Source organism: Microbacterium sp. (assembly GCF_029263575.1).
Lineage (GTDB): Bacteria > Actinomycetota > Actinomycetes > Actinomycetales > Microbacteriaceae > Microbacterium.
The window spans coordinates 1-42685 of sequence record NZ_JAJUFV010000007.1 but is presented as its reverse complement, the minus strand read 5'-3'; the positions used below and the strand labels follow the sequence as shown (position 1 = coordinate 42685).

At 67.5% G+C, this 42685-nt stretch carries 51 protein-coding genes and 1 pseudogene; 12 read left to right on the top strand and 40 right to left on the bottom strand.

The window, feature by feature from the left end:
• Window positions 1-23 precede the first annotated feature (23 nt).
• The 6 genes from Q1J95_RS01595 to Q1J95_RS01570 all read right to left on the bottom strand — a co-directional run bounded on the left by Q1J95_RS01595 (window position 24) and on the right by Q1J95_RS01570 (window position 7780).
• On the bottom strand, window positions 24-581 hold the full coding sequence (locus tag Q1J95_RS01595) for a hypothetical protein (RefSeq protein ID WP_300265518.1): 558 nt from the start codon (window positions 579-581) through the stop codon (window positions 24-26).
• Complete coding sequence (locus tag Q1J95_RS01590) at window positions 578-922, bottom strand: helix-turn-helix domain-containing protein (protein ID WP_300265517.1); 345 nt, start codon at window positions 920-922, stop codon at window positions 578-580. The genes Q1J95_RS01595 and Q1J95_RS01590 overlap by 4 nt, the downstream gene beginning before the upstream one ends.
• 55 nt (window positions 923-977) lie before the next feature.
• Window positions 978-1172, bottom strand: coding sequence for a hypothetical protein (locus tag Q1J95_RS01585; protein ID WP_300265516.1), 195 nt, complete (start codon window positions 1170-1172; stop codon window positions 978-980).
• Between the two features lie 180 nt (window positions 1173-1352).
• Window positions 1353-6038 (bottom strand): helicase-related protein, encoded by a 4686-nt coding sequence (locus Q1J95_RS01580; protein WP_300265515.1) that lies wholly within the window; start codon window positions 6036-6038, stop codon window positions 1353-1355.
• A 68-nt stretch (window positions 6039-6106) separates the two neighbouring features.
• On the bottom strand, window positions 6107-7195 hold the full coding sequence (locus Q1J95_RS01575) for a hypothetical protein (RefSeq protein WP_300265514.1): 1089 nt from the start codon (window positions 7193-7195) through the stop codon (window positions 6107-6109).
• Window positions 7196-7429: 234 nt separating this feature from the next.
• The gene (locus Q1J95_RS01570) at window positions 7430-7780 is read right to left on the bottom strand and encodes a helix-turn-helix domain-containing protein (RefSeq protein WP_300265513.1); all 351 of its coding nucleotides are present in this window, start codon (window positions 7778-7780) and stop codon (window positions 7430-7432) included.
• 457 nt (window positions 7781-8237) lie between these two features.
• On the opposite strand from Q1J95_RS01570, the gene Q1J95_RS01565 reads away from it, so the two are divergent.
• From Q1J95_RS01565 to Q1J95_RS01535, 7 genes and pseudogenes are all read left to right on the top strand, one after another.
• A complete protein-coding gene (locus Q1J95_RS01565; protein ID WP_300265512.1) occupies window positions 8238-8531 on the top strand; it encodes a hypothetical protein in 294 nt (97 codons plus the stop codon).
• Window positions 8532-8598: 67 nt separating this feature from the next.
• Window positions 8599-8832: pseudogene (locus Q1J95_RS01560) on the top strand (WhiB family transcriptional regulator); the annotation flags it as partial.
• A 197-nt stretch (window positions 8833-9029) separates the two neighbouring features.
• Window positions 9030-10385, top strand: a complete 1356-nt coding sequence (dnaB, locus tag Q1J95_RS01555) for a replicative DNA helicase (RefSeq protein WP_300265519.1) — start codon at window positions 9030-9032, stop codon at window positions 10383-10385.
• Window positions 10386-10447: 62 nt separating this feature from the next.
• Window positions 10448-11167, top strand: a complete 720-nt coding sequence (locus Q1J95_RS01550; protein ID WP_300265511.1) for a DUF2786 domain-containing protein — start codon at window positions 10448-10450, stop codon at window positions 11165-11167.
• Between the two features lie 109 nt (window positions 11168-11276).
• Entirely contained in the window at window positions 11277-11546 is a 270-nt protein-coding gene (locus Q1J95_RS01545) for a hypothetical protein (RefSeq protein ID WP_300265510.1), read from the top strand.
• A 2-nt stretch (window positions 11547-11548) separates the two neighbouring features.
• Entirely contained in the window at window positions 11549-11995 is a 447-nt protein-coding gene (locus Q1J95_RS01540; RefSeq protein ID WP_300265509.1) for a hypothetical protein, read from the top strand.
• 29 nt (window positions 11996-12024) lie between these two features.
• A complete protein-coding gene (locus tag Q1J95_RS01535) occupies window positions 12025-12609 on the top strand; it encodes a hypothetical protein (protein ID WP_300265508.1) in 585 nt (194 codons plus the stop codon).
• Window positions 12610-12693: 84 nt separating this feature from the next.
• On the opposite strand, the gene Q1J95_RS01530 is transcribed toward Q1J95_RS01535, so the two are convergent.
• From Q1J95_RS01530 to Q1J95_RS01510, 5 genes are all read right to left on the bottom strand, one after another.
• Window positions 12694-13098 carry a hypothetical protein gene (locus Q1J95_RS01530; RefSeq protein ID WP_300265507.1) on the bottom strand — a complete coding sequence of 135 codons (405 nt, stop codon included), beginning with the start codon at window positions 13096-13098 and terminating at the stop codon, window positions 12694-12696.
• Window positions 13095-13976, bottom strand: a complete 882-nt coding sequence (locus tag Q1J95_RS01525) for a ParA family protein (RefSeq protein ID WP_300265506.1) — start codon at window positions 13974-13976, stop codon at window positions 13095-13097. The genes Q1J95_RS01530 and Q1J95_RS01525 overlap by 4 nt, the downstream gene beginning before the upstream one ends.
• Window positions 13977-14494: 518 nt before the next feature.
• Entirely contained in the window at window positions 14495-16522 is a 2028-nt protein-coding gene (locus Q1J95_RS01520; RefSeq protein WP_300265505.1) for a hypothetical protein, read from the bottom strand.
• 155 nt (window positions 16523-16677) lie between these two features.
• On the bottom strand, window positions 16678-16935 hold the full coding sequence (locus tag Q1J95_RS01515; protein ID WP_300265504.1) for a hypothetical protein: 258 nt from the start codon (window positions 16933-16935) through the stop codon (window positions 16678-16680).
• A 148-nt stretch (window positions 16936-17083) separates the two neighbouring features.
• Window positions 17084-17563 (bottom strand): hypothetical protein, encoded by a 480-nt coding sequence (locus Q1J95_RS01510; RefSeq protein ID WP_300265503.1) that lies wholly within the window; start codon window positions 17561-17563, stop codon window positions 17084-17086.
• A gap of 187 nt (window positions 17564-17750) precedes the next feature.
• On the opposite strand from Q1J95_RS01510, the gene Q1J95_RS01505 reads away from it, so the two are divergent.
• Window positions 17751-18917 (top strand): hypothetical protein, encoded by a 1167-nt coding sequence (locus tag Q1J95_RS01505; protein ID WP_300265502.1) that lies wholly within the window; start codon window positions 17751-17753, stop codon window positions 18915-18917.
• Between the two features lie 6 nt (window positions 18918-18923).
• Window positions 18924-19862 (top strand): hypothetical protein, encoded by a 939-nt coding sequence (locus tag Q1J95_RS01500; protein ID WP_300265501.1) that lies wholly within the window; start codon window positions 18924-18926, stop codon window positions 19860-19862.
• A 39-nt stretch (window positions 19863-19901) separates the two neighbouring features.
• On the opposite strand, the gene Q1J95_RS01495 is transcribed toward Q1J95_RS01500, so the two are convergent.
• From Q1J95_RS01495 to Q1J95_RS01470, 6 genes are read right to left on the bottom strand one after another with little or no spacing between them, the layout of a single operon-like run.
• On the bottom strand, window positions 19902-20303 hold the full coding sequence (locus tag Q1J95_RS01495) for a hypothetical protein (RefSeq protein ID WP_300265500.1): 402 nt from the start codon (window positions 20301-20303) through the stop codon (window positions 19902-19904).
• 59 nt (window positions 20304-20362) lie between these two features.
• Complete coding sequence (locus Q1J95_RS01490; RefSeq protein ID WP_300265499.1) at window positions 20363-20962, bottom strand: hypothetical protein; 600 nt, start codon at window positions 20960-20962, stop codon at window positions 20363-20365.
• Entirely contained in the window at window positions 20959-22071 is a 1113-nt protein-coding gene (locus tag Q1J95_RS01485) for a hypothetical protein (RefSeq protein WP_300265498.1), read from the bottom strand. The genes Q1J95_RS01490 and Q1J95_RS01485 overlap by 4 nt, the downstream gene beginning before the upstream one ends.
• Window positions 22068-22487 carry an ImmA/IrrE family metallo-endopeptidase gene (locus Q1J95_RS01480; RefSeq protein ID WP_300265497.1) on the bottom strand — a complete coding sequence of 140 codons (420 nt, stop codon included), beginning with the start codon at window positions 22485-22487 and terminating at the stop codon, window positions 22068-22070. The genes Q1J95_RS01485 and Q1J95_RS01480 overlap by 4 nt, the downstream gene beginning before the upstream one ends.
• 44 nt (window positions 22488-22531) lie before the next feature.
• Window positions 22532-22936 (bottom strand): hypothetical protein, encoded by a 405-nt coding sequence (locus Q1J95_RS01475; protein WP_300265496.1) that lies wholly within the window; start codon window positions 22934-22936, stop codon window positions 22532-22534.
• Between the two features lie 57 nt (window positions 22937-22993).
• Window positions 22994-23230 carry a helix-turn-helix domain-containing protein gene (locus tag Q1J95_RS01470; RefSeq protein ID WP_300265495.1) on the bottom strand — a complete coding sequence of 79 codons (237 nt, stop codon included), beginning with the start codon at window positions 23228-23230 and terminating at the stop codon, window positions 22994-22996.
• A 207-nt stretch (window positions 23231-23437) separates the two neighbouring features.
• Here Q1J95_RS01470 and Q1J95_RS01465 point away from each other — a divergent pair, with 207 nt between their 5' ends.
• A complete protein-coding gene (locus Q1J95_RS01465; protein WP_300265494.1) occupies window positions 23438-24220 on the top strand; it encodes a SprT-like domain-containing protein in 783 nt (260 codons plus the stop codon).
• Window positions 24221-24235: 15 nt separating this feature from the next.
• Here Q1J95_RS01465 and Q1J95_RS01460 read toward each other — a convergent pair whose 3' ends face one another.
• The 11 genes from Q1J95_RS01460 to Q1J95_RS01410 all read right to left on the bottom strand — a co-directional run bounded on the left by Q1J95_RS01460 (window position 24236) and on the right by Q1J95_RS01410 (window position 30683).
• Window positions 24236-24766, bottom strand: a complete 531-nt coding sequence (locus tag Q1J95_RS01460; protein ID WP_300265493.1) for a RusA family crossover junction endodeoxyribonuclease — start codon at window positions 24764-24766, stop codon at window positions 24236-24238.
• 14 nt (window positions 24767-24780) lie between these two features.
• Window positions 24781-26193 carry an ATPase gene (locus tag Q1J95_RS01455; protein ID WP_300265492.1) on the bottom strand — a complete coding sequence of 471 codons (1413 nt, stop codon included), beginning with the start codon at window positions 26191-26193 and terminating at the stop codon, window positions 24781-24783.
• Window positions 26194-26263: 70 nt separating this feature from the next.
• Window positions 26264-26680, bottom strand: coding sequence for a hypothetical protein (locus Q1J95_RS01450; RefSeq protein WP_300265491.1), 417 nt, complete (start codon window positions 26678-26680; stop codon window positions 26264-26266).
• Window positions 26677-26898 (bottom strand): hypothetical protein, encoded by a 222-nt coding sequence (locus tag Q1J95_RS01445; RefSeq protein ID WP_300265490.1) that lies wholly within the window; start codon window positions 26896-26898, stop codon window positions 26677-26679. The genes Q1J95_RS01450 and Q1J95_RS01445 overlap by 4 nt, the downstream gene beginning before the upstream one ends.
• 50 nt (window positions 26899-26948) lie before the next feature.
• A complete protein-coding gene (locus Q1J95_RS01440) occupies window positions 26949-27452 on the bottom strand; it encodes a hypothetical protein (protein ID WP_300265489.1) in 504 nt (167 codons plus the stop codon).
• Window positions 27453-27558: 106 nt separating this feature from the next.
• Window positions 27559-27885 (bottom strand): hypothetical protein, encoded by a 327-nt coding sequence (locus Q1J95_RS01435; RefSeq protein WP_300265488.1) that lies wholly within the window; start codon window positions 27883-27885, stop codon window positions 27559-27561.
• 38 nt (window positions 27886-27923) lie between these two features.
• Entirely contained in the window at window positions 27924-28304 is a 381-nt protein-coding gene (locus Q1J95_RS01430; RefSeq protein ID WP_300265487.1) for a hypothetical protein, read from the bottom strand.
• Window positions 28301-28600, bottom strand: coding sequence for a hypothetical protein (locus tag Q1J95_RS01425; protein ID WP_300265486.1), 300 nt, complete (start codon window positions 28598-28600; stop codon window positions 28301-28303). Before Q1J95_RS01425 ends, Q1J95_RS01430 begins: the two co-directional genes overlap by 4 nt.
• 80 nt (window positions 28601-28680) lie before the next feature.
• Complete coding sequence (locus Q1J95_RS01420) at window positions 28681-29037, bottom strand: hypothetical protein (RefSeq protein WP_300265485.1); 357 nt, start codon at window positions 29035-29037, stop codon at window positions 28681-28683.
• Window positions 29038-29145: 108 nt separating this feature from the next.
• The gene (locus Q1J95_RS01415; protein ID WP_300265483.1) at window positions 29146-29412 is read right to left on the bottom strand and encodes a hypothetical protein; all 267 of its coding nucleotides are present in this window, start codon (window positions 29410-29412) and stop codon (window positions 29146-29148) included.
• Window positions 29409-30683, bottom strand: a complete 1275-nt coding sequence (locus Q1J95_RS01410) for a hypothetical protein (RefSeq protein ID WP_300265481.1) — start codon at window positions 30681-30683, stop codon at window positions 29409-29411. Before Q1J95_RS01410 ends, Q1J95_RS01415 begins: the two co-directional genes overlap by 4 nt.
• A 97-nt stretch (window positions 30684-30780) precedes the next feature.
• Here Q1J95_RS01410 and Q1J95_RS01405 point away from each other — a divergent pair, with 97 nt between their 5' ends.
• On the top strand, window positions 30781-31338 hold the full coding sequence (locus Q1J95_RS01405; RefSeq protein WP_300265479.1) for a hypothetical protein: 558 nt from the start codon (window positions 30781-30783) through the stop codon (window positions 31336-31338).
• 304 nt (window positions 31339-31642) lie between these two features.
• Here Q1J95_RS01405 and Q1J95_RS01400 read toward each other — a convergent pair whose 3' ends face one another.
• Complete coding sequence (locus Q1J95_RS01400) at window positions 31643-32224, bottom strand: hypothetical protein (protein WP_300265478.1); 582 nt, start codon at window positions 32222-32224, stop codon at window positions 31643-31645.
• Entirely contained in the window at window positions 32193-33467 is a 1275-nt protein-coding gene (locus Q1J95_RS01395; RefSeq protein WP_300265476.1) for a hypothetical protein, read from the bottom strand. The genes Q1J95_RS01400 and Q1J95_RS01395 overlap by 32 nt, the downstream gene beginning before the upstream one ends.
• 127 nt (window positions 33468-33594) lie before the next feature.
• Here Q1J95_RS01395 and Q1J95_RS01390 point away from each other — a divergent pair, with 127 nt between their 5' ends.
• A complete protein-coding gene (locus tag Q1J95_RS01390; RefSeq protein WP_300265474.1) occupies window positions 33595-34470 on the top strand; it encodes a hypothetical protein in 876 nt (291 codons plus the stop codon).
• Between the two features lie 60 nt (window positions 34471-34530).
• Here Q1J95_RS01390 and Q1J95_RS01385 read toward each other — a convergent pair whose 3' ends face one another.
• From Q1J95_RS01385 to Q1J95_RS01340, 10 genes are all read right to left on the bottom strand, one after another.
• Window positions 34531-34776, bottom strand: a complete 246-nt coding sequence (locus Q1J95_RS01385) for a hypothetical protein (protein ID WP_300265472.1) — start codon at window positions 34774-34776, stop codon at window positions 34531-34533.
• Window positions 34773-35036 carry a hypothetical protein gene (locus Q1J95_RS01380; protein WP_300265470.1) on the bottom strand — a complete coding sequence of 88 codons (264 nt, stop codon included), beginning with the start codon at window positions 35034-35036 and terminating at the stop codon, window positions 34773-34775. Before Q1J95_RS01380 ends, Q1J95_RS01385 begins: the two co-directional genes overlap by 4 nt.
• Before the next feature lie 49 nt (window positions 35037-35085).
• Window positions 35086-35226: a hypothetical protein gene (locus Q1J95_RS01375; protein WP_300265468.1), complete on the bottom strand. Its 141-nt coding sequence runs from the start codon at window positions 35224-35226 to the stop codon at window positions 35086-35088.
• 73 nt (window positions 35227-35299) lie between these two features.
• Window positions 35300-35551 (bottom strand): hypothetical protein, encoded by a 252-nt coding sequence (locus tag Q1J95_RS01370; RefSeq protein ID WP_300265466.1) that lies wholly within the window; start codon window positions 35549-35551, stop codon window positions 35300-35302.
• A gap of 157 nt (window positions 35552-35708) precedes the next feature.
• Window positions 35709-36593: a hypothetical protein gene (locus Q1J95_RS01365; protein WP_300265464.1), complete on the bottom strand. Its 885-nt coding sequence runs from the start codon at window positions 36591-36593 to the stop codon at window positions 35709-35711.
• A gap of 93 nt (window positions 36594-36686) precedes the next feature.
• Window positions 36687-37145, bottom strand: coding sequence for a hypothetical protein (locus Q1J95_RS01360; protein ID WP_300265462.1), 459 nt, complete (start codon window positions 37143-37145; stop codon window positions 36687-36689).
• A gap of 50 nt (window positions 37146-37195) precedes the next feature.
• Complete coding sequence (locus Q1J95_RS01355; RefSeq protein ID WP_300265460.1) at window positions 37196-38140, bottom strand: hypothetical protein; 945 nt, start codon at window positions 38138-38140, stop codon at window positions 37196-37198.
• A 74-nt stretch (window positions 38141-38214) separates the two neighbouring features.
• On the bottom strand, window positions 38215-38814 hold the full coding sequence (locus tag Q1J95_RS01350; RefSeq protein ID WP_300265458.1) for a hypothetical protein: 600 nt from the start codon (window positions 38812-38814) through the stop codon (window positions 38215-38217).
• Entirely contained in the window at window positions 38811-41972 is a 3162-nt protein-coding gene (locus Q1J95_RS01345) for a hypothetical protein (protein WP_300265455.1), read from the bottom strand. Before Q1J95_RS01345 ends, Q1J95_RS01350 begins: the two co-directional genes overlap by 4 nt.
• A gap of 98 nt (window positions 41973-42070) precedes the next feature.
• Entirely contained in the window at window positions 42071-42586 is a 516-nt protein-coding gene (locus tag Q1J95_RS01340; protein WP_300265452.1) for a hypothetical protein, read from the bottom strand.
• Between the last annotated feature and the right edge of the window lie 99 nt (window positions 42587-42685).

Sequence of the window (42685 nt, the reverse complement as noted above, 5' to 3'; positions counted from 1 at the left end):
AGGGGAGCCCGCGCCGGCGGGCGTCAGGGGCGGGGCGGGTAGCGGCGGAGGCGCTGGGCGACGGTCGTCCCCATGATGCCGCCGCTCGCGCGGGCGATGGCCGCGATGGTGGCGCCCTCGGCGAGCAGCTCGCGTGCGGCGTCGGCCCACTGCTGCAGGTCGATACCGTCGCCGAGCCGGCGCGCCTGCTCGGGCGTGAGGTCGGGCGATCGTCTCGCGCGCCCCACGGCCTGTCGCTTCGCGCGCACCTCGGGCGCCCACGGAGCCGATTTCGTGTGCGACCTCGAGTTCGCGGCGGCGAGGCCCGGATCCCGGTGCTGCTCGAGCACGGCGAGGTGCAGGTCGCGGTTCCGGTCGTAGGCGACGCGCATCTTCTCGCGGACCGCGGTCCCGACGAGGCGGGTCGTCGCGCCGAGGCCGTGCCGCTCGCGGTACTCGGCCGCGGTGATGTCGTGCGCGAGTCGGGCGTGCGTGGCGAGGTGTGCCCGCCATTCCCCGCACTCGTGGCAGCGCAGCTTGCCGTCGTCGGCCTCGAGCATCCCGTACCGGCCGTGGCCGTCGGGTGCGCCGTAGGCGGTCATGCGACCCCCAGGTCTTCGGCCCACTCGAGCATCGCGTCGGGCACGGCGTCGAGCACGCGCGCGCCGAGCGCGAGGTACCAGCCGCGCGGCTTCGGCCCCGACAGGAGGCCGATCGGCACCCCGTCCTGCGCACCGTGGATCAGGCGCGCCGTCTCGGCGTCGTGCGCCGCGCGCCGCGCATACAGGTCGCCGACCACGCCCTCGCGTGCTGTGAAGCGCCCGCGTTCCCAATCCTTCACGGACTGGCGGGACACGCCGAGCTGGTAGGCGAGGTCGGTCGGTGAGAGCCCGAGCAGGTGGCGGGTGGCGGCGATCTCCGCGCCGGTCATCTTGGTCGTCATCGTCGTCTCCGATCCCGAGCGCCCCACCCGCGACGGGTGGGGCGCTCTTCGTGTCTCAGCGGGCGTTGGCGGCGACGATCTGCCAGAACTCGGCCTCGTCGACCTGGACCGCGTAGCCGGCGGCGTGGTCGCCGAGCACCGCGTCGGCGATCGCGTCGATGTCGAACTCGTCGCGGCTGGCCTCGCCCGCCTCGATGGCGTCGATGATCTCGCGGTTGATGGCCTCGTCGCGGGTGGCGTAGGTGCTCATGTCATCCTCCTGATGATGTGGCCGGGAGCCTGTCTCCCTTGCTCTCCCACGAACATAACCTACCAAAATGGAAGGTGCAAGAATCAGAGATGGGCAGGTAACGACACAAGGCGAGACGCCTACCGCCACGATCTGGCGGTAGGCGTCTCGCGTTGCCCCCGGCGGGGCTCTACGTGCGCGTCATGCGGCCTGCACGCCGGCGCCGGTCACCTCGCTGGCGATGAGCGTGTCGATGCGTGCCGCCTCGGCGAGAGCCGCCTGCAGGGCGTCCTCACTGTCGAACACGGCCCGTTCCACAGCGGCGCGAGCGTCTGCGGCCTGCTCGTCGAGCTCCACAGCCCGTGCGCGGTGCTTCGCCGCCCGCTCCTCCATCTCGTCGATGAGGGTGTTCACCTGGCCGGCGAGGTATCGGGCGACACCGTCGGCGCCGCGCCGGTCGACCTTCGCGGGGATGTCGACGTGGCCGAGCGTGCGCCCCTCGTGTGCGAGCCGCACCGTTCCGGCCCGCCCGTGGTCGAGACGGAAGCCCCGCCAGGGGGCGACCGCCCACGAGCCCGCCAGGTGTCCCTCAGCGAGCCGCACCAGACCGGGCTTCTCGGCTTCGTCCTCGGCAGTCGCGGCCGGTGCGGCGGTGTCGAGAAGTGCCGCCTCGTTGCGCAGCGACCGTGCCCGCTGCTCGGCGAAGTCGGCCCGCTGACGGGCCTCGCTGACCGACTGCAGGTGAACCGAACGGAGCATCTGCAGACGCTTCACCTCGGCGCGGACCTTCGCCTGCTCGAGCAGAAGCGGGTTCCCGGTGGCGAGGGCCTTCACCTCAGCGAACGATAGCGTCGCCTGCGACACGTCCTCGATCTCGCGCGCGGTCGCGCCGGTCGCGTACAGCGCATCGAACGACCGAGACTTCCTTTCGATGGCGGCATAGACGAAGGAATCGAAGGATCCCTCGGTGGCGAGGCGGGTGATCGTGACGTGTCCGGCGAGGTTCCCGGGGCGGACGCCGCGGCCGTCGCGCTGGATCATGTCAGCGGGCAGCCACGGCGCATCCAGATGCCAGATGTGCGTGAGGCGCGTCTGAATGTTCGTCCCCATGCCGAGCTTCGGCGTCGACCCGATCAGCACCGACACGGAACCGTCCCGGCAGGACGCGAACAGCGCGGCACGGGCCTTGTCGGTCTTTGCGTCGTGCACGAACCGGATCCGGTCGGCGGGGATGCCGCGGGCGACGAGCATCGCCCGCAGACGCCCGTACGACGCTGACGTGTCCGGCTTCGGGGTGCCCTGGTCGAGGAACACCAGCTGGAAGGCGCCGGGCGTCTGTGACTGGCCGAACCGGCGCTCTGCCTGCTCGTGGTGCGCATCAGCGATCAGTTCGGCGGCACGGGTCAGCTTCGTCGACTCCTCGTCGATGCCGCGCAGCCGCGGGTCCACTGCGATGGCGCGCCCGTCGCCGCACACGAGGAGCATGTTGTCCTCTTTGGGGGCCCCGTCGGGGGTGGGGCTGTTGCCGCGGATCGCGTCGGCACGCGCGGCGAGTCCCTTCACGTATTCGGCCTGCTGCGGCGACGGATCCACGATCACGGTGTGCTCGGTGCTGTCGGGGCGTGCGAGGCCGAGAGAGGCGGGGTCGAGGATGTCGGCGACCTGCCCGAACATCGTCTTGAGCTCGGGAGTGTTGACGACGCCGACGGGACGCCGGTACATGCGGAACCCGGAACCGTCCGGGGCGACTTCGATGTTCGATTCGTACCGGATGAACGATCCCGTCCACGCGTCGAAGCTCGTCAGCCCCATCTGGTCAAGCACGTCCGGCTGCAGCATGCGCTGCCACACCCACATCTCGGCGAGCGTGTTGCTGAACGGCGTCCCGGAGAACAGGCCGACGATCGGCTTTCCGGGGTGCTTCTCGGCGAGAGCTTCGATCTTCACGTGCAGGTCGGTGGCCCGCTTGGACACTCCCGACCCGAACCCCGAATCGCGGTTCGTGGATCCCGTGTCGAGGCGACGGAACATGTGCGCCTCGTCGATGGCGAGCCAGTCGATGCCGAGCTGATCGAACCAGACGGTTCCCTCGCTGTCGCCGACGCCGTCGCGCAGACGGCCGATCTTCGCCTCTACGGACTTCATCGCCCGAGCGATCGCCTTCGCGCCCTTCGAACCGGCCTCGGCGTCGATCATCGCCTTACGCTTCGCGGCCTTCTCCCGCGCCAGGTATGCCGCCTCGGTGTCCGGGTGGACGGGAATCGACGTGAACGCGGCGTGCGTCATGATCACGGCATCCCAGTTGCCGGTCGCGCACCGGGCGGCGAACAGGCGCCGGGCATCCTTCGTGAGATCGTCGCGGCTGGCGATCAGGAACCGGCCCGTCGGGTAGAGCTGCTGCGCCTCCCGCGCGATCTGGTCCAAGAGATGGTTGGGACAGACAATCGCCGGGCGGGAACTGAGTCCGAACTGCTTGAGCGTCATCGCCGACATCAGCATGCTCGCCGTCTTTCCGGCGCCTACGGGGTGAGCGATGAATGCCCGCTCGCTGGTGACGATGCGCTCCACCGCGGCCCGCTGATGCGTGTACGGCGTGAACGTGTCCGCCAGGCCAGGGAAGGTGAACCCCTCCCCCGTGTACACGCGCGGCACGTGCGCATTGAACCGGGCGTTGTACTCGCTGCAGATGCGCTCAGCACGCGCCTTGTCCTCCCACAGCCACGTCGTGAACCGGTCCGCGAGGAGGGCGACCTTCTCCGCGGCCGCGGCCGACTTCGACGGGTTCTTCACATACCGCTCACCGTCCTCGGTGACGACGCGATCCTTCACCTCCGGCAGGCGCGACATCAGCATGTGCTCGACGATCTTCGCCAGCTCCATGTCCGGCGTCGCGAAGTTCATCCGCGCCTCCGACGACTCTCCCCAGCAGTGCCGCGGGTTCACGTCCCACACGCGCGACGTGCCCTCCACCGACACGCTCACGGCCCGGAAGCCGAGATCGTCCCGCATGAACGCCTCCACATCCGCGGCAGTAATCAGCGGATTCGACGGCGTGATCGTGATGTCCAACGGGCCAAGATCATCCGGCACCACCGCGCGCAGAGCCTCCGCGTTCTCGGTCAGGCCCGCCGCCTCGGCGCGGGCGAGCTTCGCACGCACATCACCAGACAGATACTCCGCCGCCGACACGCACTCGCCCCGCTCATCCCAGAACACCAAGCCCGACAGGGCGGCACGCGTCGCCTCCTCATCGGGCAGGGCGAGCAAGTCCCGGATCCGGTCGAGGTCGATGCGTCCCGACTCCCCGAGCGACACCGACACGGCCTCCGCGGCGGTATCGACCCGGTCGACGTGCACGGGGCGGCGGTTCACGCGCCGCGTGAGGATCGGTGCCGGTGCCGCCTCGCCGGTGTCCTGATCGAATACCTCGAGCGCGAACACCAGCGACGACGCCGGGTCGGAACGGAACCCCGCCATCGGCGGGCGCCGCCACGACAGGGCGGGAAGGCCCGTCTCCGGGTCGACCTTGCCTTCCACGAGCGTTCCCCGGTTCAGCGGGCCGTACTCGGCGACGTACGCCTCGTACTGGTCGAGGGCGACTTCCCGGATCGGGACGAGCGCGTCATCGTCGAGGTCATATTCGGCTTCGAGGTCGACCAGTTCCACGGCGATGTCCCGCAGCGTGATCAGTGCCCGCAGTTCCTCGCTGGCACGCACCGGCTTGTACTGGCCGTCGGTGATCTTCACGATCTGCCCGTCCTCCCACACCTGGAAGGAGCCCTCGGCGTGCCCGAGCGGGGATTCGAGGATCACGTCGGACAGGTCGTCGCCGGCCTGGCGGGGCGTGAACGCGGGCAGGCCGCTGTCAATCAGCTCGGCGACCGCCTTCTCGATCGCCACGACCGGGTTCGTCGCCTTCACCCGAAGTGGCATCTGGTAGGCGCCTGTCGCCTCGTGGACACCCGCGATCTGCCCGGTGCGGCCCTCCCAGTAGCGGGAGATCGGCTGGGCGTCATACGTGCCGCCGCCGACCCTCGGCCGCATGTCCATCTCCCGGTACTGTCCCGGGGCCAGTTCGAAGTCGCCCGCGAACCGGTACGGGGCGACCGTGTGGGCCTCATCGTTCCGACGCAACACGACGATGTCCGCCGGAACCTCCGTCCCCGGGAACACTCCCGACGGGAGCCTGACGGCACCGATGAACGCGACATCCTCCGACCCGCGGACGAGCTTCGCCAGATCCCCACCGTCGAGCATGTGCCGCGACGTGATCAGGACGGCGTACCCGCCCGGACGCAGCGCGAGCATCGCCCGGTGGAAGAAATAGCCATGCAGGTTCCCGTCGAAGTCGTGCAACGGGTCATGCACGCGCGCCGACGAGAACGGCACGTTCCCCACCACCGCATCCGCCTGCCCATCCGCAAGCGCAGTCTCTTCGAGCCTCCCGGTGTGGATCTTCGCGTCCGGGTTCAACAGCGACGCGATGCGCGCCGAGGTCGGATCGATCTCCACACCCGTCCACGACACGTCCCACGCCTCCGGTGTCGCGTCGATCACCAGGCCCGAACCGCACCCGAGCTCAACCGCATTGCCGCCCGTGAAGCCAGTCGCCGCGAGCACACGGAACAGGGCGTCGGTGACGGTCGGCGGGGTGAAGAACGACGTGTCGACCTGATCGCGGGCATGCGCGAACGCTTCCTCGCTGAGGAGGTCGTCGAGATCGTCGGCGATCTGCAGCCACTTCCCCTCCGGGGTCGTGTCGAACGCCTTCGCGAGCGGCCCCCACCCCTCGAAACCGCGCAGCGTCGCGCGCTGCTCAGGCGTAGGGCGGGTGCCAGGGGGCAGGGACAGGGCGAGTCGAATCGCATCGAGAGCAGTAGCAGTCATGCCCCCTGCATGCGCGGGTCCGGCGAGGGGTCTACAGGCGCGGAATCACGCGGCGAGCAGCCCCGTGGTCAGACCGTGTAGTGCAGGGGACTGGTCGTGTGGGTGTTGTCCACACCTCCGGTCGATCCAGGGCGAAGAACCGAACGGAGGAATGTCGTCTTTTGATTTCCGAGATGCCGAGCGCCGTTCTGAGCCGCGACGGTGTTCGCGGATGGGAACAGGGGGCGGTCACGCGTCGCCGGCTTCACCGTCCCGTGATGCGGCGCGAGGAGCACCGTGTAGTCATGAGCGAGCCGAAGCGTGTTCGCACTGGGCGCTTGGAGTCGCAGAAGACTACTGAGCCCGACCCCCTCGCAGTCGCCGAAGTTGACCAGTCGGTCCCTGACGTCGTGCACGAGGCTCATCGCATTGTTGTAGCGACGCAGCTTCGCCATGAGCTTGGAGACGTCCAGCGTCGGATTCGATTGGTTGATTGCACCGATCAGCTGATTCCCCGTGAGCTTCGAGGTGACAGGTTCCGCCGAATCGTCTGCCTGGTCCGGGAACCACCCGGTCCCGTAGACGACATCGATCGCTTCTTTCACTTCCGGCACCTGCGCCGCGAGGCCCTCAAGCTCCTCGTTGAGGTCCGTGAGCACATTCCGAGTGCGCGTCGGGAACGGGGCGAGATCACGCGGCGGCCAATGGCATGTCCACGTCTCGTCAGCGCCATTGAACGTGTCCCCTCGTGCGACAGGCCGGTGCGAGACGTGAACGCCAGCGCGACGCCACTGTCCGAAGAGATCGAGCGCCGCACTGAGCGGGCCGGCGGAAGCAGTGAACGCCGCTTCGAGAGCGAGACGCACGACGGGTACCGTCTGTGCGGCTCGGGGGAATCTCGGCGTGTGAAACACCACCTTCTTCGGTAGTGCAATATGGGCGAGGCTCGTGACCAACGTCGGATACGCGGCGAGACCGTGCCAATGGTCCCGATCGAAGTGTGTGACGGCAATCGTTTTGAGCTTCGGCGTCTGCTTCGCCAAGGCGCCGTACAACTGGAACGCCGACCAACCGCCATTCCCAGACGGCCCCGACCCACAGTCCGTGACCATGACCTCGCGTTCGCCCGTGTAGATCGAGCACGCGCCGTCCCCGACGTTGATGACCTCAGCTTTCACGGTCCGGCCCTCCGTTCCGGCGTCCGTCGTAGTTCCCCAGGAACGTGAGGTCACACCCCCGGCACCGGTATCCGCGTCCTTCGAAGTGTAGGACGGTCCCGCAGGCGGTGCATGCCGGCTGTGCCGCGAGATCGAGGTCGTCGCTCATCGTGTCCTTCCCCGTCGCGCGGCGTCGGGATTCCCGATCGACTCGCGCAGCGCTGCGACGTACGCGTCTGTCCTGCTCGTGGCCGGTCATGCGGCGTCCTCGATCGCATCGCAGTTGCTGCGCACCGGACGCACCACGGGGCCGGGCTCTTCCGACCACACCTGCACGGTCCGGCGGCTCACGCCGACGGCTTCGGCGACGACTCTCTGCGAGATGCCGTCGCGCACCGCATCGGCTGCGAGGCGGCGACGCCACGCGGCGGTCTCGGTGTGCAGCTTCCCGATGGTTTCGAGCATGGCGACCTTCACGTGCAGCGGCGGGGTGTTCGTGCGGGCGAGCACCCGACGGATCTGTTCGAACGTATCGGCCGCGCGCGACGTCATCTCGCGGAGGTGGGAGACATGCCGCGCCAGGCGGCGCGCTTTCTCGCGGCTCATCGTCGGCCTCCCCCCGGTCGAGGAAGTCCCGCACACGCGGCGGGCCACTGTCTCATCTGGCTCGGTCATCGGGTCCTCTCCGTCCCTGCCCCACCCGGTGTGGGGCTCGGGCCCTCCATGCGCGGGCACCTGTCCCGTCTGCATCATGCGCACCCGCTCGCCGAACCCGGACCGGCCCGCGCATGAGCAGCGGTGCGTGCCGGGCATCACCTCCCGGTGCGCATGATCCCCATGTAGCCACCACGCACGAGAAGAGCCCACGCACATGACCGCCACCACGACGCCCACCCCGACCGGTTATCAGGGCCCGATGATGCGTGCCCTCCCCGCTACAGCACGGTTCGCGCGGACACTGTCCTCCAACGGGAACTCCACATCGCACCGGCAGCGACGTCCTCTCTGTCGCCCCGCGCATGTGCTTCGCAGCGCATCCCGCGCGCGATTGGAGGACACCACCATGAACACCACCGAGACCGGTTCGAGCACCCCGCTCTCGCCCATCCTGCCGCTCCCCGACACCCGGCTCCCCGACCCCGCGGTCGACGCGGGCCGAGAGCTCGTCGCCCTCGCCGCCGCCACCGCGACTGCTGCCGCACCGGTCGGTGCCCGCACCTTGTCGGACGCCACGCGCGACGTGCTCGCCACGCTGACGCCCGAGCAGATGACCGAGACGGTCGTCGCGCTCGTCTCTGAGCTTCGCGACCAGATGCTCACCGCCCACACGTACCGCCTCGAAGCCACCCCGTTCTGAGGAGGGAACCGTCATGACCACTGGAACCGTTGGCGCCGCCACTCCGGGCGCCCTCTCCCCCTCCCCGATGAACAGCGCCACCATCGTCGCGCCGGAACCGTGGATGGCACAGTCGCTGTGCGCACAGACCGACCCCGAGATCTTCTTCCCGGAGCGCGGCAAGAGCACCCACCACGCCGCGAAGCAGGTCTGTAACCGGTGCGATGTGCGCGAACAGTGCCTCGCCTACGCGCTCCGCAACGGCGAAACCGAGGGCGTCTGGGGCGGTCTCAGCCCCAACGAACTCCGCAAGCTCCGCAAGGCCCGCGGCGAGACGAGCAAGCCCGTGCAGGTGTTGTGCTTCCGCGGCCACGACCTCACCCCGGACAACGTCTACAAACTCAAGAACGGACGCACCATCTGCAAAGAGTGCGCCCGCCACAACGAGACACGGAGGGCGGCATGACCGTCGAGCAGCACACCCAACAGGTGCAGGCTCCTCTCGAGCCCGTCCCCCCGATGCCGACCGCGTCGACGCGCACCCACAGCGGGCCCGACAGCAGCCGCACTCCCCCGCACGACCTCCTCAGCGAGCAGTCCACCCTCGGCGGCATGCTCCTGTCCAAGGACGCCGTCGCGGATGTCGTCGAGACGATCCGCGGGAGCGACTTCTACGTGCCCAAGCACGAGATCATCTTCGACGCGGTCCTCACCCTGTACGGGCACGGCGAACCCACCGACGTCGTCACCGTCACCGACGAGCTGATCAAGACCGGCGATCTGCAGCGCGCCGGTGGTGCCGACTACCTCCACTCGCTCACCTCCATCGTCCCGACCGCCGCGAACGCCGGCTTCTACGCGAGCATCGTCAAGGAACGCGCCCTCCTCCGCCGTCTCGTCGACGCCGGCACTCACATCGCACAGCTCGGCTACGACGGGCAGGGCGACGCCGTCGACATCGTCAACCAGGCACAAGCCGAGGTGTACGCCGTCACCGGCCAGGAACAGGCCGAGGACTACGTGCCCCTCGAACAGGCCCTCGGATCCGCTCTCGAAGAGATCGAGACGGCGAAGTCCCGAGACGGGGAGATGACCGGCGTCCCCACCGGCTTCACCGAGCTCGACGACCTCACGAACGGCTTCCAGCCCGGCCAGATGATCGTCATCGGCGCCAGACCCGCCGTCGGCAAATCGACGCTGGCTCTCGATACGGCCCGATCCGCCGCGATCACCCACGGAATGCCCACGATCGTGTTCTCCCTCGAAATGGGCCGTTCCGAGATCGCGATGCGCATGCTCTCCGCCGAGGGCAACATCCCCCTGTCGCGGATCCGCAAGGGCGACATGGACAACCGCGACTGGACGAACCTCGCCGCCACGCGCGGCCGCATCAACGACGCGCCCCTGTACATCGACGACAGCCCCAACATGACCCTCGTGGAGATCCGCGCAAAGTGCCGCCGCCTCAAGCAGCGCGTCGGCCTCAAGCTGATCGTCATCGACTACCTGCAGCTCATGACCAGCGGCAAGAAGGTCGAGAACCGTCAGCAGGAAGTCGCCGAGTTCTCCCGTGCGCTCAAGCTCATGGCGAAGGAACTGCAGGTGCCCGTCGTCGCGCTCTCCCAGCTGAACCGTGGCTCCGAGCAGCGCGCCGACAAGAGGCCGATGCTCAGCGACCTGCGCGAGTCCGGATCGGTCGAACAGGACAGCGACATCGTGATCCTCCTGCACCGCGACGAGGTGTACGACAAGCAGGCGCGTCCCGGCGAAGCCGACCTGATCGTCGCCAAGCACCGCAACGGGCCGACCGCCGAACTCGTGCTGGCCGCTCCCCTGCACTACTCGAAGTTCTCTGACCCCGGCCAGTTCGACTAACCCGGCGTTCTCCCGCCCCCGCGCATGCCCTTCGCGACAGCCCGCCCCCTGAGGAGGAACCTATGACTGCCACGAAGGACGACAAGCGCCTCGAGCTGATCGCCCAGTTGCTCGCGAAGGCCGAATCGACCACGCCCGAGGAAGCCGAAGCGCTCACCGAGCACGCCGAACGCCTGATGCTCAAGTACGGCATCGATCAGGCCCTCATCGACGAGCGCCGCTCCCGCACGGGGCACACCGGCGAGGAGATCATCGAGAAGTCGATCGTGTTCGACGGTGTCTACGCGCGAGAACTCGTCCGCCTCGGCGGCGCTGTCGCGCACGCGCTCGGCAACCTCCGCCCCCTCAAGGCCCGGAACCGTCACGGCAGCGAGGTGCTGTACCTCGTCGGCTACGAATCCGACGTCGCACAGGGCGAACTGCTCGTGCGCAGCCTTCACGTGCAGGCGCTCGTCGCGATGCGCTCCTGGTGGGATGAGCACCGCACGCTCTACACGCGCGGCACCGAACACGACCGGCGCCGCGCACGCTTCGGCTTCCTCCGCGGCTTCTCCGTCGGCGTCGCCGAACGCATCACCGACAACCGACACAAGGTGGTCAGCGAAGCCGGCACAGGCACCGAGCTCGTGCTCGTGTCACGCAAGCAGCGCGTCGACGAGCACGTCGACGGCCGCGGCTACCGGAAGGCCCGCGCGCCCCGCTCGACGGACTCGCTCGGCGCCGCGGGCGGATACCGGGCCGGACTCGAGGCGAACACCGGCGAACGCGCCGTCACGCACTGACCCACCGGGTGCCCCTGCAGGAATCCGCACCCTGCAGGGGCACCCGTCTGTCGCCACCTCCCCCGCGCATGAGTGAGATGCACATCCCAACCAGCGAGGAGCATCAGCCATGAAGCGCACCACCTACAACGCGACCACCTACGTCGACGACGGAAGCGGCAGGTACGTCGGATCCGTCGACAAGTACGCCCACAACTCCGCCAAGCGCGCCGGCGAGGACTTCCTGCGTGACTACGGCGACGGCCCCTGGGAGATCGACCCGCGTGCATCCGTGCGCAGCGGTGAGTACGAGGCCGCTCAGGGGTACGCCTTCCACGTCATCGAGTACACGAACCCGCGCGGCGTCCGCGCCCGGGTGCGCATCGAGTGGGAGGTGTGAGCATGTCCGCGTTCATGCACGACAGTGCCCACGTCGACGCGCTCGTCCACGCGCACATCCAGCAAGGCATCACCGACGACGGGACGGTTCACGAGGTCGGGACGACGCTCGGACGAATGCTGCTGCTGCAGAACGCCGATGCCGTCGCCTGGCGGTACAACCTCACCGCCAACGACGAGGGATCCCGGGAGTACGCCGGATACCTCGCGCAGGCGAACGCCTACCGGTACGACCCCGACGATGCCGGGAAGCCCTGGCGCGCGTTCCCGGGCGGCGCGATCCGTCACGCGATCCGCGGCTACGTGTACCAGTGCGAGGAACACCCCGCGTGGGACGCCTCAGAAGCGCGCCGGTTCTGCGACGACCTCGACGCACGGATCGTCGACGACCTCGACGGAAGCGATCTGCGTTCCTGGGCGATCACCGCGGCGCCCGCCGCCCGCGCATAACCAGAGCGACAACGTCGAACGGAGACACCATGACCCCCTTCACGCCTCTCCCCTCCGCAACCAGCCGCACCCTCGGCGCGCTCGTCTACATCCACGGGGTGGCACCTGCGATGATCCTCCAACCCGACGAGGAGGGGGCGATCATCCGAGAATGCGACGACCTCAGCGAAGGGTGGCACCCGTGGGACAGGCTCACCGACGCGCCCGCCCCACCGCTGAGGTTCACGATCACGAAGAACGACACCGGGCTCGGCGCCCCGTGGGACGTCGTCGGCAACCGTCCCGACGACTACGACGAAGGCGACTACCTCTGGGGCCACTTCCCCACGCACCACGACGCGATCCAGTTCGCGTCCTACGCCCTCACCGAGGAGAACACCCGCCTCTCCCCCACCGTCAGCACGCTCACCGACGCGGTCGCGGCGGCGCTCGACGACCGTGGCGCACACGATGCGGCTCGGCTCGTGCGCGAGACGGATCCCGACGACGACCTCTGGAACAACTACCTCGGCCCGATGCTCGACGAACTCGAACGCGACTACGGGCTGTGTGAGGCACACGGGCAGCACCTCGACGGGGCCGATCATCAAGGTGAGGCGTGCCCAGCAGGCTGACCGAGTGACACGGCGAGGGGTGGAGCTGAACTGCAGCTCCACCCCTCGCGATTGCACGTAATACGCCCAAAGGGCGCAATGCGCCTAAAGGGGGCGCCCCGGCTGCAGGTTGTCGTGACTCGGAGGGAACGGTTCTCCCCCGTTGAACTCATCCGCGAGACGCTGCAGCTCACGCTCGAGCGCGGCGTTCACCAGGGCGGTCATCGTCTCGGCACCCCCCGGATGCCCCCGCGTCTTCTTCACCGCGGTCTTCATCATGCTGATCGTGTTCTCGCGCACATTCATCGTGCGCTTCACCATGCGGTTCGTCGGCTTCACCGGGGCGGGACGCGCCGCAGGCGCCGGCGCCTCGGTGTTCTCGGCAGTCGTAGCTTCGCGACCGCTCTCCCCCGTCGGCACGAGCCGTTCCCGCTGCGCCGTCAGCTTCGGACGCGACGCGAACGTCGTGCCGCTGCCAGTGACGGGCTCTCGCTTCCGCTGCGTCGTCATGCTGCCTTCTCCTCTTCTGCGAAGTGCTCCGACAACTTCCGGGCGATCTGGTCGAACGCCGTCGCGATCTGACGTGCCTGCTTGCCCGGAAGTGAGCTGACCGAGCACTTGAACGACGACGCGTTCGAGAACACCGACCAGCCCGGAAGCCACGTCGGCGACAGCTCGCGCTCACCGATCCCAGGAACGTCCTCTGTGGTACGCAGATCCCACAGCAGATCCTGGAAGTAGTTCTGCAGGTCTTCGCTGCGCTGCTGGTGCTCCGCCGTGCGTCGCTTCTTGTTCAGCACGACACCGGCCAGGCGAAGATCCGGGTTCGTCACGTCCTCAGCGTGCTCGGTGACGAACTCCGCGAATCGGAACGCCGCCACGGTGCCGTCGCGCTCGGGCTCGGTGACGATGATCACGGCGTCGGACGCGGCCATGCTCATCTGCGTGAGGTGCCCGAGGCGCGGTGGCGTGTCGATGAGCACGTAGTCGTACTTGTCCGTCCACCCTTCGAGAGCTTTCCGCAGTCGCCGGACTGCCCCGACCTGGCCCGCTTCAACCTCTCGGTTCTCGAAATCGGCCCGGCACGGGATGAGGTGGATGAGGCTGGCCTCCGGGGTCGGCTCCCCCGCGTCGTCGACCCATCCGCACGGGTACACAGCGCCTTCTCCCGCGCCGCGCTCGTTCGAGCGGAGCGCTTCGCTGATCGTGGGAACAGGGTTGTCGGGGTCTTCGACGAACCCGAGGTAGGCCGACGAGCTCGCCTGTGGATCCATGTCGACCACGAGGACGCGCTTTCCTGCTCGCGCGAGGGCTGCCGCAGTCTGCACGACGACCGAGCTCTTGCCGACGCCGCCCTTGTGGTTGCCGAACATGACCGTGTGGGGCATGACGTTCCTTTCGAGGTCTCTGTCGTGGCGGTACGCACTTGAGGATAGACACCGAGATGCGCCCATACCGCGCAACACGCGGAACACGCCCAATACGCCCATGCGTGAAATACGCGTATTGGGCGTAGGAACAGTGCGGAGACGCCGGAGAGCAGACGGACCACTCGGCGCTCGCCTCTACGCAGGGGCTGGATGAGGACTACGCCCATAGGGCGGATTACGCCCAAACCGCCCATTGTGCCCGCGTCGAAGTGTGAGACCCGACCGCTCGAGGCCGCGCTGGGACACCCAAAGCACGTATTACGTCCAATCGGTGCCAGATGCACAGGCATCCTCAGGGCAGCAGGTTGCGGCCGGAGGTGCGACACGGGGGGCTCGTCACTGCGCCGATTACGCCCATATCGCGTATTGCGGGGTATGGGTGTAATGCTTGCAGGATCCGCGGAATCATGGGGGTAGGGGAGTGGGCGTAATGAGCGGATAGCGCCCATAGGGTGCAATGGGCGTAATACGTGGGGTTAGGCTGCCAGAGTGAGGACGGAGCCGAGTCCGGCCTCGATGATCTTCCTCGCCGCCTGGTGGTCGCCGCGGCCGGCGCTGTCGCGTGGGTATCGGGGCCAGTCATTGCCGGTCTTCACCGCGAAGAGGGCGATGGCGGGGGAGGAGCGCCGCTTTCTGCCCTTCTTGAACCGGTTCTGGCTCATCCAGCGCTCTTCTGCGCACCACCAGGCCCACACGTGCCGGTCCGTCGTGTAGCGGGCTTCACGGTCGGCGAGGTAGCCGGCCACCTCGAGATGGATTGCGACAGCGTTCAGGGAGGCTCGGCCGCGGCGCCAGCTGCCGTCGGGGAGCCTTCGGGCGAGGTTCGCGTGAGAGAGTCTCTCTAGATGGCCGACTGCGGCTGCCCAGGAGATCCCTGCGCGACGAGCCGTTTCTCGTGCCGTCTGCGCACCGTCCTCGGGGAGCATCGCGTAGATGAGACCAGCGGTGCGGCCGTAGCTGCCAGGTGCGGCGAACGTGTCAGTCGCTAGGGGAGTGGTCGTCGCGAGGATCCGGTTCATCAGGATGCGGCGGAGGTCTGCAGCGGGGAGCCCGGAGGGGGCGGGGCGTGCAAGCACTTGTGTCCGACTCCCTACGTCTTCCCCTGTGGAGAACCGACTGGGGAGCCTGTACTTCTGAGCCGCACGCCCTTCGGAATGCCCGACCCTCACGAGCCACGCCGACTCGGGGTCCGCCGGATCCCGCGGCGTTGTGAGCTCGCGGAGGGCGACGTTCACGGTGGTGCGTCCGTAGCCGGTCTGCAGGGCGATCCGCCGCTGATCGGCTTCGACGGTCGTGGTCGCGCCCTGCAACATGAACAGCAGCACCGTGTCGAATACGGCCCGCTGTCGGTACGTCGTCCGCTTGGTGTGACGGGCGGCGTTCCCGGCCCTGTCCGCGCCCCAATACCCCGGCATCGCGTCTGCGCGATCGAGGGCACGCTCGACGGCCTTCGCGGTGTCGTAGAGGCGACGGTGGACGTCAGGGTCGTCTGAGAGGCGCGTGGCGGGGTTGGCGGCGACGAACTCCACGGCGCGGTGCCACATCCCGCGGAACACCTTGCTCTGCTGCTCGGCGCTGCGGGGCCGGCGGACCGTCTTCGAATGGCGAACGGTGCGTGCGTGCTCGAAGGCGGGGGAGTGGCCGTACTCGTCGATCACATCGGAGAGCCGGAAGCGGGCGTTGGCGAACGCCGCCAGCACGGTCGCCATGCGGTAGGACAGGTCGCCGTCGAGCGAGGGATCCTCGAGGAGGTCGAGGATGCGCGGGGTGAGGCCACGTCGCGGTCCGGTGAGGTAGGGGAGTCCGTCGTCATCGAGGCGGACGCCATGCATCGGGACGATGTTCTCGGGCTCGAGGGTCGCGCCGAGGTCGATGAACATCTCGCGGAGGGCGTCGATCTGCTCTGGGAGGGTGTCGTGACGGTGCAGGACGCCCACATCGCCGTTGATGATCTGCGAGGAGCCGCCAATTCGGTGCGGGGCGCCCGGAGGGCGGACGCAGCCTGCGCTGGGGTTGGTGAGCGGCTTCACGTCGAGCGTGGGGAGGAGCTGGCTGCCGAGCTGCGCGATGTCCTTCACGGTCTGCGCGGAGGCGGGCTCGTCGAGCGCAACCCAGACGTGCAGGCCACCCTCGGGCCCGGAACGGGCGACGAGGTAGTCGATGTTCAGGTCGATAAGCCAGTGGCACAGGCGGTCTCGGTCGCGGCCGACGTTGCCGTTCTTCACGTCGAGGTCGAACACGAGGTACCGGAAGAGGTGGTCGCGGCCGGTGAGGTTCATCGCCCACGTGGAATCGGGGGAGGGGCCGGCGGTTTCGACTTCGATGGGGTAGCGGTTCTCGATCACGCCGGATGCGTCGACCGATGCGACACGCACCGTTGGGCGCGGCGAGATCGCGCGCGTCAACTCCCACGCGTCCTCGCGTGAGAGTTCGACCGATTCTGCGACACGCCGAAGACCATTTCGGCGGGGCACGCTTGCGGGTGCGCCGACCAGCGCTACCATGTAGCCACGACTTCCTCTCAGAAGTAGGTACAACGAAGGCCCCGGCGCCAACCGGGTTCTTCTCTACATCGGTTCGATCTGGTCTCAGTCGCCAAACATCTTCCAGATCAAACATCTGAGCACAGCCCCCGGCGCCAACCGGGGGCTTTCAGTTTCTAAGCGGCGGGAATAGGCAACTCCTCCTGCTGCAGACGCGGTGGGTGGATTACGGGGAGAGCGTTCGACTCTTCGAGCTGCTGAATCAGCTTCTCCGTGTAGTAGGCGACGCTGACGCCACTACGTCGTGCCGCAGCCTCGATAGCGGCCTTCGCGTCGGGTGCCACGCGAGTTTGGAACGGAACGGTGCTCGCACCCGTGCCTGTGACTCGGGTCTTCGGCTTCTCCATGCCGACAATCATGGGGCGGATGTGCATGCACATTGTGGAGGCGCGGGGCGTGTCTCAGAACTTCTGGGGGAGCGGGGGTCCAAGTGCACGCGTGCTCGATAGTGACCGACCGGTGCCTGACGAACAGATCCGCCCCTGCGCGTCATGCTGACCCGAGCGCAGGGGCGGGATGCCGTCAGTAGTACTCGGGGCGGTACGCGCCACCACCGCTGGTCTTACATTCGTTGCCGTACCGGTAGGGATAATCGGGGTAGTCCCGGTCGAGGTCCTCGTCGGTAAGGAGTCGGCCGAGGTCGGCCGTCCACTTCGTCTGGCCGGGCTCCTGGTACCAGCCACGCACCTCGTAGATGCGTTGCACGGTGCCGCCGACCGAGACGGTCATCGGCTCGCAGGCGTCTCGCACTGCTGCACCGACGCGCCAGTACCTTGCGTCGGCCTGCCGTTGGTCGGTGCCGGCGGGCAGCTCGCCGTAGCGACGTCCGTTGGCTTCGCGGTAGTGGCGCCCGGAGCGTGCGATCACCGGAAACGGGCGCTTTGCCCTCGCGAGCCGCCGGTGCTTCGTGGACGAGTGCGCCGGGGTGATTGGCTGCCCGTGTTCCTCGAGGAGTGCCACCTGCTCGGCAGTGAGCTCGGCTCGGATTCTCTCGATGCTCATGCAGGACAGAGTATGCGCGTGTTATTGCGTACGCAATGCCCCACAGCAAGCAAAGTCACTTGATCGTCGTTTACGATTAGTTACTATATTTGACAGTAGAGAACTAACGCGAGAATCCGGGCATCTGCCCCACCTGAGCGCCACAGAGCGCTGACGGCCGCGACAGACGCCTCAGAACGGAGCTGACATGACCGACCAGGACGTCACCCGCGACCTCTCCGTGATTCAGGAGCAGCTGCAGGCACAGAGCAGCGCTCAGGACGCGATTCCCGCCGCCGACGCCCTGCAGCGACTCAGCGACCTGCGTGAGCGTCGCACCGAGCTCGAAGACAGCAATCTCGCCGAGAACTCGAAGACCGCGTACGCGCACGACCAGGAACGGTACGGGCGCTGGTGCAAGCAGATGGGCCTGCCGCCGCTGCCCGTCAACCCTGAGATCGTGTCGCTCTACCTCACCGACCTCAGCGAGCTGATCCGTTCCGACGGGAAGCCCGCGTACAAGGTCACCTCGCTGCGTCGCGTCGTCTCGTCCCTCGCGCGCCTGCAGTACGACACCGGCGGCGGGCGTGGCCTCGGCGACCACGAGCTGATCGCCAGGACCATCAACGGCCTCGCGAACGAACGACAGGAGCGAGCGGAAGGGCGCGATCCTCTGCTGACCGAAGACGTCCTCAAGGTGATCTCGCACATGGATCACTCCACGTGGCCGGCCGGCGTCTCGTCCGCCCGCGACACGTTCGTCGTGCTGGTCGGATTCGCCACGGCCCTTCGGCGCGAGAACGTCGCCGGACTGACCGCCGGGAACCTCACGATCCACCCCCACGACGGCCTCCACGTCCGCGTCGGACGCACGAAGACCGACCAGGCAGGCCGCGGGGCGCTACTGGCCGTCCCGTACGGCCAGGTGCCCGCCACATGCGCACCGTGCGCATGGTTCCGGTGGGCGTCGCTGCTCGCGGCGGACACGATCGAAGAGCGGATGGCGCTCGTGCTGTCGACGCCGCGAAACCCCGACGACTGGCAGCACGTGTGCCGGGGTGCATTCCCGGAGCTCCCGGACGATGCCCCTGTAGTCACGCGCGTGACGAAGAGCGGCAGGATCATGATGAACCGCGTCTCGGGGACCGCCCTGTACAAACGGCTCCTGTTCCGTCTCGAGAACGCCGGCTACGACCCTGACCGGTACGGGTTCCACTCGCTGCGGGCCGGGTTCGTCACGCAGGCGCTCATCAAGGAGGCCACCCACAAGGCGATCCGGAACCAGACGCTCCACAAGACGGACATGATGGTCGACCACTACGACCGCGACAACCTCCCCCTCCGCAACAACGCCGTCACCAAGCTCGGCCTCTGAGGCACGATGAACACGATCCCGAAGTCCGCAGAAGCCCCGTGGGCGCTCTACCGCGCGTGGTGCGCCGCGAAGGGGCACACCGACGTGTTCACGTACGATCCGGCCCGTCTGGACGCGTTCTGGGCTGACGTGCCCGTGGCGGAGAAGACGCGGACAATCCGCGAATGGGGGATCCTGCGTGCCCTCGAAGCGCACGGCGCTGACGTGCCGCGCCCGGAACGTCCCCCGAGGGGGTGGCGAGAGGGCCCCCAGTGGCTGGACCTTGAAGACGCCCTCGAGGCGATCCCGACGAAGGGATGGCCGGAGGGGATGCGCGGCAGGCGAGACGCCTACCTCCTCGTCCTCCTGCACCAGGGTTTCACCCGCGAGGTGGCGCAGCAGATCGGACGGGACGTCATTCGCTGGCCGGCGCCGGGCCGTATCGTCATCCGCGGCGAGCTGATCCCCACCAGTCCGACGCCTGCACGCTGTGCCGCGTGCGCCGTCGCGAGGTGGCTACGGGCAGTGTCCCTCGCGGACTATCGAAGCGTCGGCGAGCTCAAGTCCGTGATGAACCGTCAGCGCGGCGAGATCGTCCACGGGCACGTGTGTGAGCAGGGCGACGACACGTGGCGCGACACTCACTGGTCGCTGCTTCACCAGATCAACCGGTGGGGACAGATCGACCACCGCTTCACCCCGATCAGCCTGACCGCGATCAGCACGATCGCCACCACCCGGCGGTCCCGTGCGCTCGTCGCCCTCCCGGCGGAGCGACAGAACCGGGTACTGGCGGAGGTCTACACCGACTTGGATCCGGACGCGCCCCTCGTAAAGGGCGCTGGTGATACCGAGTCGGCGCGCGCCGAGATCGACGCGCTCGAGGAGCGCGCGGACGAGGTTAGCGACAGGTGGGACCGGCAGCTCGAGAACATCCTCGCTGAGCTCGGCGACGTTCTGTCGTGACGGCCGGGTTCGTAGGGTGCGCGGTTCGGGCGCGCGTGGTCAGTAGATGTAGGCGGCGAGCGAGTGGGCCTTGCTCGCCGCGACCATGTTCGGCCAGGCGAGGACGGCAAGGCTCACGGCGCCGAGCACCAGCCATAGCGCTTGCATGGGCATCCCGAGGGTGAACGCGGCGATGACCAGGACGGTGACGGTGACCATGAACAGGAACAGGCCGACCGCGCGCATCGCCTTCCGGTTGCGGCGTGCGAGCAGGTTCGCGCGCAGAGCGACCAGCTCCTCACGAGTCCACCGGTTCTCGAGCTCGGCGTTCACGTCTGGCCGGAGCAGCACCTCTTCGAACTCGTCCACTGATGGTGCGGCGCGATTGGTGACGGGCCGCATCGACAGCAGGAGCAGGACGACAGCGGCACCGGCGAGGACGGCGGTCACGGCGTAGAGCATGCGTCGAAACTCCCTCAGGCATCTGACATTCGAAGGCCCGAGTGAAGACTACTGTCTGGTCAGACGGGCGCGAAGAACCACGACACGACCGTCACGGCAGCACCGATGATGGTGCCCAGAACAGCCTCTACCGGGGAGTGGTGCTCGAGGCGGAGCCGGCTCCACACCACGACGGGCAGCAGGATCGCGAGCCCCGCAAGCCACCACAGCGTGGTGAACAAGGCCGCGAGCACGAAGAACGCCGTCAGGCACATCGCGTGCATGGACACCTTCGGCCCGAGTGCGGTGACCGCAGCGGAGATGACCAGCGCGGCAACCATCGTCCCCAGCGCCCACTGGATCAGGATCGGCGCGCCGAGGACGAGCATCGTGACGATCCCGGCCGCGACCGATGCGAGGCACATGGCGTACGCCCACGGGCGTTGGCCGCGCTTGGTGACATGCCGGTCGGTGATGCGGCCGCGGCGGGCGGCGATCTCGAGGGTCACGTAGGGGATGACGGCGCAGAAGATGCCGAGGACGGCCCCCCAGGCGGCGCCGTCCCATCCTCCGGTGGACTGGATGCCGCACAGGATCGCGACGGCGAAGACGGAGACGGCCGGCGTGCTCACCTCGGTGACGATCCGGGCAGCCCGGTCTGTCGCTGTCGCGGCCGTCATGCGGTCTGCACGGTCGCGGGGCGGCGTGCTCGCGCGAACGCGTCTCGGACGCGGTAGAGGTCGAAGATGGACGCGGAGAGGCTGTCGTTGCCCAACCGGCGAGCCACGCGCAAGAGACGGTTCCAGTCGAGGCGCTTGTCCAACGGCGGGAGTGCGTCGCTTCCCGCGAGGTGCGCGAGGAGGCCAGCTGTCACGTCCGGTTCCGACGGATGGGTGGCGCGCAACTGCGTCAGTGTGTCGGCAGCGTCGTTCCGCAGGAGGGCCAGTGCATCGTTCGTCTCGATCGTGAGGCGGGTGAGGCGTTCGTATTGGGTCGACGTCGGGAAGTCGACGACGACGCCGGGCCGCAGTGTCGTGACGACGTTCCACAGCGGCTCGATGATGTCCGTGGCGGTGTTGACCGCGTCACGGCGCTGACCGTTGCTGACGATCTTGTGGATCCCGCCGACGGTGAGGCTGGCGCACAGGCTGATGAACGTCCCGAGCAGCATCACACGCTGGATGACGGCGTCGTGATCCATGGGCAGCCCCACGAGCAGCGCGAGTCCGGTGATCGCGTACACGACGATGCACGCGCCCGCGGTGAGGAGCAGGATCAGCGAGATCTTCGCGGCCCGCGGCTGGCGGGCGTTCCTGAGCGCACGGATGCAGCCGGTCGCGCCGACTGCGACGAAGGTGAGGAGCGCGAACTGGTTCACGGCGAAGTAGGCGACCGGCCCGGGGATTCCGACGACATCTGAGTACGGCGGCACGGTGCCGTCCGGGAGGAGCGGCACGGTCGGGAGGAGGACGGCTTGCAGCACCGAGACGGCTGCCGCGACGGCCCAGATGATCCGGCCGGTGCGGCGCGTGATCGACTCGCGTCGGAACGTCAGCACCAGGAGTATCGCGCTGGTCTCGGACGCGACGAGGGCGATGCGCTTGAACAGGTCGAGCACCGGCACGTGCCCGAGCGGGCCTGAGAGCTCCCGCGCGAGCACGGCGAAGGTCAATGCCAGGACCGCCACCCACAGGAGCTTCGTGCGGTCACCGCGGCCGCGATGTGTGAGCGAGACGAACAGCAGCAGCCCGATGGCCGCGACGATGACGACGAGCGGGAGGAAGCTCACTCGCCGGGTCCTCCGCCGATGAAACGCAGCACGTCGGTGTCGTGCTCGCGCTGCTGGATCTCGAACAGCAAACGCATCCCTGTCTCCTCGGCGCGCTTCTCGCGCGGGTCGTCGAACACGGAGCGGTGCATGATCGCGTACTCGTCGTCGGAGGCGAGGTCGCCGTGGAGGATGTGCGCGTACTCGTGCAGGATCGTCAGCTTCCGGTTCAGGTCAGTCAGGCCCGGGTTGACAAACACTTCTGCGTTCCCGTCACGCGCCAGTGTGACGCCGCTGACGCCGGTGTCTCGCATGTAATCGGGGAACGTCTCGAGCGTGACCGTGCCGAAGCCGCCGATGCGTGCGATCTCGGCGGCGAGGTTCTCCACGGACACACGCTCGGGCCAGCGAATCTGCGTGACCGGATCCCCCGTCATCACGCCACCTCCTCCTTGGCTTCATGTTGACGCTGCGATCGATGTTACCCACCGGGGGGCAATCGGGTTGAGTCTGGTGCTGCAGGTAGGACTGCCCTGGTGGCCGGGGAGTTCGCCGGCTGTGCGAGGTCACAGCTCAGGGTCGTGGGCTTCCTCGGGGCTCTTGGGGGCCTCCGCCAGAGGATGAGGTAAGCGGTTGTGGCGGCTCCGAGTACGAGCGGAACGCTGGCGCCGATACCGATGGCGCTCAGGAGTGCCGCAGCGTCGTGTGTTGCGGCGACATAGATCGCGAACGCCAGCCAGAGAAGCGTGATCCATGTCAGACGCGAGAGAACCCGGGGCCCTTTCGGGCTTCCGTCGAGGCTGTCGTCGAAGACAGTCCTCAGCCCGAGGAATACGCCGGCAACAGCGGCGACGGCGGTGGCAATGACGAATCCCCAGAGGATCATCTCGGCCTCCTTGGGCGGTTGGATTGACGCTACGCCTGTCGAGAGCGTGCGGGACGGCTACTCGTCGTCTTCGTCGTCGCCGGTGGTGGTGCGCAGCTGGTCCATGATCCACTTGTCGACGACGCTGGGGACGTACCGGACTCTGCGGCCGAGCTTGACGAACGGCGGACCCCCACCTCGAGACCGCATCGATCGGAGCGTGGCGACGGGCACGTCGATGTACTCGGAGAGCTCGTTCTCGTCCATGAAGCCGAACTTGGCGCGCCCGCCGGAGTCCCCTGTGTCTTCGCTCATACCTAGATCATGCGTGCATACGAGTGATTCCCGGTACACCTGGCCGCGCACGACCACATCGTGGCGCCTCTCATTCGAGGTCTACGGCACGCAGAATGCCGTGACCGCGTAGCGACGCCCGCCAACGATGCTGAGCGAGCGTAGTGCCACGCCACGCGAGCATCCGCCAACAGCGCAGGACGTATGCGATCAGAGAAGCATCGAGTGATGCGTACTGCACACGACTGCACAGTCACGCACACCCAGCTCACGGTCGACGCCACCGCCCCGCGCATGAGGATCCCGAGCCGCGGCAGAGGAACCGTGCTCAGGATGGAGCAGCTGATGGACCTGATGCGGGCACTGGGCCTCGCGATCGAACTCATGACGACGCACGGCCTGTACGGGCGGTGGCGTCCCCAGTTCGATGGCGCGCGCCGCCGGCTCGGGATGTGCAACATGAACGCACGCAAGATCCACTTCTCGCGCGACTACGTGACCAGCGCTGACGAATCATCCGTGCGCGACACGATCCTGCACGAGATCGCGCACGCTCTCGCCTACGAGCGCCACGGCCACACCGGGCACGGCCCCGAATGGAAACGCATCGCGCTCGAGATCGGCTGCAGCGGCGACCGCACCGGCACGAACCCGGCCTACAGACACCTGCAGGAACAGCGACGCGCGGACGCGATCGCCGAACAGCACAGCAGCCAGGCGCCGACGCCCGGGCATCTGGCGGGCCGGTTGACGGCAGGGACGCGTGTCGTGCTCGAGTCGCCCTTGACGCAGTCAGATGGCGACGTGCTGATCCTCATCCGTCGCACCCGAAATGGCTACTATCGCGGGATCCACGTCCGCACCGGCCAGGAGTGGCGCGTGCATGACACGCGGTTCCGTCTGCACGTGACCGGTGAGGATCTCGAGCACGTTGCCTCGGCGACGGACGGTGATGCCGCCCTGCAGGAGGCCAGGGAACGCTTCACGAGCGCCCTGTCCGGGCGCGCGTGATCCCGGCGCCCGTGGTCACGCCGCCTGCGAGGACTGTTCGTAGAGCGAGATGACCTGCCCGGCGAGATCTTCCTCCCACAGGGTGTCCGCGGACGCGACGGGGATGACGGTGATCCGAGCGCCCACGTGCTCGAGATCCCCCGGCGCCGTCACCCTCGAATCGGTCGCGACGTACCGTTCCCGCATCGTCACGTCCACCACCTGCCCGTCATCACCCCACACGCCCGCCGTGGTCAGCGCATCCTCCGTGGAACGCAGCAGCTTCGACAGGTCGGGCTTCGTCGCCGGCAGGGTCCGGCGCGTCTTCGGAGCGGACACGGGCCGCGGCATCGCGAACTCGACGACCAGATGCACCGGGCCAGTGATCGGCTCCCATCGCGTGTACGTACGGTTCAGGTGCGCGCGGGCCATGAACGCGACCTGGTCACGCCACGGCCGCACCTTCTTCGACGACTCCGCCAAGATCGCGTGGCCCGTGCGACTGCTGATGCCCTTGAACGACTTCGATCCCTGCGGGGCAGGCTCACCCCACACCTCGAACTGCACGACGCCTTGCATGACTACTGGTGGAGCCCATCGGCGATCGCCGCGGCGGCGGCGAGGGCAGCACGCTGGGTTTCGGGGCGGAGGTTGTCGATGGCGAGGTGGCCGTCGATCATCGCCGGGTCGAACGGGATCGTGACGACGCGACGCACCATGGCTTCGAAGCCGGACACGATGTTGTCGATGTCAGTCTTCGAGGCGGTCTTGTCGGCGACGGACACAATGACGACCGCGTTCTGGGCGAGCTGTTCATACCGGGGACCCAGCTTGGAGAGGTTCTCGAGCAGGAGCGCGCCAGCTTCGGCGGGTTCGACGCGGTTCGTGGTGGCCAGGACGAGTTGGTCGGTGAGGTCAATCATGGTTGACCACATGGGATCGGATTCGTCGTTGCCGGAGTCCATGACGATCATCCGGTAGTACTTCGCAGCCACTTCGTGGAGAGCTTTCACGTCCTCGGGGCGGATGCGCTGCGCGTCGGCAATCTCGCTGGGCTTGGAACGGAGCACGTCGAACCCATCGGCAGGCTGATGGTGCACAAATCGAGCCAGGTCGCCAATCTGCGCCTGAGACGATACGAGCTCCTGCGTGTGCGGGAGCATGTCGAGGAGCGTGGACTCGTGGGGGCCTTGGGTAGTTCGCCACCCCAGCGTGCCGCGGGTCTGGTTGTTGTCCCAGGCGAGGACACCGCCACGTCCTGCACGGGCGAACATCGCGCTGATGAGGACGACGCTACTCGTCTTCGAGGCACCGCCTTTCGCGTTGACAACAGAGATGGTTCGCGGCCCAGGCCAGTGCTGTGCAACCTTCGCGGTGTCTTCCCGTTCAGCAATCTCGGTCGCGGACGGTGCCATACGGATGCCGAGCTGCGTGAACAGGCCGCGCCACCCTTTCTTGGCGGGCGCTTCCTGCTTGTGCTGCTCGACGAAGGAACGGCGGGTGGTCACTGTGGTTGGACGGCGGTGGATCGGCGCCGATGTCGGGGTCTCCGGCTCTACCCCTGGCGCCGCGGCCGGGTACTCGACAACTCCCGGCATAGTGGCGCTCGAGGGCGGATCGTTCCGGAACGGCGCGGAAGTGGTCTCCTGCGGCAGTGGGATGCTGCTGGTCGTTTCAGGAGCGAACTGCGCATCGGGGATCGGGATGCCAGCCGGTTCCGGTTCCGGGGCGACGATAGGTTCGCTGACAGCCGCGGGAAGCTCTTCCACGGAACCGTCCGGGTGGACGACGATGCGGAACGTGTGCCCGTCCTCGACCGAGACAAGCATGACGGACTCATCGCGCGTCTCGGCTTCGGTGGACACCTTCTCGAAGACGATCTGACGAGCCTCCTCCACGGTGCCCGTACGGATCTTCTGGTGCCTGCCGTCGTCGTCAGCGAATAGGGCCGTGCCGTCATTGCTGATCGTCGACGTGAAGGTCGGAAATGCCATGAGGGTTCCTCCCGCGGAACGTGTTGATTCACCCTCCTGCTCTACGGCAAGTGCCCTCACGGCGTTTCAGCTACTGTCGGCGGGCGCACTGGGCACGATCCGTTTCGATGGCGCTCTCGATGAGGGTGCGAATCGTGTCGCCCTCCATCCAGCCGGACTGGCACGCATGTGTCAGGTCTGCGTCTGTCTTCTCCTGCCCCTCCGTCTCGCCTCCGAGATCGAGATCGGCGAGCACCTTGTCGGCCACCTGGCTGGGCGTCCTCAGTGCGCGCGTCGCAACAGACTGTGCGGTGAGCGCGCGGGCGGCGGCGTCGACGACGAGAGGCTTGATCGTCTCGTAGTCGATGGACTCCCCCAGCTCCCACGCGTACGTCATCCACGGCTCTTCACCGTCGAACTCCGGGCGCACGCCGTTCCGCGCGAGCAGATCGCGCAGTGCGGCGTCCGCGGCGTCCGCGGCGATCCGACTGATGCTCGCGCCGGTCACTTGGTCAGCTCCTCGATCGCGGCCTCGAGCTGTCTGGCGGACTCTTCGTAGTGTTCGCGGTCCTCCTGGTCAGCTTCGGGGATGATCCAGTTGTGCAGTTCCTTGAGCCAGTTGTCGGCGGCGTCCAGCACCGTGCTGAGCGCGTTCACGCGCCTGGCGCTCTTCTCGGCTGTGGCGTGCAGGTGGTCCGTCGCGGGCGTGTCCGTTTCGGTGCTCATCGGGGGTCTCCTCGGGTTCCTTGGCGTCGGAGTGCCTATGCGCGGGCGGCTCAGCGGCGTGCCTTGGTGGCGGGGCGGTGGAGGATGCGTGCGCCGTATCCGAGGATGTGTCCGTTGCGCTTCCCCTTCGGGATCACGACGAAGGTGCGGCCGTCGCGGATGAGGCGTGCCGCCTCGTACTCACGCCAACCGTGATTGCCGCTGTAGACGTTGCGATGTACGAACGTGCCGCGCAGCATCAGGTCGGGGTTCGCATCGAACTCGGCAGGGTCGACGACGCGGCCACCGGCGGCGAGGAAGTCGGCCTCCCACGCGTTCTCCTCGTCGATGCGGCGCAGGTTCTGCATGAGGTAGATCGCGGTGTCCTGGTTCTTGTCGTCGGTGGTGGCGAGGCACGGCAGCTGCTTGAACTCGTCGTTGTACGGGTACCGTCCCGCACGGGTCAGCTCGGCGTACCGGGCGAGGTAGTCGGGCATGAGGTGCCGGACCTGCTCGTGGTTGTTGTAGTCGCGGTCGAACACGAACGGTGCAGGGAGGGTGGCGGGCTGGGACATGGCATCTCCGTTCTCAGCGGGCGGCTGGGTGGTCACTGTCCCTATGCGCGGGTACGCCCTACCTCCCCAGAGCGGGGAGGTAGGGCGTAATGGGCGTATTGGGTGTTCAGGCGTCAACGGGCGGCGTGAATGGCGTCCCCGTGTCCTGATCCCAGACGGCGGCATCGTTGACGTTGATGCGGAACCGGCCCGCCTTGTCAGGCACGTCGATCTGTACAACGGGAACGCCGTCGCAATCGCTGATCCAGATGCCGACCGTGATCGCCGCGGCCGTCTCGGCCGCGCCGGCCGCGGCGTCGACGAGACGGACGAGCGCGTCGCGTGCCTCTTGGAGGGCTTCGATCTCCGCATCGTTCGAATCGCCCGCCGCGGCGTCCTCGCTGCGCTTCACGAGCCGCCTGGCGTCGGCGATGTTGTCTCCGGTGAAGTCCACAGGTGCTCCTTTCGCTTGTGCCGTGTTCATGCGCGGCGTCAGCGCGGCCAGTAGCCGTGGCGGATCATGCGGGTCATCTCGGGGCCGCTGAGCGTTCCGGGGATCATCTGGCCGCGGCGCTGCTTCGCGAGCCGGTCTGCTTCGTGGGCCGCGTCGTCGAGCATCCGCACGAGCTGCATCGTCTCCCTGACCGACAGAACGATGGTGGTCGCGTCGGTCGAGGTGAGTAGGCGACGCAATGCGGACGTCGCGCGCCCGTGCTGTGAGCCGGCATCGGGCGCGCGATGCAGGGCGCTGACGGCGCGTTCGATGCCCGCGCGCGCAACATGCACAGCATGGTCGTGAGCCTCAGCCGTGGCGTGCGCCTGATGTTGCCGGAACGCGCGATCCAGTATCGCGGCGGCACGGTCGGCGCTCACGAGTCGGCGTCCGGGTCGGCGAACTGGTCGATGAGCGACTCGAAGTCGTCAGTGCCGTCCGCGTTGGTGCTGACCGCGGTCACGAGACGCAGGTCGCAGGATTCGGCGTACCAGGCGCGCAACCGGTCGAAGTCGGGAGCGTGCGTGTCGTACCCGCAGTCCTCGAATACGGCGACCTGCCCGTCGTCCATCGACAGGTAGATCTTGTGGCAGCCGTCGAAGTGCATCGCGACAGCCTGGCCGACGCGTTCGCGCACAAGCGCCCACGTGGCCGACAGAGTTTCGCTACTGGTCATGGGGGTCTCCGTTCTGCACCGCCGCGGTCGGGCGGTACGCCTCACGACATGCGCGGGTGGATCGCCCCGGTCGGCCTCGTTCAGGATCCGTACCCGGCGAGGGTCTCCACCGCGTCCCGGAACTTTGCGGCGCCGTCCGTGCCGTACTCCGTGAACTGGCCGCGGCTGCGACCTCGGGCATCGCGCGGGAAGTCGAGCGCGTCGCAGAGGGCGCCCCACGCGTCGATGCCTGCTGTGCTGGGTTCGCGGATGAGGGTGCCGCTCTCGTTCCCGGTGCGGGGAGCGGGCGCGAGCGTGTGAATCAGGATGGCGATCCGCTGGCCGCGGCCGTCGAGGATCGCATACCGGCGGGACCAGGCGTGGTCGATCTGCGGGGTGATGTCGAGCAGTTCCAGCGGCAGCGTGAGCGCGCCGGCTCGGGTGTGTGGGCTGGTCATCGGGTCTCCGTTCGCGCGGGACTGGGCGGGGTGAGTGCGGGGCACCAAGGGGGTGTGTGGTGGCAGCGCCCCGCACTCGCTGTCGTCATGCGCGGGTGGATGAACCAGTCAGATGGGTGTGACGGTGGCGAGCTCGTCGATGGTGCGGGTGATGTGCTGGCAGGTGCGGCAGCCGATGTGTCCGCGCCGGGCGATCGCCCGGTCCACGTCGCTGCGGAAGCGCGCATAGTGGACCTGGCAGTACAGCTGCGTCCAGCAGCCTTCCCGGCACACGACGGCGACCGTGGCATCGACGCGGGTGTGGTGCGGTTCTGTGCAGGCCGGTGTGAAGTCGAGCCTGGTGAGGCACGTCTCGTCGACGGTGCGGACGCTCATCGGGTGCCTCCGAGGAGGTCCATCTCCCACGCTGTATCGAGGGTGCGCAGTCGGTCATGGGCGGACTTGCGCACCCATTCGTCGCGATCCTCAGCGAGCTGGGTGAGCGTCTCGCGGGACGTGGCACGGTGCCGGGCGACGCCCGACAGGATCGACTCACGCACCATGTCGTCGTTGCTGTCCTGGGACGTGGTCCGGTCGACGATGGACTGCAGCAGGTGGGGCGTGAGGTTCGGGTTCTGAGCGACCCGCGGCGTCGGATTCTGCACGGCCTTCGCGAGCTGCTCAGGCGGGAAGTTCTCGTGGGCGACGGCGTACTGGTCGCCTCCGTCGGCCCATGCCCGCACCAGCACGTCCCGGGGACAGTTCCGGGACTGTACGGCCAGTTGCGCGTTGTGGCTGTCCCACGTGTCGCCGTACCGGTTGTCGTAGGCGTGCCGCAGCGTCGCAGGCGAGACATTGTCGTGGAACAGGGCCACGTTCACGGCGCTCGGATCGTGCGTACGGTGCCGGGATCCGGTGACGACGGAGTGCAGCGTGCCGGCCGACACGTTCCGGTTCATCAAGGCGGCATCGTGCACGCCCGAGACATGGTCGTGGGCGAGATAGTCGAGCACCCGCGGATCGTCGCTGGTGCGGGCAAGACGTTCCCTGGCGGCGTGATCCTCAGCCAGCGGGCGGATCTGCTGCTCGTACGTGTCCTGGTCGGTGACCGCCTCGAGGTGCTCGGCTTCGAGTTCACGCACTCGCTCCTGCTGGTTCCCGGCGTCCACCCAGAACGTGTACGAGTCGCTGCCCGGTTCGTCGCGGCGCATCCCGTAGAGGGTGGAGCCGTCGTATCCGCCTCCGGTGACGCTGAACGCGGTCTCCTCGAGATCCGAGTCGTCCCCGATGGGGATGATCTCGCCGCTGTCGGTGATCACCTCGGTCGGCATCAGCCACCGGTCGCCGTCGGCGTGAGTCATCTCGAAGCGCACCTGCTCGGCGTCGGGATGGATACGGCGGGCGAGGGACGTCATCGCCGGCGGGGCGGCGTCCTTCACCCGCTCCCATCCCGCATCGAACTCGGCGCGCGTGATCTCACCTGCCGCGTACTGTTCCTGCAGCTCGTCGCGGGTCTGCTGGAACCGTGCGAACGCCGGATCCATCTCGGACGGCGACGGCGGCTTCACCAGACCGCCCGTCTGCGGCTTGGTGCCGTGTTCCTTCACCCACTTGCCGTCGGTGGCGCGGGTCTGGTTCGGGTTGAACCCGTTCGGACGAGTGCTCATACCTGGATCATGCGAACCCACCTGTTATTCCCGGCACAGTTCACGCACCCGCGCATGAGGCGACAAGGCACACCGCCTCTGACGGATCGGAGAGAACATGTCGGACACCACGCCCACGCAGGCCGCTCTCGACGCCGCGTTCTACACGCAGGCCGCGGACACCGGCTGGCGGGTACACGCCTACGCACGCGCCGAGGACGAGTACTTCCGAGCACGCATCATCGCGTTCGTCGCCGTCGCTCGGTATCGCACGCCCGCGGCCGCGACCGCCCGGTTCGACGCCGGAGACTTCAACCATCTCGACGGCACCCCCGGCCACGTCACCCTCCGGGCGCTGCTCGACGACAACGACGCCGATCTGACCGACCTGCCGGACACGTTCGACCTGGACGACCTCCCGGCACTCGAGATCCCTAACCACGAGGCCGACCGTTTCCTCGTCACGCTGCCCGATGGCAGCTTCGAACTGCGCCTGGCCGACTGGGAGTACGAGCACGCCACCCAGGAGGTGCGGATGCGCGAAGCGGTTCTCGATCGCGCCCACCAGCTCACCCCGCGCAGCTACGACCCGGGCGCCTCCTCCCCCGATAGGAGATCCGATTCGCATGACGATCACCCAGCCGATGCCGGCGCCGCGCACGCTCGCCGAGTATGAGGCCGCGAAACCGCACATGATCGACACGCTCGGCAGGCCCCTGGTCACCGCCTGGTGCGACACCTGCCGCATTCGGCACTTCACCGTCGAACCGTGCGCGTCCGAAGCGCCCTGCCCCACGTGCGGATCCACCCGCTCGCGCTGCATGCGCCCGTCCGAACACGAGGCGCCCTCCTGGCATCGCGCTCGCGTCGCTCGATTCGAGGCGCTCTGCGATCAGCGCGAATCCGAGGGCCTCCCCCAGGTGGCGCGCTGGCCCGCACCAGCCCCACCTCCCGACAGGCACCGCCCGGCATGATGGCGACTACTGCCACGTGTTCGCGCCGCGGCCGCGGAGGATCCCCCACACGGCGCGGTACATCTTCGCCGCGTCGCTGCGGGACGGTATCGGGAGGAGGAGATTGCCTCCTGCTTCGAGGGCTCCGACGGCGCCGACGAGCCACAGCACCGTCCACGGCTGTGACGCTGTCGCCGCGACGAGGCCCGCGGAGACGATCAGATGCAGGATCGGGCCTGCGGGGGCGATGATCGCCTGCTGCCAGGTCCTCGGTGTGTCACGTGGCCGTACCGAGAACGTGAGCCCGAGCTTGAGCTGTGCCCACCCGAGGCCGAGCGCGTAGTACGCGACCACGTGGCCGAGTTCGTGGCACAGCATGAGCACGACCACCCCGACCGCGAACACGGCGATGAACAAGACAGCATGGTCGTCTCCGTCCACCGCGCCGAGCCGTCCTGCCGCGACGTGCACGCCGTAGGCGACCGTCGCGGCCGCGACGATCATCACCACAAGGGCGGCCGCGGCCGGGCGGACGATGACGCGCGGCACCGACGCCCGGTCGGCGTCCTGTCGTCGGTCAGCGGCCACCGCGTTGCTTGTCGAAGCCACTCAGGATGCCCTCTTCCCACCGGTCCTTCCCGGACGATCCGAGCTCGTCGAAGTTGATCGGCATGTGCTCGCGCAGGTAGGCGCGCTGTTCCGGCGTGTACGACTCCATCCAGTGCGCCGGTTCCGGCGCTGGTGGCGTACGCCGCGGCTCAACCTTCGGCGCCGGCTTCGATTCGGCCTTGCCTGCCCGAGCCTCCTCGGCCGCCTTCTTCTTCGCGTACGTCGCGGGACGCCGAGATGCTTCCGCGATGTCGGCAGGGGCCTTCCCAGAACTGGTCAACCCCGCCTCGTACAGCGACCGACGGTCCTTCGGGGTCCGGTCGTACACGGCGCGAATCGTGGATTCGGACACCTGCCAGTTGACGATCGCGGAACGCTGGGACGCTTCCGGCCCGTACATGGCGATGTTGTGCAGCACTGCCGCGCGGGCGTGCGGCGACTTCGCCACCTGTTCGACCTCGTCGTCGGTACCGTTCTGCACGAACCACATCAGCTCACGCTGGCTCGTAATCTCCGAGACGGGCTTCTCCGGACGGTCGATCGTGTCGGCGGCGTTCTCGAGCCGCTGCGCGTCGTACTCGAGCTGCGCGTTCTCGATACGCACACCCTCCGGCGACGACCGCGCGTACCCCGGCCCGTCCCCCACGGTGCCGTCGAGCGGGAGGTACCAGTTCCCGGACGGGTCGACGCGCAGACCATTCATGTCGAAGCTGGACGGCTTCGTGCCGCTCGCGGTGAGACCTTCCGTGATCGCGTTGATCTCTTCCGCCGCCGGACGGTCCTCCTCCACGAGACGGTGGATCTCGGGACGCGGCGCGGCGGTGTCGGTCGCGAACCCGGTCACCTTGAGCGTCCCGCCGACGTTCTTGAACGTCACCGCCTGCGCATCCGGATGCTGTTCCCGCATGACCTCTCCGATGCGCAACGGGGCCGTTTCGAGCATCCCGGCTGCGGCACGATCCGCACGGATCACGCTCGTCGCACCGGCGCCGTCCTGACCGGCCTCGTCGAGCGCCGCGTCGCGGTTGTTCCGGTACCCGTAGTACAGGTCTCCGGTCGGGGCGTCTCCCCCGCGCCAGGCGGACGGCGGAAGATCCGGCGCCGTCACCTGCTGGTCGGCATCAGCTTCGCCGGCAGGGGGCTTGCGCAGCCCGCCGCTGGCGGGCCGCTGGCCACGTTCCTTCTTCCACTTCCCGTCGTCGGCACGCGACTGGTTCGGGTTGAATCCGCTACGGCTTCCCATGTCTGCATCATGCGGACCCGTCCACGATTCCCAGCACACTCCCCCGACCCTGCCCGCGCATGAGACAGGCAGACACCACGGGACCGGCCGCGACAACAGTCACGGCCGACGAGGACAGGAGGATCCGATGGGCAGCCACAACTTCGAAGCGACGATCTACACGAACGCCGACATGGACACCGCATACCGGGAGGCCGTCGAGCAGGCCCGGTACGAGTTCGGCGCCGACCCGTACAACGGCACCATCTCCACCACGGAAGGTGTGCGCCTGTCCCCGCTCGCCGCGAACGGCCCGATCCGCGAGGACCAGATCAGTTGGGAGAGCATCTCGGGGCGCCTCGATCACCTGAACAAGTGGGACGTGTGCGAGGCGATCCCGATCCTCCGCGTCGAGAACGCACGCACGGAAGAGCTCGGCAAGCTGGACGCCACGATGACGGTCCCCTCAGAACTGCTCTCCACGCCCGGTCACGGCGACGCACTCAGCGCCCTGCTCACGAAGGCGCTCCGCAAGACGGCACGAACTGCCGGTGCCGTGCAGGCACGCGACTGGACCGGGAAGTCGAAGACGATTCCGCTCCCGGAAACGCCCGCGAGCTATCAGGTGCAGTTCTCGTCGGCTCGGATCGTGCAGAAGCCGCGCGTGACGACCCGAGCGACGACGGGAAAGACCGTCACCCGATACTTCATCCTCCCCACCAACACCCGCAGCCAGATGCCCGCGTGGGAGTCGGGGTACCCGACACAGGCCGCGGCCCGCGCCGCCCTCCCGCAGGACCTCAGCTCCCAGCATGTCCTCAACGGTTCCCACACGTCGGAGTCGTGGCAGATCATCGCGATGACGCGCCGCGAGGATGGCTCCCCGCTGGTCACGCATGAGGTCGACGCGGCCGCGGGAAAGACGGTCAAGGCCACCTTGACCGGGAGGATCCAGCAGGTACTCTCGCCGTCGAAGGCGACCGGCGAGAAGGGGTGGCTGTTTTACGGATGGGCGGCATCCTGACCAACTGATCCTCGCCTCCGGGGTTCGGCATGACACGATGCTCCTGTCGGATCCCGGAGGTCAACCGACGATGCCGTCGCTGCACACCACCCAGCAGGCGCCGACACCAGCGTGCCCGCAGTCACAGACGTGAGGCACGGCGCCGTTCGCGTCGAAGTGCGCCTCGCATACCGTGACGGTGGCGTGACAGCAGGCCGCGACCAGCGCAACGCTCCCCTGTGCTCGGCACCGATCGGCCCCGCACGCCTCAGCCGGCGTGAGACCCGCGAATCCGGCCGCGGCCGTCGCGTCGGCCAGTAGCGTCACGGCAGCAGGTGAGGCAACGTGAGACTGTCCTGGCACGCGCCCCAGTCGGATGCGAACAACCGCTCGAGGAGCGCAGCCGCGAGCACCCCATGATCGGTCGCCTCATACAGGGCACTGATCGCGTCGAGCCCCTCGTGGATACCATCCACGTCGCCGGTGTGGCGCGCATGCATGACCTGGTGAGCGTGCTCACGGAACTGCGCGATCACCGTCGACATCTCGTCGAGCTGCTCGTCCATGACAATCGTCGCAACGGTCATCGGTCACGCTCCCCTCCCTGGAAGACGCTTCGGCCCACGAATGTACGCCTCACGCCGCGTCCCCGCCCCACGGCCCGTCATCATCTGGCAGGTACGTCGACAGCGGCGGCACCGGCTGCAGCGGCTTCTGTGCTGGCTCCTGGTCACGCCGCTGCCGCCGATACTCTGCGAGGCTCACCACGGGGTCCATACCTGCATCATGCGCAACCGCCGGCCGATCCCGGTACGGGCCGGCACGGGCACCGTCCCGCCGCGGGGGTGCGTCAGCCGCTCGTCGTGAACGGTTCCGAGGTGACCTCGGTCCGGTAGAGCTCGTGGCGTGCCTGTGCAGCCTTCACCAGCTCGAGCAGCGCTTCGAGGTCGCCCGTCATGAGGGTGATGGTCTGCTGCCCCTGCTGCACGGTCACACGACCGTCACCGCCGAGCGTGGTCACCATCTGTGCGGAGAACGTCACGCCCGACGGCGCCGCCGCCTGAAAATCGTCCTGCGTCAGCACTGCCGAACGCGCAGACACCTGAACCGTCACTCCACACCCCCCTCCGGGATCCGCTCTCTGGGCATCGCGCCCGGTGAACACCGTACCGGCCCACCCACACGATCCGCCCGGGGCACGTCGACGAACGACGAGCATCCCTGCCCGCAAGCCCACCCCCGACTCGCGGCGACACGACCTACTCGGCCGGCGGCGTCAGCGTCCGGAACACCCGCTCACGCGAGGCGCGATAGGTCTCCTCGATCTCGATGAGCTGCAGCTTGACGGCGTTGAGCACATAGTCGACGCGGTACTCGAGTGCGGGATCGAGCCGTGCCGCCTCGAACGCGTACCCTCGGAACGAAAGCGCATAGTCATCGCCGGTGTCAGGGTCCGCGGCAATGTCCTGAAACGACGCCGCGGCCGTCTCAGCGAGCACCTTCGCCAACTGCACCGGCGGCTGGTCGTCGGGGTTCTCCGTGGCGAAATTCAGCAGCGCATTCGCAGTGCGCGACCACTGTGCTTCTCGCATCGCCCACGCCTCGGCACGAGCCGCAGCACGCGCCCACCCGGGCTCCTGCGTCTGGTCGAGCATCGACTCAATCGTGAGCTGGTCGAGCACATCGTCCGCGGCACCGTCCTGCCATGCCTGCACTCGCGTGACACCGGCCGACGTGAACAGGTCGATGCCGACACGAGCGAGGACATCCACCCACTCCCCCGTGGCTGGATCGTACAGACCTGCCTGGGCGAGCTCGAGCATCACACGGAACGCCCACTCGGCGATGTCCTCCTCGATGTCCTGCCCACCCTTTCCTTCCGGGAAGTGTGCGGGACGGGCGAGGTTCTCTGGGAGCCACAGCATCGGATGCCACAGCATCGTCGTCTTCACGCCTCGCCACGATCCCTCGACGGGACGCATCGGGACCGGATGGGCAAACAGCGGCGCCGCATATACGGCCTCGTGGGAGATGCCCGTGTCGCCTTCGAACAGTTCGGTGCGGGCAGCCCACTGCCACGGGTCGGCCGTGAACAGCAGCCCCTCACCAGGCTCAAGCAGGTAGGTGCGCGTCACGTCGGTCATAGTGGCCTTCCTGGGTCGGGGTGCGGGCACCTCGCGTGAACGAGATACACCTACTGCTCTACGGCAACCAGCGCCTCGAGGTGATGCCCCGCGTCAGTCGCGCACCTCAGCGTCCGTCGCAGACGCGTCGACGCAGAGGTCGCCGTCGACGGTCGAGACACGGACGGGGAGGTCCTGCCCTTCGATCGTCCCGTCCTCGCGGGTCGTACCGACGACGAACCAGAAAGTCTCACTGCCGGCGTCACCTTCCGTCTTGACGAGCTCAGCAGTATCAGCAGCTTCCGAGAGCGAGATCCAACTGATCTCCGAGGTAACGTCCTCAAGAGCTCCTTCACAGATCCCGTCGAACGGATCCTCCCGAACCGCCGTTTCCTTGTGCTCCTCAGATGGATTCTCGCCGGCCATGTAGATGTCCTCGATGACCCACGCGACGAAGTCTTCTGCGAGGGCCTGGGCGCGCTCTTCGGGGGTTCCGGAGGCGCAGCCGGTCAGCGCGGCCGCGGCGATCGCGCCTGCGGCCGCGGTGGCGAAGATGCGGTGGGGAGCCTTCATGGGATGAATCCTATGTGCGCGCTGTAGGCATCGTCGAGAAGCCGGCGCCGTCAGGGACCGTCCGGGATCGTCTCGAGCGCCGTGCCGGACTCGCTGCGCGCATACTCGCTGTCTTCCTCGGCGAGCACGCGCGTCAGCGAAGACAGGTACGTGTCGTGGAGGGCGACGAGCTGACTGGTGAGGTCTCCGAGGAGCTCCACCGTGTCGGCGCCGGGTTCACGAAGGGCGGCACTGATCGGTTCGATGCTGTCCCAGATCGGCCCATAGCCGTCGATCGCCTCAGGGGCTTCGGCGAGCGTGGAGATCACCAGCGGCGCGACCTTGTCGAACACCTCAGGGGCCTTCTCCGCAGCGGCCTGTTCGTCGACGTCCTCGAGCTCGCTGGTGATCATCTCGACGATGCTGTGCGTGGTGAGCACCCACTGGGCTTCTTCGTACTCGTCGTAGTCCATGATCGCGTCCTGCGCCGCGACGTGATCCGTCTCCGGGGTGTCCGGATAGAGCCCGTTGAGGGTGTCCCAGTCGATGCCATCGAGGAGCGGGTCCGCGTTCCCGGCCAGCCATGTCTGCACGCGCGCCCGATCACTCGGGTGGTCAAGACTCAGGCCGAGCCAGGCGAGCACGTCCACCCACGTGCCGTCCTCGGCGACGTATACGCCGTGCTCGATGAACGCCCGGCACACGCGGTACCCCCACTCGCCGTCCGACTCATCAGGGAGAGGCGCGGCGAGCTTCGTGGGAAGCCAGAACACGGGATGCCAGGCCACTTCCAGCGGGATCCCGGCCGGGCCCTCCGGGTGGCGTTCATACAGGGGCGTCGCGAACGCCGGCAGGTTGTAAATGAACTCCGTCTGTGCGGCACCGAGAGTGCGTTCGAACTCGTCGATACGGCGCACCCATTCGGCCGCGTTCGGCACGAGGATGAGACGGTCCCCGGGCTGCTGTTGCCACCGGCGCGGCCTGATCGTCTCTACGGGAATGCTGCCCGTGACCATCGCTGTCCCTTCCCGGTTGCCACCTGGCAAGCCGCTTCACCCTCCTGCTCTACGGCAACCCCGGGAGAGACGACTCAGGATGCGGAACTGCCCAGCGCGAAACCGGCCCACTCGTCCGTGCGCCAATCCGTGACGATCTCCTCCACGGTCACGTTCGGATCCCCCGGAACCGCGACAGTCACATCGCGCACATCCTGCTGCGTCATCCCCGGCACCAGGTGCGTCTTCGACCAGATCTGGTGCGCGACCGCGATCGGACGGGCCAGCTCCCCCGACAGCGGCGGGAACCGCTTCTCTGGTCCGGTCGCGTTCTCGCGTGCTGCACGCTCGACCGCATAGAACCCGGGGTCCTTCTTCGCCATACGGCGGATGCGCTTCTGCGACTCCCATTCGGACACGAGCCGGTCACGTGCCGCCTTCACCTGCGGCACGCGCCACTTCTCGCGCGCCTTCACCAGCTTCGTGAGGATCGTGTCGGACACCGACGCGTTCTTCCAGAACTCGACGTACTCGCCCTTGCTGGCGAAACTCGCCGGTGGGTACAGGAAGGATCCGTTCTGCGGCATGGTCGTGAGGTTACCGCTGACCGGGCGCCTGCCGGAACTGCGCGCGAACTGTCCCCCGATGCCGACGCCACCTGCGGTGACTCCTGCAGGAACGCGATTCATGCTCATGCGTCACCCTCCGGAAGTGGACCACGCTTGTTGACCTGGTCGGTGACCTCATCGATCCGCTCGGCCATCAGCTCCTGCCGTGCCTGGTTGTCGGCAGCGCGACGCTCCTGACGGCGACGGGCACGCTCGAGCTGATCGTGCTGGCGCCGATACGCGGCCTCCGCGGCCTTCCGCTCCTCGCCAGACGGCGCATGCACGGCCCTGTCGGCCGCGCGGCGCGTGGCGCGCGTCTCACGACGCACCTCCTGCTGCCCGGCCTTCCGCTGTGCCTTCTCGAGACGGTTCAGTGCCGCCTGGTCGCGCGAGGCATGACCGCGCTGCCCATAGTCATCGCTGCCGACCCTGTCGAGGAGCTTGCTGGCTTCCGCATCGGCGAGCTGATCGGCCCGCTCCCGCGCCGAGTCACGCTGAGACGCGCGGGCTGAGTCACGTTCTGCGCGCGTCGTACCCGCCGTCTGCTCGCGCCATGTGGGCTTCCTCGGACCGCCAGAGCGGAGCTCAGCGGCAGAGTTGCGCAGGTGAGCGGCGCGCGTCAGGCGCGTTCCGACGCGCGAGTTCGCGAACCGGGTGATCTTCGAGTCCACGCCGCGCGAGCCACCGCCCTGCGTGATGCGATGCGACGCGGAATCCAGCATCGCGTTCGCCGCCTCACCGGGACGGGCCTTCGCGCGCAGAGCACGTGTCCGGAGACGTTCCCGGATCCCCAGTCCCAACTCCTCGGTGCGCGCGTCACGATCCTCCCTCACGTTCCGGCGGCGCGTCGCCATTTGCGCGCGGACTTCACCGCGCGACATCCCGCCTGCCTTGAGCTCAGCCTTGTAGTCGCGCAGTTGCTGCGTCTCCTCGCGGCGACGCGCCACCTCATCGTCCACACGGTTGTGACGAAGTTCCTTCCGCCCAGCGCTGTCAGCCGCGTTCGAGACGCCGATGAGGCGACCGGTCTCGTCACGTTCGCGTGTCGCTTCCAGCGTTTCACGCGTGCCGGCTTTCTCCCGCCCGGTGGGGGTGAGCTTATTCTGCTCATCGCCCTGTTGCGCATCCATCGCCGACCGCCGACCTGGCTTGGTCGTATTGCCCCCTCGGTAGCCGCCGAGACGGCCGCCGCTGGCCTTCGAGATGAGGCCCTTTGTTCCTTCGCGTCCGGCGGTGCGCGCCATTCCCTTTGCCATCCGGCCGACGCCAGCCATGACTCCCGCGCCGGCAGCGACGCCGGCCGCACCGCTGATCCCGGCCTTCCCCCACGACTGTGCGCCGCTGATCGACAGCGGAGACGGTACGTGGAATGCCTTCTTGAAGATCATGTTCAGCGCGATGAGCGCCATGACCGGCGCCGCTCCCGCCCACAGCATCGTCATGAGCTGCCCCTCACCGAAGATTGCGACGCCGACGCGCATGAGGACGTTCGTGATGATGACGACCATCGCCATCAGAGCGGTCACCATTGATGCGACGAGCGAGACGCCGAGGAACTTTGAGAACGACTTCCCAATGACCTTCTTGAAGGGGTTCTGCGAGAACATCGCTGCGAGAACGACAAACCAGAAGGTGATGGTGAACACGATCGTGAAGATTTTCGCGACGAACACGATCAGCGCCACGAACCCGAACGCGATGAACGTGCCGAGAGAGCCGAACGCGTAACCCCAGACCGCCGCTCCGGCGCCGCCCGCCGACGCGCCGGAAAGATGGCCCGCGAAGTCTTGCACCGCGACGTAGTCCCCGGTCACCTTCGCGGCGTCCTCGATCGCGTCCGACGCAGACGTCTCGAACTCGTCGGGTGCATCCTTGCCCCCGTATCCGTTGTCCGGGTCGGGCATGTCAGGGGTGCGGAAACGCCACCACAGGTCGCACAGCTGCACGAGCTTCGTATCGTTCGCGATGGCACCGGCACGGCCTTCCCACCCGTCCCACCCGTCCTCGAGCTCCCACGTCCACCCGTCACCGTCCTTCACGGCACGGCAGATCGTCCACCCCATGTGTGTGACATCGTTCTGCGCTCCCTCAGGGTGCTTGAACGCCATCGTCGGATACTTGTTGCCGCCAGGAAGACCGCTCGTCGCGTCCTGATGCTGCCCGTTGTTCGTCGCGCCGTCCTGTGCGGGCCGGTAGTCCGTCAGCGTGAAACCCTGGTTGGCGGCCATCTGCTCAAAATTGGCCTCCATCGTGTCGTAGGACACGTGGGTGTCGACGTTGAGGACGTGGCACCAGACCTTGTCGCCATAGTCGTTGTTCTGTCCGAACTGCGCATCCTTCCACGTCTCGAGTCCGGTCGTGAGCCACATCTGGTCCATAACACGAACGATCGACACTGACGCATTGCTGGGCGCCCATACGTCGATCTGGTCGGCGAAGTTCTTGTTCATCGCCTTCACGTATTGGCCGCATCCGAACAGGCCCTGATCGCTGGCAGAAAGCGTTACTTCGTCGACGAGATCGATCGTGCCCATGAACGAGTCGGCCACGGTGGCGCTGATCTTCCCGAGCCACTCGTTGACGAGCATCGCTGCCCACAGTGGGGTACCCGGCGTGGACTCGTAGGACGCACTGTCCTCGATACCTTCGGCGTCCTCGTCCCGTTCCAACGCAGCCTGGCCCATCGTGAAGAACAGGGTGAGGACTCCGAGGAGTGCACCGGTGCGTTTGAAGATGATGCCGACTTGCTGGCCACGCAGTGTTTGAAGGACAGCGGTGATGATGACTGCGACCACGCCGACGGCGATGAGGACGAGGCCGGTCGCGGTGTTGCCGCCGGTGAGGGCCGTGAAGATCTGATCGCCGACGATGTCGATCGTCGCCCCGACCTCGCTGAGCGGATCGAACTCGACGCTGTTGATGACGAAGTCGCTCGCAGTGAAGGACAGGAAGTTGCCCATGTTCATCGCGGCTGCGTGCAGCATCGACCGGTCGAGGGACTTGATGAGCTGGTCTGAGAGGAGGTTGTCGAAGTCGCTGTAGAACGAGTAGGTGCCCGACTCCCACACGGTGCGCGGCCGGAACTGGCTCGTCATGATCTTCTCGACCGCAGAGGATTCCCAGTAGTCCTGGCATTCCTTTGTCGTGCAGTCGTCTTCGGGAGGCTCGATCTCGATCGCCGGAACGATACTGTACGTTCCGACAGTGGTTGACGAGGCGATCTGCGCCGTATCTTCCGCCTGCATGAGCGCACCGCCGGTAAGCGAAAGAGTGATCCCTGTAAGGGCGAATGCAACGGTAAGTGCTCGCGCGTGCGCGTCACGAAAGAAGGCGCGGATCTTCCTCATCGGAGCTTCCTGTCACTAACTGTCAGTTCAGTGCTCATCCACGTACGGCGCTTGTGCTTCCGAGGTCGGTTAGTGGAGGCCACGTAAACAACGTCGATGTCACGCATCTCGTCTGGGTCTCGGTCAAGCCAGAGCGGCTGGTGCCATACGAGTTGGGGTTTGAGGACCGGGTGGCCGTCGATGAAGATGGCACCGTTGGCTGAGTCGATCCAGTCCTTGATCGCCTTGTACGCCCGCTGGTTCATGGCTTTCTTGATGCGGATGTAGTAGGCGCCGAATCCGAGGCCAGCTACGACGAGGGCTATGAGAACCCCAATGGGGCCGCCTGCGGGGACAAAGAGGAGCGCCGCGACGCCGAACATTCCGAGGGCGATGAACACCATCGGGATGATGGCTCGGTTGACGGCGTAGCCGAGGAACACGGTGCGGCGGTGTTCGTTCTTGCTGCTGCCGGTGAGGTCGGTCAGGTCGCGGACAGGCGGCGGCTGCCAGTTGTCGTCGTCCTTCGCCATCGGGCGATCCCTCCCTTGCTCCGTTCAGCGCTGCAGGTCTTCGTCGTGCGTGGCCACCGGCGGGGGCGGCTGGGGCCGCCCCCCGGACGAAAAAATTTT

Excerpts from the sequence above, each read along its gene's own strand:
- Q1J95_RS01595 (WP_300265518.1), bottom strand. The coding sequence starts at position 581 with ATGACCGCCTACGGCGCACCCGACGGCCACGGCCGGTACGGGATGCTC.
- Q1J95_RS01590 (WP_300265517.1), bottom strand. The coding sequence starts at position 922 with ATGACGACCAAGATGACCGGCGCGGAGATCGCCGCCACCCGCCACCTG.
- Q1J95_RS01585 (WP_300265516.1), bottom strand. The coding sequence starts at position 1,172 with ATGAGCACCTACGCCACCCGCGACGAGGCCATCAACCGCGAGATCATC.
- Q1J95_RS01580 (WP_300265515.1), bottom strand. The coding sequence starts at position 6,038 with ATGACTGCTACTGCTCTCGATGCGATTCGACTCGCCCTGTCCCTGCCC.
- Q1J95_RS01570 (WP_300265513.1), bottom strand. The coding sequence starts at position 7,780 with ATGAGCCGCGAGAAAGCGCGCCGCCTGGCGCGGCATGTCTCCCACCTC.
- Q1J95_RS01565 (WP_300265512.1), top strand. The coding sequence starts at position 8,238 with ATGAACACCACCGAGACCGGTTCGAGCACCCCGCTCTCGCCCATCCTG.
- dnaB (WP_300265519.1), top strand. The coding sequence starts at position 9,030 with ATGCCGACCGCGTCGACGCGCACCCACAGCGGGCCCGACAGCAGCCGC.
- Q1J95_RS01550 (WP_300265511.1), top strand. The coding sequence starts at position 10,448 with ATGACTGCCACGAAGGACGACAAGCGCCTCGAGCTGATCGCCCAGTTG.
- Q1J95_RS01545 (WP_300265510.1), top strand. The coding sequence starts at position 11,277 with ATGAAGCGCACCACCTACAACGCGACCACCTACGTCGACGACGGAAGC.
- Q1J95_RS01540 (WP_300265509.1), top strand. The coding sequence starts at position 11,549 with ATGTCCGCGTTCATGCACGACAGTGCCCACGTCGACGCGCTCGTCCAC.
- Q1J95_RS01535 (WP_300265508.1), top strand. The coding sequence starts at position 12,025 with ATGACCCCCTTCACGCCTCTCCCCTCCGCAACCAGCCGCACCCTCGGC.
- Q1J95_RS01530 (WP_300265507.1), bottom strand. The coding sequence starts at position 13,098 with ATGACGACGCAGCGGAAGCGAGAGCCCGTCACTGGCAGCGGCACGACG.
- Q1J95_RS01525 (WP_300265506.1), bottom strand. The coding sequence starts at position 13,976 with ATGCCCCACACGGTCATGTTCGGCAACCACAAGGGCGGCGTCGGCAAG.
- Q1J95_RS01520 (WP_300265505.1), bottom strand. The coding sequence starts at position 16,522 with ATGGTAGCGCTGGTCGGCGCACCCGCAAGCGTGCCCCGCCGAAATGGT.
- Q1J95_RS01515 (WP_300265504.1), bottom strand. The coding sequence starts at position 16,935 with ATGCACATCCGCCCCATGATTGTCGGCATGGAGAAGCCGAAGACCCGA.
- Q1J95_RS01510 (WP_300265503.1), bottom strand. The coding sequence starts at position 17,563 with ATGAGCATCGAGAGAATCCGAGCCGAGCTCACTGCCGAGCAGGTGGCA.
- Q1J95_RS01505 (WP_300265502.1), top strand. The coding sequence starts at position 17,751 with ATGACCGACCAGGACGTCACCCGCGACCTCTCCGTGATTCAGGAGCAG.
- Q1J95_RS01500 (WP_300265501.1), top strand. The coding sequence starts at position 18,924 with ATGAACACGATCCCGAAGTCCGCAGAAGCCCCGTGGGCGCTCTACCGC.
- Q1J95_RS01495 (WP_300265500.1), bottom strand. The coding sequence starts at position 20,303 with ATGCTCTACGCCGTGACCGCCGTCCTCGCCGGTGCCGCTGTCGTCCTG.
- Q1J95_RS01490 (WP_300265499.1), bottom strand. The coding sequence starts at position 20,962 with ATGACGGCCGCGACAGCGACAGACCGGGCTGCCCGGATCGTCACCGAG.
- Q1J95_RS01480 (WP_300265497.1), bottom strand. The coding sequence starts at position 22,487 with ATGACGGGGGATCCGGTCACGCAGATTCGCTGGCCCGAGCGTGTGTCC.
- Q1J95_RS01475 (WP_300265496.1), bottom strand. The coding sequence starts at position 22,936 with ATGATCCTCTGGGGATTCGTCATTGCCACCGCCGTCGCCGCTGTTGCC.
- Q1J95_RS01470 (WP_300265495.1), bottom strand. The coding sequence starts at position 23,230 with ATGAGCGAAGACACAGGGGACTCCGGCGGGCGCGCCAAGTTCGGCTTC.
- Q1J95_RS01465 (WP_300265494.1), top strand. The coding sequence starts at position 23,438 with ATGCGTACTGCACACGACTGCACAGTCACGCACACCCAGCTCACGGTC.
- Q1J95_RS01455 (WP_300265492.1), bottom strand. The coding sequence starts at position 26,193 with ATGGCATTTCCGACCTTCACGTCGACGATCAGCAATGACGGCACGGCC.
- Q1J95_RS01445 (WP_300265490.1), bottom strand. The coding sequence starts at position 26,898 with ATGAGCACCGAAACGGACACGCCCGCGACGGACCACCTGCACGCCACA.
- Q1J95_RS01440 (WP_300265489.1), bottom strand. The coding sequence starts at position 27,452 with ATGTCCCAGCCCGCCACCCTCCCTGCACCGTTCGTGTTCGACCGCGAC.
- Q1J95_RS01425 (WP_300265486.1), bottom strand. The coding sequence starts at position 28,600 with ATGACCAGTAGCGAAACTCTGTCGGCCACGTGGGCGCTTGTGCGCGAA.
- Q1J95_RS01420 (WP_300265485.1), bottom strand. The coding sequence starts at position 29,037 with ATGACCAGCCCACACACCCGAGCCGGCGCGCTCACGCTGCCGCTGGAA.
- Q1J95_RS01415 (WP_300265483.1), bottom strand. The coding sequence starts at position 29,412 with ATGAGCGTCCGCACCGTCGACGAGACGTGCCTCACCAGGCTCGACTTC.
- Q1J95_RS01410 (WP_300265481.1), bottom strand. The coding sequence starts at position 30,683 with ATGAGCACTCGTCCGAACGGGTTCAACCCGAACCAGACCCGCGCCACC.
- Q1J95_RS01405 (WP_300265479.1), top strand. The coding sequence starts at position 30,781 with ATGTCGGACACCACGCCCACGCAGGCCGCTCTCGACGCCGCGTTCTAC.
- Q1J95_RS01395 (WP_300265476.1), bottom strand. The coding sequence starts at position 33,467 with ATGGGAAGCCGTAGCGGATTCAACCCGAACCAGTCGCGTGCCGACGAC.
- Q1J95_RS01390 (WP_300265474.1), top strand. The coding sequence starts at position 33,595 with ATGGGCAGCCACAACTTCGAAGCGACGATCTACACGAACGCCGACATG.
- Q1J95_RS01380 (WP_300265470.1), bottom strand. The coding sequence starts at position 35,036 with ATGACCGTTGCGACGATTGTCATGGACGAGCAGCTCGACGAGATGTCG.
- Q1J95_RS01375 (WP_300265468.1), bottom strand. The coding sequence starts at position 35,226 with ATGGACCCCGTGGTGAGCCTCGCAGAGTATCGGCGGCAGCGGCGTGAC.
- Q1J95_RS01365 (WP_300265464.1), bottom strand. The coding sequence starts at position 36,593 with ATGACCGACGTGACGCGCACCTACCTGCTTGAGCCTGGTGAGGGGCTG.
- Q1J95_RS01360 (WP_300265462.1), bottom strand. The coding sequence starts at position 37,145 with ATGAAGGCTCCCCACCGCATCTTCGCCACCGCGGCCGCAGGCGCGATC.
- Q1J95_RS01355 (WP_300265460.1), bottom strand. The coding sequence starts at position 38,140 with ATGGTCACGGGCAGCATTCCCGTAGAGACGATCAGGCCGCGCCGGTGG.
- Q1J95_RS01350 (WP_300265458.1), bottom strand. The coding sequence starts at position 38,814 with ATGAGCATGAATCGCGTTCCTGCAGGAGTCACCGCAGGTGGCGTCGGC.
- Q1J95_RS01345 (WP_300265455.1), bottom strand. The coding sequence starts at position 41,972 with ATGCAGGCGGAAGATACGGCGCAGATCGCCTCGTCAACCACTGTCGGA.
- Q1J95_RS01340 (WP_300265452.1), bottom strand. The coding sequence starts at position 42,586 with ATGGCGAAGGACGACGACAACTGGCAGCCGCCGCCTGTCCGCGACCTG.